The organism is Rhodocytophaga aerolata, assembly GCF_030503435.1.
In the GTDB taxonomy this organism is placed as follows: Bacteria; Bacteroidota; Bacteroidia; order Cytophagales; family 172606-1; genus Rhodocytophaga; species Rhodocytophaga aerolata.
Genome location: NZ_JAUKPO010000012.1, coordinates 173,015 through 217,457, shown reverse-complemented (window position 1 = coordinate 217,457; position 44,443 = coordinate 173,015). Strand labels below are relative to the sequence as shown.

Annotated in this window: 39 protein-coding genes (1 of these 39 only partly in view); 21 read left to right on the top strand and 18 right to left on the bottom strand. The window is 39.9% G+C overall.

Annotated features, from left to right (window positions below; all coding sequences use genetic code 11):
* Positions 1 to 58: 58 nt before the first annotated feature.
* Positions 59 to 409, top strand: coding sequence for a YraN family protein (locus Q0590_RS20200; RefSeq protein WP_302039411.1), 351 nt, complete (start codon positions 59 to 61; stop codon positions 407 to 409).
* Positions 410 to 448: 39 nt separating this feature from the next.
* On the opposite strand, the gene Q0590_RS20195 is transcribed toward Q0590_RS20200, so the two are convergent.
* The 3 genes from Q0590_RS20195 to hemW are packed head-to-tail and all read right to left on the bottom strand — an operon-like array spanning position 449 to position 2,800.
* Positions 449 to 838, bottom strand: coding sequence for a hypothetical protein (locus Q0590_RS20195; protein ID WP_302039410.1), 390 nt, complete (start codon positions 836 to 838; stop codon positions 449 to 451).
* A 48-nt stretch (positions 839 to 886) separates the two neighbouring features.
* A complete protein-coding gene (locus Q0590_RS20190) occupies positions 887 to 1,645 on the bottom strand; it encodes a cyclase family protein (protein ID WP_302039409.1) in 759 nt (252 codons plus the stop codon).
* Between the two features lie 24 nt (positions 1,646 to 1,669).
* Positions 1,670 to 2,800, bottom strand: a complete 1,131-nt coding sequence (gene hemW / locus Q0590_RS20185) for a radical SAM family heme chaperone HemW (protein WP_302039408.1) — start codon at positions 2,798 to 2,800, stop codon at positions 1,670 to 1,672.
* 140 nt (positions 2,801 to 2,940) lie between these two features.
* Between hemW and Q0590_RS20180 the strand changes: the two genes are divergently transcribed.
* The 9 genes from Q0590_RS20180 to porN all read left to right on the top strand — a co-directional run bounded on the left by Q0590_RS20180 (position 2,941) and on the right by porN (position 13,721).
* Positions 2,941 to 4,662 carry a BamA/TamA family outer membrane protein gene (locus Q0590_RS20180; RefSeq protein WP_302039407.1) on the top strand — a complete coding sequence of 574 codons (1,722 nt, stop codon included), beginning with the start codon at positions 2,941 to 2,943 and terminating at the stop codon, positions 4,660 to 4,662.
* 109 nt (positions 4,663 to 4,771) lie between these two features.
* Entirely contained in the window at positions 4,772 to 5,809 is a 1,038-nt protein-coding gene (locus Q0590_RS20175; RefSeq protein WP_302039406.1) for an MraY family glycosyltransferase, read from the top strand.
* Positions 5,810 to 6,988, top strand: coding sequence for a DUF4271 domain-containing protein (locus Q0590_RS20170; RefSeq protein WP_302039405.1), 1,179 nt, complete (start codon positions 5,810 to 5,812; stop codon positions 6,986 to 6,988).
* Positions 6,989 to 7,026: 38 nt separating this feature from the next.
* On the top strand, positions 7,027 to 7,818 hold the full coding sequence (locus tag Q0590_RS20165) for a uroporphyrinogen-III synthase (RefSeq protein ID WP_302039404.1): 792 nt from the start codon (positions 7,027 to 7,029) through the stop codon (positions 7,816 to 7,818).
* Positions 7,819 to 7,984: 166 nt separating this feature from the next.
* Entirely contained in the window at positions 7,985 to 8,947 is a 963-nt protein-coding gene (locus Q0590_RS20160) for a PorP/SprF family type IX secretion system membrane protein (protein ID WP_302039403.1), read from the top strand.
* 212 nt (positions 8,948 to 9,159) lie between these two features.
* On the top strand, positions 9,160 to 10,197 hold the full coding sequence (gene porK / locus Q0590_RS20155) for a T9SS ring complex lipoprotein PorK/GldK (RefSeq protein ID WP_302039402.1): 1,038 nt from the start codon (positions 9,160 to 9,162) through the stop codon (positions 10,195 to 10,197).
* 126 nt (positions 10,198 to 10,323) lie between these two features.
* Entirely contained in the window at positions 10,324 to 11,127 is an 804-nt protein-coding gene (gene porL, locus Q0590_RS20150) for a type IX secretion system motor protein PorL/GldL (protein WP_302039401.1), read from the top strand.
* A 57-nt stretch (positions 11,128 to 11,184) separates the two neighbouring features.
* The gene (porM, locus tag Q0590_RS20145) at positions 11,185 to 12,777 is read left to right on the top strand and encodes a type IX secretion system motor protein PorM/GldM (RefSeq protein ID WP_302039400.1); all 1,593 of its coding nucleotides are present in this window, start codon (positions 11,185 to 11,187) and stop codon (positions 12,775 to 12,777) included.
* Between the two features lie 83 nt (positions 12,778 to 12,860).
* Positions 12,861 to 13,721 (top strand): type IX secretion system ring subunit PorN/GldN, encoded by an 861-nt coding sequence (porN, locus tag Q0590_RS20140; protein ID WP_302039399.1) that lies wholly within the window; start codon positions 12,861 to 12,863, stop codon positions 13,719 to 13,721.
* Positions 13,722 to 13,770: 49 nt separating this feature from the next.
* On the opposite strand, the gene uvrC is transcribed toward porN, so the two are convergent.
* The 3 genes from uvrC to porW all read right to left on the bottom strand — a co-directional run bounded on the left by uvrC (position 13,771) and on the right by porW (position 20,274).
* On the bottom strand, positions 13,771 to 15,567 hold the full coding sequence (uvrC, locus tag Q0590_RS20135) for an excinuclease ABC subunit UvrC (protein WP_302039398.1): 1,797 nt from the start codon (positions 15,565 to 15,567) through the stop codon (positions 13,771 to 13,773).
* 152 nt (positions 15,568 to 15,719) lie between these two features.
* Positions 15,720 to 18,014, bottom strand: coding sequence for a penicillin-binding protein 1A (locus Q0590_RS20130; RefSeq protein ID WP_302039397.1), 2,295 nt, complete (start codon positions 18,012 to 18,014; stop codon positions 15,720 to 15,722).
* Between the two features lie 31 nt (positions 18,015 to 18,045).
* Entirely contained in the window at positions 18,046 to 20,274 is a 2,229-nt protein-coding gene (porW, locus tag Q0590_RS20125) for a type IX secretion system periplasmic lipoprotein PorW/SprE (RefSeq protein ID WP_302039396.1), read from the bottom strand.
* Positions 20,275 to 20,392: 118 nt separating this feature from the next.
* On the opposite strand from porW, the gene Q0590_RS20120 reads away from it, so the two are divergent.
* The 11 genes from Q0590_RS20120 to Q0590_RS20070 all read left to right on the top strand — a co-directional run bounded on the left by Q0590_RS20120 (position 20,393) and on the right by Q0590_RS20070 (position 28,246).
* Positions 20,393 to 21,301: a M23 family metallopeptidase gene (locus Q0590_RS20120; RefSeq protein WP_302039395.1), complete on the top strand. Its 909-nt coding sequence runs from the start codon at positions 20,393 to 20,395 to the stop codon at positions 21,299 to 21,301.
* A gap of 14 nt (positions 21,302 to 21,315) precedes the next feature.
* On the top strand, positions 21,316 to 21,744 hold the full coding sequence (locus Q0590_RS20115) for a bactofilin family protein (protein WP_302039394.1): 429 nt from the start codon (positions 21,316 to 21,318) through the stop codon (positions 21,742 to 21,744).
* On the top strand, positions 21,707 to 21,925 hold the full coding sequence (locus tag Q0590_RS20110) for an AtpZ/AtpI family protein (protein WP_302039393.1): 219 nt from the start codon (positions 21,707 to 21,709) through the stop codon (positions 21,923 to 21,925). The genes Q0590_RS20115 and Q0590_RS20110 overlap by 38 nt, the downstream gene beginning before the upstream one ends.
* Before the next feature lie 2 nt (positions 21,926 to 21,927).
* Positions 21,928 to 22,326, top strand: a complete 399-nt coding sequence (locus Q0590_RS20105; protein ID WP_302039392.1) for a hypothetical protein — start codon at positions 21,928 to 21,930, stop codon at positions 22,324 to 22,326.
* Complete coding sequence (gene atpB, locus Q0590_RS20100) at positions 22,304 to 23,374, top strand: F0F1 ATP synthase subunit A (RefSeq protein WP_302039391.1); 1,071 nt, start codon at positions 22,304 to 22,306, stop codon at positions 23,372 to 23,374. The genes Q0590_RS20105 and atpB overlap by 23 nt, the downstream gene beginning before the upstream one ends.
* Positions 23,375 to 23,428: 54 nt before the next feature.
* Entirely contained in the window at positions 23,429 to 23,686 is a 258-nt protein-coding gene (atpE, locus tag Q0590_RS20095; RefSeq protein ID WP_302039390.1) for an ATP synthase F0 subunit C, read from the top strand.
* Between the two features lie 151 nt (positions 23,687 to 23,837).
* Complete coding sequence (locus Q0590_RS20090) at positions 23,838 to 24,332, top strand: F0F1 ATP synthase subunit B (RefSeq protein WP_302039389.1); 495 nt, start codon at positions 23,838 to 23,840, stop codon at positions 24,330 to 24,332.
* A gap of 6 nt (positions 24,333 to 24,338) precedes the next feature.
* Complete coding sequence (atpH, locus tag Q0590_RS20085) at positions 24,339 to 24,875, top strand: ATP synthase F1 subunit delta (RefSeq protein ID WP_302039388.1); 537 nt, start codon at positions 24,339 to 24,341, stop codon at positions 24,873 to 24,875.
* Positions 24,876 to 24,904: 29 nt separating this feature from the next.
* A complete protein-coding gene (gene atpA / locus Q0590_RS20080) occupies positions 24,905 to 26,485 on the top strand; it encodes a F0F1 ATP synthase subunit alpha (RefSeq protein WP_302039387.1) in 1,581 nt (526 codons plus the stop codon).
* A gap of 80 nt (positions 26,486 to 26,565) precedes the next feature.
* Positions 26,566 to 27,453: an ATP synthase F1 subunit gamma gene (gene atpG, locus Q0590_RS20075; protein ID WP_302039386.1), complete on the top strand. Its 888-nt coding sequence runs from the start codon at positions 26,566 to 26,568 to the stop codon at positions 27,451 to 27,453.
* Positions 27,454 to 27,607: 154 nt separating this feature from the next.
* The gene (locus tag Q0590_RS20070) at positions 27,608 to 28,246 is read left to right on the top strand and encodes a MarC family NAAT transporter (RefSeq protein ID WP_302039385.1); all 639 of its coding nucleotides are present in this window, start codon (positions 27,608 to 27,610) and stop codon (positions 28,244 to 28,246) included.
* 26 nt (positions 28,247 to 28,272) lie between these two features.
* Here Q0590_RS20070 and Q0590_RS20065 read toward each other — a convergent pair whose 3' ends face one another.
* The 12 genes from Q0590_RS20065 to Q0590_RS20010 all read right to left on the bottom strand — a co-directional run.
* Positions 28,273 to 28,890, bottom strand: a complete 618-nt coding sequence (locus tag Q0590_RS20065) for a TVP38/TMEM64 family protein (protein WP_302039384.1) — start codon at positions 28,888 to 28,890, stop codon at positions 28,273 to 28,275.
* Positions 28,891 to 29,172: 282 nt separating this feature from the next.
* On the bottom strand, positions 29,173 to 29,916 hold the full coding sequence (locus Q0590_RS20060; protein WP_302039383.1) for a head GIN domain-containing protein: 744 nt from the start codon (positions 29,914 to 29,916) through the stop codon (positions 29,173 to 29,175).
* 60 nt (positions 29,917 to 29,976) lie between these two features.
* Entirely contained in the window at positions 29,977 to 30,291 is a 315-nt protein-coding gene (locus Q0590_RS20055) for a hypothetical protein (RefSeq protein WP_302039382.1), read from the bottom strand.
* Positions 30,292 to 30,312: 21 nt separating this feature from the next.
* Positions 30,313 to 30,678 carry a GntR family transcriptional regulator gene (locus Q0590_RS20050; RefSeq protein WP_302039381.1) on the bottom strand — a complete coding sequence of 122 codons (366 nt, stop codon included), beginning with the start codon at positions 30,676 to 30,678 and terminating at the stop codon, positions 30,313 to 30,315.
* The gene (locus Q0590_RS20045; protein WP_302039380.1) at positions 30,679 to 31,413 is read right to left on the bottom strand and encodes a hypothetical protein; all 735 of its coding nucleotides are present in this window, start codon (positions 31,411 to 31,413) and stop codon (positions 30,679 to 30,681) included.
* A 7-nt stretch (positions 31,414 to 31,420) separates the two neighbouring features.
* The gene (locus tag Q0590_RS20040; protein ID WP_302039379.1) at positions 31,421 to 32,257 is read right to left on the bottom strand and encodes an ABC transporter ATP-binding protein; all 837 of its coding nucleotides are present in this window, start codon (positions 32,255 to 32,257) and stop codon (positions 31,421 to 31,423) included.
* 229 nt (positions 32,258 to 32,486) lie between these two features.
* On the bottom strand, positions 32,487 to 35,621 hold the full coding sequence (locus Q0590_RS20035; protein WP_302039378.1) for a PVC-type heme-binding CxxCH protein: 3,135 nt from the start codon (positions 35,619 to 35,621) through the stop codon (positions 32,487 to 32,489).
* A gap of 146 nt (positions 35,622 to 35,767) precedes the next feature.
* On the bottom strand, positions 35,768 to 37,564 hold the full coding sequence (locus Q0590_RS20030) for a RagB/SusD family nutrient uptake outer membrane protein (RefSeq protein WP_302039377.1): 1,797 nt from the start codon (positions 37,562 to 37,564) through the stop codon (positions 35,768 to 35,770).
* Positions 37,565 to 37,575: 11 nt separating this feature from the next.
* Complete coding sequence (locus Q0590_RS20025) at positions 37,576 to 41,088, bottom strand: SusC/RagA family TonB-linked outer membrane protein (RefSeq protein WP_302039376.1); 3,513 nt, start codon at positions 41,086 to 41,088, stop codon at positions 37,576 to 37,578.
* Between the two features lie 103 nt (positions 41,089 to 41,191).
* Positions 41,192 to 42,223 carry a FecR family protein gene (locus Q0590_RS20020; protein ID WP_302039375.1) on the bottom strand — a complete coding sequence of 344 codons (1,032 nt, stop codon included), beginning with the start codon at positions 42,221 to 42,223 and terminating at the stop codon, positions 41,192 to 41,194.
* A 251-nt stretch (positions 42,224 to 42,474) separates the two neighbouring features.
* The gene (locus tag Q0590_RS20015; RefSeq protein ID WP_302039374.1) at positions 42,475 to 43,062 is read right to left on the bottom strand and encodes an RNA polymerase sigma factor; all 588 of its coding nucleotides are present in this window, start codon (positions 43,060 to 43,062) and stop codon (positions 42,475 to 42,477) included.
* A 352-nt stretch (positions 43,063 to 43,414) separates the two neighbouring features.
* Positions 43,415 to 44,443: the 3' portion of a TldD/PmbA family protein gene (locus Q0590_RS20010; RefSeq protein ID WP_302039373.1), read on the bottom strand. 309 nt of this gene lie beyond the right edge of the window; 1,029 of the gene's 1,338 nt are visible here — the last part of the coding sequence; the start codon falls outside the window, past its right edge — the gene reads right to left on this strand; it ends in the stop codon at positions 43,415 to 43,417.

The following is a 44,443-nucleotide window of genomic DNA, read 5'->3' as shown; positions in this document are numbered from 1 at the left end:
AAAGCTAATTCATTTTGAGCCCTTTATGCTTTTACTAATCCATAGTTCACGTTAAATTATGTACAAAAATCATTTAACCGGCCGATACGGTGAGCAGCGGGCAGCAGATTTTCTGGTAGAGAAAGGCTATACTATTTTAGAGAAGAATTTCCGTTATAAAAAAGCAGAGATAGATCTTATAGTCCGGAAAGACAAATTACTTGTTTTTGTGGAAGTGAAAACTCGTACTAACTTGGAATTTGGGGAACCGGAAGAAGCAGTAAGTAAAAACAAAATACGGGTAATACTGGCCGGAGCCGAGGAATATGTAAAACAAGTAGGCTGGTTTCATGACATACGCTTTGATATTATCGCCATTCATTCACAAAACCCGCCACAGATTCTACATATAGAAGATGCTTTTTATTAGCCGGCAAAATTGTAGACTAGGTATGAAAATCAGAAATATTTATTTTTTACGCACCAAGGCAATTAACTCTTTCTGAATATGCCAGTCTTTCGCTAGTTTAAACATAGCCGTGGCTTCCATCTCGGTAATGTAGCCTTTCTTATTAGTTGCTTCCCACACAATACTCAGATAAGAGAGTTTGGTAGCGTTATCCCAATTGGTTGCCAAGCCATTGAGGTATTCTCTTGCCCGTTCAAAGGCTGAAAGTGTATCAGACGTTATAAATTCGGTTACCCATTGCAACTCTTCATGTGCATCCAGTTTATCGGCCGTTTCGTTCAGCAACTCTTGTTCACTTTCGTCCAGTCCGTGGTAGTGAAAGATAACTGACTTTAGAAGCAAAAAAGCTTTTTTATGATCACTTGTCATGTAGTAAGCATCAGTTTGCATATAAATATAATTTTAATCTCTGAGAACAGAAAATCAGAGATTGCTTGTTTATTCTTGCAGCGTTACTTTATATAATACGGGTTGACTAGGGCTGGCATCTAAGTCAATATTCAGAATCTGTAAATTTAATAAATAGATACCATCTGAAATATAATTGGAAATATACGCTAATTCTGTGATAGTACAATCTTTTCTGATGGATAATGGATATTGCCAGAAGTTTTTGTGTGCCAGCAAAACGCCCCCATCTATTTCTTTATCTATAGAAGGTAAATCTACCAGCAAATGCTTTACACCGATAGTAGCTAAATACGTGCATACATCAGGTTCCAGGTACGGAGGATTAGTACCCGAATATTGCATAGTTTGTTTAGAAGCTTCGTTTGGTAACGTGCGGATAATAAGGGCTTCGGGCGTATTACCATTAAGGGCATTAACCACATCTGCCAAGGTAATACTATGATCTTCGTCTTTTTTAGCCGGATAAACGCTAATAACCTGCGCTATAAATAAATATTCTTGCAGGCAATGATTAATAGTAGCAGCGTTTTCGGAGGATATATGTCCAAAACATTCGGTATGGGTGCCATTGCCATGAGGAGCCAAGCTAATCTGTTTGTGATTTACCGGGCCGCCTTCTGCTGTGCTACCGGTAAAATCTCCCATCCTAATAGTTTCAAAAACAGGGGGGGCAGCATAGTAACAACTGGGGTTTTCTTTTCCGTTGCGTAAGGGCAGGGCAATACTCAGCGGTTTTGCTGAGTCGAACCGGTAGGCTATTCCTTTTATTTCAAAGCTAAGTTCCATAAACAAATCTATAAAAAATGATGGCTATTCGATAAACAAATCGGAAGCAATCTGATCTGCCAGGAGTTTTCCGGATGGAGTTAATTTCAAAATATGATCTTCTAATGTTACTAATTTTCTTTTGAGGAGAGTGCTTATATAATGTTCATTTTTCTCTTTTAAATCTATGTCATACAAAAGTTTAATTTCTTTTAAGTTACATCCCCATTTGGTGCGCAGGCTAGTCAATATATATTCATTTACATGATCGGGTACCGATAATACCTCCACGGTTGCAGGAATAGTAGCACTCTCAATAGATTTTATATATTTTATATTGTTTGCTATGTTGTATTGCCTGGTTTTGCCATTATAAGAGTGAGCACTAGGGCCTATGCCTAAGTATTTTTGTTTTTTCCAATAGTTGCTGTTATGCTTGGAATAATAGTCAGGCAGGGCAAAGTTTGATATTTCGTACTGCTCAAAACCGGCTGCGGCCAGGGTGTGAATTAACATAGAAAATTGTTCAATGCTGAATTCTTCCTCCACCTGTTTTATTTTTCCTTTCTGTAGCCAGTTTCCAAAAGCTGTACCGGGTTCAATAGTCAGACAATAGGCAGAAATGTGTTGTATTTGTAAGTTGATGGCTGTGCGTAAATCATTTTCCCAGATGGAATGATCCGGATGCGGAATACCATAAATCAGGTCTATGCTAATATTAGAAAATCCTGCATCCTGGGCCTGTTTAATACTATCTATTGCTTCCTGTACCTGATGTGCCCGGTTCATATACCGCAAATGCGGCTCATAAAATGACTGTGTGCCAATACTTAGCCTGTTTACTGGTGATTGCCTGAGCAAACGGAGCTTTTCAGCAGTTAAGTCATCTGGATTGGCTTCCAGCGTAATTTCTGCTTTCGGTGCAACAGTAAAATGGGTGTAGATGGTTTGGAAAATACTATCTAGTTCTGATTCGCTAAGTAAAGAGGGCGTACCACCGCCAAAATAGATGGTTTGCAGAGTAGCTTTATTTTCCAGATAATCCTTCTGCAAACGTATTTCTTTGCAGATAGCCTCAACTAATGGCTGTTTTGTTTGAAGATTTGTGCTAAAATGAAAATCGCAGTAATGGCAAGCTTGCTTGCAGAAGGGGATGTGTATATATAGGCCAGACAAAACAGATGAAAGATTTATAGTAAAAATGCAGCAAAGCTACAGATGCTTCTCTTAACCAAAGATAGTATATTTGTCTAATAACGTTTTCAGGTATCATTCTCAAACAGCACTTTACATCTCTAATCAGAATACTTCTGCTATTGCTGGTCGCACATGGTGTATGTGTGCAACGGGTTGTGGCACAAAAAAAGTTCTTTCTTTCTGTACAAACTACAGAACAGGACAGAGATGTGCTCAGTAAGTTGAAATTACAAACTGTACACAAAGATTCTGCTTCAGTAATTATCTATATAAAGGAGTTACTTGCTCACTTACATAAACAATCGTATCTGCTTGCTTCTGCCGATAGCCTTTTTTTTAGAGCAGATACTGTCATAGCGTTGGTAAATGTAGGAGAGCCGTTTAAATGGGCCTCTCTGAAAGCTGGTAACGTAGGTGAAGATATGTTAAGTGCCGTTGGGTACCGGGAAAAAATATATACTGGCAAACGGTTCTCTTATCAGCAGGTGGCTCTTTTGGAGAAAAAAATTTTGGATTATTCAGAAAACCAAGGCTACCCTTTTGCAAGCATTCGCCTGGATTCTATTCAAATAGCATATAATAGCATAGCGGCAAGTCTTCACTACCAAACAGGCCCTTTTATACGATTTGATACAGTAATAGTGGAGGGTACTGCCCGCTTGAAACAAAAGTATGTAGCTGCTTTTTTGCGCATAGGGCAGGGGCAGGCATTCAGTCAGCAGAAGTTAGCAAGAGCAGAAAAACTCTTACGGCAAACATCATATTTAACTATCAGTAAACCTGCTTCCGTAATTTTTAAAAACGACCGTGCCTATCCCGTATTTTTTGCCGATGAACGTAAGGCCAGTGAACTAGATGGTATTATAGGATTTATGCCCAATGAGCAAAGGCAAAACAAGCTGCTTATTACCGGTGAATTGAATTTGCAGTTGCGGAACTTGTTTAGAACGGGTAAAGCTCTAGGAGTAAAGTGGCAGCAAATACGGCAAGCATCGCCACGGTTGAATATGGCCTATGAACACCCTGCTTTATTCAATACACCCTTAATACTTAGTGCCAACTTTGATCTGTTAAAAGAAGACAGCACCTTTCTTTCTATCAATCGTCAACTGTCCATCGCTTTTCATACAGGCATGGCTGGTAAAGTACAATTTTATTCCGGCTTGAAAACATCCAGGCTCGGTAACAATGCTCAATATAAGACATCAGAGATACTACCCCAGTTCTCCGATTTTAATCTACTATATTATGGAGCTGGCTATACCTGGAACAATTTGGATAATTATTTTTATCCTAGTCGCGGCTTCAATTTATCGGTTGATGGGTCTGCAGGGAATAAGAGAATATTGAAAAATCCATTTCTGGAACAAACGTTGTATGACGGTGTGGATATCACCTCCGTGCAATTTTCCATTAAAGGGCATATGGCTAACTATTTTAAGCTATCCCCCCGTTCGGTGTTACTAGCACGGCTGGAAGGCGGTAAAGTAATGAACCCCTATTTATTCAGAAATGATTTATTCAGAGTAGGAGGACTTACTAGTTTGCGTGGGTTTAACGAAAATTTCTTTTTTGCCTCAGGCTATGGTATAGCCACAGCCGAATACCGGTTTTTTATGGAAGCTACTTCCTACATATTTTTGTTCTATGACCAGGGGTATGTAGACATTTCTACCTACAGTAAAAGTAAACCAGATTTTCCTTCAGGTACAGGCGTTGGTGTAAGTTTTAGCACTAACTCAGGTATTTTTAGTTTGGTTTATTCACTAAGCCAGTCAGACGAACGTAAATTTGCCCTCAACTTTTCCAAGATACATTTTGGATTTACGAGCAGATTTTAATAGAGTCATTTAAAAATTATATATTTGTATAGCAATAGAATTAGCTTTTCTGGAAAACAATCTTTTTTCGTCATATTTTAGAAGTTAACAACCCTTATTCCTTAACTCTTTGAATACCATTCCTGCCCTTGTTTTACCTTTTCTGTGGGCTTTTCTGATTTCGGTTTTTGCTATCCCTTCCATAATTCATATAGCACACTCCAAAAATCTGTTGAATGAACCCAATGGGAGAACAATACATGCCTTTTTGACGCCACGCTTAGGAGGCTTAGCTATATTCAGCGGATTTTTATCTGCCTTAAGTATTTTCGGAAGAATGGACTATGGTGTACAACAGCTAATGGCTGGCTGTATTGTGTTATTTTTCATAGGGTTAAAGGATGACATTGTAACAGTTTCTGCATTCAAGAAATTTTTTGTTCAAATACTGGCTGCAGGTATTGTTGTATTTATGGCAGATATCCGCATAACCAGTTTTCAGGGCTTGTTTGGAATATACGATCTTGAGGATGGAATTAGTTATGGATTTACTATTTTGGTAATTATAGGGATTACCAATGCATTAAATCTTATAGATGGTTTGGATGGACTGGCAGGAACCATTATAGTAATTATATCGGCCATTTTTGGCAGCTATTTTATTCTATATGGAGGGCAACGGTTTGGTACGTATGCCGATGTATCTTTATGCTTGATGGGGGGGATATTAGGTTTTCTGCGGTATAATTTTCATAAAGCCATTATATTTATGGGCGATGCGGGTTCATTGATCTGCGGCTTTATCATAGCGGTGTTGGCTATTCAATTTGTAGAAATGCGTCCATTAGAAGCTACGCCATCCGTTGCAATAGGTATACTCATTATCCCTATTTGGGATACACTCCGGGTAACTATTATCCGCTTGGTCAAAGGAATTTCACCGTTTACTCCAGATAAAAATCACATACATCATAAATTAGTTGCTTTAGGATTCTCTCAAATAGGAACTGTATGTACATTAGGGATTGTGAACCTGCTAGCTGTTGTGTTTGTGGTAAGTTTTCAGGAACTAGGTTCTAATTACTTATTGTTTATATTAATTACTATGTCTGTAATCTTCAGTTTTATGCTGGAGTTTCTGATGAAATTTAGACGAGTATCAGGGTAGATGAAAAATGGTATTACCTATTTACTGGGCATTGCTTTGTTCCTTTTATCGGGGATAACCGCTGTTTTCGCGGATGAGCAGCCAACAAATGCTTATCAGACAGTACAAAACCTGGAAGAGCAGTGGCTAGTATACGATAAAGAGTATAAAAGCTATGTGCCATTTCTGAAGCAAATGCATGGCACGCCAGCCGCACTATATCTGGAACTGAATCTGGACTCCTATAAAGGATATATTTTGCAGCTCACTGCCAAACAGGAGGCTTATTTGTTTATTCAAGCGCAGCTATATAAACCTATTGCTCCTAATCAACAAGTGCTACTAAATATAGATAGCTTAAAAAATACACATCAGAAGTCTGTTATACTTATTTCATTATACAATCAAGCAGGTCATACACTATTGCCTTCGGCGGCTATGGTACGTAAAGTATCAGCCGCAGCAGCTGCCGACATAAACGGCCAAAAAGATCTGGCCCCATTAAAACCTGTTAACCGTAGCGGGTTAAGCAATTTTATTATTTTATCTGCCCTGCTTATTGTTTCTTTATATGCCTTTTTATGGAACTACCATCCCAAAGCGTTTAATAGTTTTTATAGTATAAAATACCTGTTCTCTCTCTCTTTCAAAGAAGATACTGTATTTATTAGCCGCCCGCTAAGCAGAATTAGTATGCTGTTTATTTTCGCTCACAGCATGCTTCTAAGCTTTTTGTATATGATTATACAGAAAAGTTCAGGAGAATTAGCCTTGAATGACCGTTACCTGCAGGCAGCTGTATCTTTCTTTGATTTGTTTGCTTACTTTTTCGTTGCTACTATTATTGTATTTGGCTTAATACTAGGTAAATATATTTTTACATCTCTGTTGGGTAACTTGTTTAATTTATCGAAAGTAGTACACCTGCATTTTTTTGAATATTTACTTTACTCAAGAGTGTTCTATACTATACTCGTGGCCGGAGTGTTTGTAATCTATATATCCTACCCGGCTTTGCTGCCAGCAGCTATTGAAGAAGTCATTCTAATTATAATTATCTTTAATTTTGCCAGACTGTTCATCATAAATTTTGCCTTAAATAAATTAACATCAGTAAAAAATCTTTATTTATTTTCATATCTTTGCGCCACTGAATTAACCCCTTTATTGATAGGTATTAAAGTATTGATAGGTAAATAATTTTTGTTTATCAAATAAATATTTTTAGGAAAGATAGAATGAGTGTAGCAGAGACAATCGATGCCCAGGACAGATTCCATAAAGTGTCCAGTATTCTGGTTACCCAACCCAGACCTGCCGATGAAAAATCACCATACTTTGAACTAGCAGAAAAGTATGATATAAAAGTAGACTTCAGGCCTTTTATACAAATAGATCCTGTTCCTTTAAAAGAATTCCGGAAGCAAAAAATCAATATTCTAGATCATACAGCTGTTATTTTTACCAGCCGCAACGCCGTAGATCACTTTTTCAGGATCTGTAATGAAAGCAAAATAGAAGTTCCGGCAGATATGAAATACTTTTGTATTTCTGAACAAACAGCACATTATCTGCAAAAATATATAGTCGTAAGAAAGAGAAAGATTTTTACTGGTACCAAGACGGCTGCCGACATGCTGGAACTGTTGCGGAAACATAAAAATGAAAAGTTTCTGTTTCCCTGCTCTAATATCCGTAGAAATGATATCCCTGAATTTATGGATATTAACGGATTAAATTTAACAGAAGCGGTACTGTACGAAACAGTTGCCAGTGATTTGTCGGATTTAGCTGAAGTCAATTATGATATAATTGCTTTTTTTAGTCCCTCAGGCATTACTTCTCTATACGCAAATTTCCCTGATTTCAAACAAAATAAAACGCGTATAGCTGCTTTTGGACCTACCACAGCTAAGGCTGTACGTGACGCCGGATTAATTCTTGATATAGAAGCCCCATTACCCAATGCACCCTCTATGACCGGCGCCCTAGAGATGTATATTAGAAAAGCTAACAAAATTACTAACTGACACAGGAGTATAATTCAGGCGTAATAATTTGATCCATATCTGTAAATAATTCTTTGATTTCCTTATAAAACATTCTTTTATAAGTATCGTTCTATAAATAATCTTGTCAAATTTTACCAGATTAACTTCAAATTGTTATATTTATAGCTGAATCTTTATACTTGCTATGAGTACAATTAAACTTATTTGTTATTCAGCTATACTTTTTGCCGCCTTTATTGCCATTCCTTCCTATGCTCAGCAAGATGCTCAGTTTAGCCAGTATATGTACAATACTCTATTTTTGAATCCTGCCTATGCCGGTATAGAAGGCCAAACGAGATTTCAATTAATCCACCGTTCTCAATGGACTGCCTATCAGGCTTCATTCGATGATGGCACTGCTCCCATTACACAGGTATTTAGTGCTACCACACCTATTCTGCGGGCTAAAAGTGGTGTAGGCTTTCATGTAGTGAACGATCGGTTGGGGCCTTTAACTAATCTGGAAGCTCAAGTATCGTATGCGTATCATTTTCCGGTAAAGAATGGTAAACTTTCATTAGGTGTAAGAGGCGGGATGTTTTCTCAGACATTAAACTTTGATTTGTACAGGGCTATTAACCCCGATGACAATCTGCTGCAAAGTGGAAAAGAGTTTCAAATCAGACCCGATATTGCCGCAGGTGTTTTCTATAGGGCAGAAAAATATTATGCAGGAATTAGTATGAATCACTTGATCAAATCGGAATTTAATTTTGGCTCTGATTCCCTAAAAAATCCTCTGCAAAATAATTTATCCTTTACTGCCGGATATGATTATGATATTACATATAATATGGTACTTTCGCCTTCTGTATTATTCAAATCAGATTTAAATACTTATTCAGTGGAAGTGAGTGCTATAGCCACATACAATGAGAAATTCTCAGGAGGATTATCATTCAGGCAGGGAGACGCAGCCATAATTATATTAGGTATGAGTTTGCTAAAAGACAACTCTCTTAGATTAGGCTATGCTTTTGACTATATTATTAAAGCAAGGGAATTAAAAAGACCCACCTCTAATGAAGTAATGTTATCCTACAGAATCCCCGTAGAGCCTCCCAGAACAAAGCCTATTATTCGTACCCCACGATTCAGGCATTAAAAGTTAAGAAAAATCAACAAAATTATCTGCCAGCTTATTTGATTGAAAATATACACAAACAATTATCGTTTTCTTATATAAACATTACAATGTGTAAATTTAAGGTATCTTTGCTGAATGAAGATTGCACGAACTGATAAATTTGTAATGTCGTTTCTATCAATTCAAAACAAAATACAAAAACAGACAAAAACAATTAAGTTAAAGGTGTTATGAATAAAATGAATTTGAGAGTAATCTATTGCTTGCTAGCAGTAGTTCCTTTATTCCTGCAAGGCTGTGGTCTTTTAGGCAAGAGAGGAAGAGGCGACGACCAAGGCGAATTAGTTGGTGTGCAAGGAAGAGAAGGATGGAAACAAGTAATTCCGTATGGTATGGTCTTAGTACCTTCAGGTGTGTTTCATATGGGCCAGGCCGACGAAGATGTTCCTGCTACACAGATTAACATGAACAGGCAGATTACCATCGGTGGCTTTTATATGGATGATACTGAAATCACCAATAATGAATACAGGCAGTTTATCAACATTATGTTGACAGACTCTGTATCAGTGTTAGGGGAGGACTACATCATGAAGGAGCTCTATCCTGACACAACTGTATGGGTAAAAGACTTTGCTCACCATATGGGAGACCCTATGATGGAATATTATTATATGCACCCTGCATTTGATGATTATCCAGTAGTAGGCGTAGACTGGTGGGCTGCTAAATACTTCTGCGAATGGCGCACAAAATACCTTAATACTTATAGAGCCGGCCAGGGAGACTTTGCCATGCCAAACTTCCGGCTACCATCTGAAGCTGAGTGGGAATATGCAGCCCGTGGCGGCAGAGACATGGCTAAGTATCCATGGGGTAATCCATACCTGACAAATACATTAGGCTGTTTGCTTGCTAACTTTAAGCCAGGCAGAGGCAATTACTACAACGATGGATACATGTACACAGCGCCAGTAGCTTCCTACTTTTCTAATGACTATGGTTTGTATGATATGTCTGGGAATGTGGCTGAATGGACAGAAGATGCTTATAACCCTGCTGCAGCAGCTGTAACCTGGGACCTTAATCCTACTTACAACGACGATAATGAACCCCGCAAAGTTGTAAGAGGTGGCTCATGGAAAGATGTAGCCTATTACCTGGAAACAGGAACCCGTACGTTCGAATATCAAGATACTACCAAAGCCTATATCGGATTCAGATGTGCCATGACTTACCTAGGACGGTCATCTGGACGCGAATTTTAATGAATAAACAAACAGGTTACATTATATAAAAAAACTCATTGACAGGAAAATAATCTGAATTAAACTTAATTACCAATCGTTAAACAATTATCAATTCTAAACAACAACAATTAAACAATTACTAAAATGAGTGCTAAAAAAGGAAAAGGTGGATCAGCAGATTTGGTTTTTAACAAACTGATGCCATTTATTTATGGTATAGGTGCTGCAGTCGTTATCGTTGGTGCGATGTTTAAAATTATGCACTGGCCAGGAGCAAACTTTATGCTGATTGTAGGTCTGAGTACAGAAGCTTTTATATTCTTTATGAGTGCATTTGCACCTCAAGCCCACGAACCAGATTGGACAAGAGTATACCCTGAACTTGCTGACGATTACAAAGGTGCTTTACCAGTACGTAAAGAATCTAACGGACATGCCGCTGTGTTGCCAGATCCAAATATTTTTAAACCAATTACAGCTGAACTGGTAAACAATTTAGGTAGCAGCATGAAAGGCTTATCTGATTCTGTAAGCAAAATTACAACTTTAGCAGATGCATCTGTAGCAACTACAGAGTATGCTAAGAACGTAAAAGTGGCTTCTGATTCAGTAATACAGCTGAATAAATCACTTGCTAATGTTGTAAGTGCTACTTCTGATTTGCCAACTGCTTCTCAGGACATCAAAGCTTATCATGCACAGGTTCAGTCTATCACCAAAAATATGAGTGCATTGAACGCCATGTATGAACTGGAATTGCAAGATACCAGCAAGCATTTGAAAGCTATGAATTCTTTCTATGGTAGCTTAACTGCCGCTATGGAGAATATGACAGATGCCAGCAAAGATACACAGCAATTTAAAGGTGAGTTGTCTAAACTTACTACTAACTTAACTTCATTGAACAAGGTTTATGGCAGCATGTTATCTGCTATGAAAGGTCAATAAGCAAAGGGTTATATATTTTATAGTGTTAAACAAGGTAAAAGAATTTAAGATAAAAATATGGCCGGAGGAAAAGAAACGCCAAGGCAGAAGATGATCGGGATGATGTACCTGGTATTGACTGCCCTGCTCGCCTTACAGGTGAGTTCTGAAATCATCAATAAATTTGATTTGATTAATAAAAGCTTAGAAGGTGCATTTAGTGATGCACGCGCAGCAAATGACCTGCGGATTGCAGGTATACAAAAAGCAGTTACTGAAGACCCTAGCCAGAAAAACAAGAACTTGTTGAGTAAGGCAGAGAGTGTAAAGGCTAAAACTGCAGAAATGATTGCCTATATTGAAGGTGTAAAGCAGGAAATGGTAAAGGCTGCAGATGGTATAAAAGAAGATGGCACCTATGCTAATCCTAGTGCTGAAACACAAATGGAGTCTTTAATGGTAGGCCCTAACAAGAATGGCAAAGCTTACGAAGTGAAAGAGCGGTTAAATAAATTTGCTGCTGAATTGAGCCAGTTAAGTGGTACACAAATCCCGCCGCTTGCGCTTGATGCAAAAGATGTTCCTGCTCTCGCTAAAGATCCCGCTCAAAGAAATAAAGATTTCGCAGAATTGAATTTTGCTCAGACTCCAATGGTTGCAGGTTTAGCTGTGCTAAGTCAGAAGCAAAATGAAATCTCCAGGTACGAATCAGCTATTCTAGCGAAGATCGCTGAAGATGTAAATGCCGTAGCAGTTAAATTAGATAAAATTGTAGCGATGGTTCGTCCGGAAGCTAAAGTGGTTGCTGCCGGTACTAAATACAAAGCTGAAATGTTCTTAGCTGCTTCTTCTTCAAATATTACTCCCACTATGAGCTATAACGGACAAAATATCCCAGTATCAAATGGTATGGGTACCGTTGAGTTTGTGGCACAAGGTGGTAATTATGATAAAGATGGTAATTTGAAAAAGACCTGGACAGGTCAGATCAGAATACCTAAACAAGGTGGTGGAGATACTACATTTACGCACACTGAAGAATACATTGTAGCTAAGCCAGTAATTCAAATTCAGTCTGCTTCTGTACAAGCTTTATATGTGAACTGCGGTAACGAATTAAAAGTATCCGTACCAGCTTTAGGTGCTACTTATTCACCTGTATTCTCAGGTGCAGGCGCTAACTTCATACAAGGTGCTAACAAAGGCGATGTTACTGTTGTACCAACTGGCATCAACGATGTTACCTTGAATGTAAGCAGCAATGGTAATATGATTGGTTCAGAGAAATTTAAAGTACGTCCAGTGCCAAGACCAACCGTAGCAGCTTTTGCCAATGCCAAAGAAATAGACCTGAAATTAGGTGCTGCTGCTCCTTATCCTAATAAACTAGAGTTAAGAGCTTTAGCAGAAGAAGGTTTCAGAAGCTTTTTGCCTAAAGATGCCCAGTTCAGAGTAGCGTCTTTCGATGTATTCTTAGTAAAAGGTAAACGTGCTTCTCCAGCTGTAGCCTCTAGCGGAAACGTAGCAAATATAGGTTCTTTAATTTCACAAGCTCAGCCAGGCGACAGACTTCTTGTTCAGATAAAGAGCGTTCAGCGGATGAACTTCAAAGGACAAATTGTTGAGTCTGCACCTGCAGGTAGTAATTACATAAACATTCCTTTACAATAATGATTTTGAATGCAGGCAACTAGCTTAATTAGTTGTCTGCATTTCTACAAATCACCAAAATATAAGTTAACCTATACAGAAATATGCTCAGATTTGATAAAATAATTCTTTCTTGTGTATGTGCTTTAGGTGTATATACTACAAGTGTAGCTCAGGAAGCTGATACTAGAGGGTATAACCCTTTGTCTGTAAGGCCTATACATGAATCTGATGTCATGTTTAAAAAGACAATCTGGGAAAGTATAGACCTACGCGAAAAGCAAAATAAGCCATTTATGGCTGTTAATAATGAAATTACAAAGTTTATATTTGAAGCTGTTAAAGCAGGTTTGTTAACACCTTACAAAACAGATTCTGTAGTTACCAAACTAAGCATAGAAGAGTTTATTACTAATGTGAGCGCTTCTGCCAGTAAAATGACTCAGGATGAAGTAGCTGCTGAAACAAAAAGAATTCAAGACGATCCGTTCTTGACAAAAGCTGAAAAGCAGGCACAAATTACTGCTTTGACTTCTGGTGGAGGAGCTCAGGAATATCCGCCAAACGTATTTACACAGCTTGAATTAAAAGAAGACGTGATTTTTGACAAAGAGCGTTCCAGACTTTATTTTGACATACAGTCCTTAACTATTATTCTGCCCGCTGATAAAAACGGAGATGCCGGTGTTGATAAACCAGTGGCTAGTTTTAGATATAAGGATTTGCAAAGAATATTTAAAAATAATCCAAATGCTATCTATTTCAATGCTCAGAATAATGCAGCACACAAAAATTTATCAGACGCTTTTGATTTAAGATTATTCTCCGGAAGAATTGTTAAAATTTCTAATCCAAATGATGAATTTTTGGTTCAAACCTATGATGGTGACAGAAAAGGTTTGTTAGCTTCAGACTGGATCAGACAACAACTAATGGAATTTGAACACAATCTGTGGGAATTCTAATAGAATAAGATATATAAATAAAAAAGGAGATAAGCAATTATCTCCTTTTTTATTGAGTAAGGTAGTTTCTAAGCGTAGTAGCCTTTTCTTTACCTATAAGCTTAGCTACTTCTTCTAAATCGGCCTCTTTTATCTTCTTTACAGATTTATATGTTTTTAATAGTTTAGCAGAAGTTTCTTTACCAATGCCAGGTATGTCTTCAAGCTTACTTTTTAAGTTGTTCTTGCTGCGTTTATCCCGGTGAAAAGTTATAGCAAACCGGTGTGCTTCATCCCTGATTCTTTGTAACAACATCAGCGATTCAGATTTTTTGTCTATATGGATAGGAATACTATCTTCTGGAAAGTATATTTCTTCTAACCGTTTAGCTATTCCTATAATAGGGATTTCACCATATAAACTCAATTCTTTTAAAGCTTTGCAGGCAGCGCTTAGCTGACCTTTACCACCATCAATAACTATTAAATCAGGTAGGCTGGCATTTTCATCTAATAGTCTGCGGTATCGCCGGAAAACTACCTCATGCATGGACGCAAAATCATCAGGCCCAACTACAGTTTTTATGTTATAATGACGGTAATCCCGCTTGGCAGCTATTCCGTTCCGGAAACATACCATCGAAGAAACTGGATTGGTACCTTGTAAATTGGAATTATCAAAACACTCAATGTGTAGTGGAATTGTTTTTAATTGTAAATCCTGTTGAAGCTTTAACAACACACGTTTTTCCCTGTCCTTTTCTGCCAGATTAGATTGTTTATCGGCAGATTCTTTTTTCAGATATAGTACATTTTTAAGCGATAGTTCAAGTAGTTTCTTTTTATCACCAATCTGAGGGATATGATGATGAATGCCCTCAAGTGGTGTGCTTAATGGTATGTTAGTTATTACTTCTTTAGAATAGCTACCAAATTCATCGCGGATATCTACAATCATCATGGTAAGAATATCACTGTCTTGTTCGTCTAATTTCTTTTTTACACTCGTAGTTTTTGTTTGAACAATAGTGCCGTTCACTACCCGCAAAAAATTGATATATGCACATTTTTCATCTGATAATAAAGAGAAGACATCTACATCTGAAATATTAGGATTAACTACCAGCGATTTACTCTGAAAGTTGCTCAAAAGATCTAGTTTTACCTTGTATTCTTGTGCTTTTTCAAAAGCCAGTTGTTCGGCAGCCTCTGCCATTTTGTTGCGGAAATACTGAATGGCCGGAGAAATATTTCCCTTCAGAATATGATGTATCTGCTCTATATTACGGTTATGTTCTTCTGAGCTGAACAGGCCTTCGCAAGGCCCTTTGCAATTGCCCAAATGATACTCCAAGCAAACTTTAAACTTACCAGCCGTTATATTTTTTTCTGTTAGGTGTAGGTTACAGGTTCGTATTGTATATAGCTTTCTAAGCAGCTCTACCAGGGTATGCATACCTTTTACACTGGCATATGGACCATAAAAGGTGCCTAATTCTTTTTCTACTTTCCTGGTAGCTATTAATTTGGGAAAAGGTTCTTTAGTTATACAGATAAAAGGATAGGTTTTATCGTCTTTTAATAGAATATTATATTTTGGCTGGTATTTTTTTATAAGGCTATTTTCCAGCAACAACGCATCAAATTCAGTATTTACAATAGTAAATTCAATCCGTTGGATTTGACTTACTAATCTACGTGTTTTGCGGTCGTCAACAGATTTGTTAAAATAACTGCTTACGCGGTGTTTAAGATTTTTTGCCTTTCCCACGTAAATCAGCTCACCTTCTTTATTAAAAAAGCGGTAGGAACCAGGACTTTCGGGCAAATGAGAAATATAGTCTTTATAATTAAATGACGATTCCATAGTAGGTGGTATTGGATATTAGTGTTAATCCTGTAAACTAATAATAAACGCAGCCTGTTGCTAAGTCCATAAAAAATATATCCATTTTGTGGTATTTACTAACAAAAATAGCCCGTATGTATTACGGGCTATTAAAAAGTTTAGGGTATATTTTATAAAATTCCTTCGTCCGTAGACACGGTAGAAGGAGCCACATATTGCTGTTGAGTTGAATCCGATGGAGCAACTGTATTGTAGTCGTCACAATTGAGCGATACCGGAAGATTTTTTGGACGGCGGAACTTGCTGTTCTTTAATCCCAAATTAGGGTCTGAAGCTACCTTATCCATGTATATACCCCAAGCTGGTAAAGCCATCCGGCCACCTTGGCCCAGCGACATACTCCGGAAGTGAATGCTCATATCATCACCTCCTACCCATACTCCTGTAACTAAGTCTTGAGTCACACCTACAAACCATCCGTCTGAATAATTCTGGGTTGTACCAGTTTTTCCACCAATTTCATTGGTGCGGGCCATTTTATAACGGAATAGTCCTTGTGCGGTACCACCTTCTTCTTGTAAGGCACCTTGCAGCATATGCACCATTAAATAAGCGGTTTCTTCACTTAGGGCTTCTACCGTAGTAGGAGGAAAAGATTCAATTACCTCGCCATACCGGTTCTCGATACGTGTGATAAACATAGGCTTAGTCCATATACCTCCATTGACAAAGGTGCTATATGCCCCTAATAATTCATATACAGAAACGGGACTTGTACCCAGACAAAGGGAAGGCACCGGTTCCAGAGGACTCTTTATGCCTAAGCGTTTGGCATAATCTACTACGCGGTTGGGGCCAAATTCCTGCATGAGTTTAGCACTGATGGTATTAATCGATCTTCCCATTGCTCTGCGTAGTGTCATCCGTTCGTAACTCGGAGGGCCATCTGAATTATTGGGTGTCCAGGGTTCACCTCCAATATCACTGGCAAAGGTTACTGGTGCATCTAACACTTCCTGGCATGGATGATATCCATTGTCTATAGCAGTAGCATACACAATAGGTTTAAAAGAGGAACCTGGCTGGCGTTTGCCTTGCATGACATGGTCATATTTGAAATGCTTAAAATCTATACCGCCAACCCATGCTTTTACATGTCCGGTATTAGGGTCCATAGACATAAAGCCAGTGTGCAGGAAATGTTTGTAGTATCTGATGGAGTCCATTGGACTCAAAGTAGTATCCTTTTCACCATTCCAGGAAAATACTTTCATTTTCACTGGTTGGTTCATCTCTTTCCAGATAGCTGCTTCATTATCTTCATACTGCTTTTTAAGCTGCTTAAATCTACCTGTCTTTTTTGCTTCCCTTTCAACATATCCGGGAATTTCCTTGTAATCTTCCGTAATCCAGGGGTTTCTGCCTTTCCAGTGTGCAAAGAATTTCTTTTGCTGATCCTTCATATTTTCAGTTACAGATTCTTCTGCATACTTCTGCATTTTGGAATCGATGGTTGTATATATTTTTAACCCTTCTGTGTCCAGGTCAATACCACGAGCTTTAGCCCATTTGTATAAAAATCCTCTAATAACTTCTCTAAAATACGGAGCAGAACCTTTATTATGGTTTTCCACTGCATATTTAGTCATATCAATAGGCTTCGTTTTCAGCTCACTATATTTATCTGAGCTTAGATAGCCGTACTTCACCATCTGGCCAAGTACTACATTTCGTCTTTCCAAAGCTCTGTTAGGATGGTAAATAGGACTGTAATAAGAGGTTCCTTTTACAATACCCACCAGCAAGGCAGCTTCTTCTGTAGTTAAATCAGAGGCTTTCTTTCCAAAAAATGTTTTGGCGGCTGTACTAATTCCATAGGCATTACTTCCAAAGGGTACAGTGTTCAAATACATTTTAATAATTTCTTTCTTTGTATAATTTTTCTCCAGCTTAATAGCCATTATCCATTCTTTTGTTTTAATAATGAGCATATTAAGGCCGGGTACGCCTCCCAAAGAACCTCTGTAGTCTTTGCCTCTGGTATTAAATAAGTTCTTGGCTAACTGCTGCGTAATTGTGCTGGAACCTCTGGGGTCAAGTGTTAGTACAGACCATGCTATGGCAAACGTTCCTTTAAAATCAATGCCTGAATGTTTCTCAAAACGGGCATCTTCTGTAGCTAATAAGGCATTAATGACATTAGGAGAAATTTGTTCATATTCTACTGGAGACCGGTTGCTTGTAAAATACTTTCCCATCAGCACACCATCGGCCGAGTATAGCTCAGAGGCCAGGTCATTTTTTGGGTTCTCCAGAAATTTCAAATCGGGAAGTGCCCCAAATAACCCCATGAAGTTGATACTTACTGCATATGCATAGAAAAGAAATAATGCCAGGGCAGCTGAGAAGAATATCCAGGTAACTTTAATTAACCGGCCGTACTTCCCTTTTTCTAGTTGAACCATATAAATTATAATATTATACTTTTTTTATTTTTTAATTATTCCGTTGTATCCCACCTGTCACTGTTTCAGTATTCCTCAAGATGTTTTCTACATAAGGAATAAGACTGCTGAAAGGATACTGCTCCATAAAGCCAGTAAGTGCTTTTTTAAAGGTTTCCTTATTTTGGGTCCGGCCAATAATCAATACTTTCAGTAATTGTAATCTTTCTGTCAGGCTGTTTTCCGGATATTGCTGAATTGCCTGATCTACCAGATTATTCGCCTCTTCATAATTGCGGTCTTCGTAATACTGATATGCATTGGAATACAAGTTTTTTACCTGGGCATCTGCCATATTTCCCTCTTGTACATAATTTGGATTACTGATAAGCTTAGCAAAAGCAGAATTCGGATGCTTTGTTATAAGCGTATTTTTGTGCGCTTCTTGCTGCTCAGGTTGTGCCAGTTCCTTATGAATAAGATATAAGAAATACAATGCTTCCGGTTCAAAATCACTATCAGGGAATCTGGTCAGCAGGGTCACAAATACAGAGTCAGCATTTTTATGTTCCTGCAGTTCCAGATTATAAATTTTCCCTAAGTTAAAATATGCTTCTTCAATTTTCGTATTTGATGCAGCCATGGCTTCCGGCGTAGAGGGTAAGGAAGCTATGATTTGTTGCTTTTTTTCCTCATTCTGATTTTCAACCGACACAACTGGCGTACTTTCTGTACTATCGCTTGTGGCAGGTTGCCCAGGTTCAGAAAAGTCAACAGAGGCTTCTTTAGCAGATCTCCGCCAGTTGTCTTCCAAAGGGCGGTTACCCCATTTTCTGGCAAAAGCTGTTCCTCCCTGGCTTACTACTGCGACATTATAAAAATACCATCTGGCATTTTGTCCATTGCTGGAATTTCGGTTTCTATTGTTTGCAGTTTGTTCATTGTTTGCAAAAATGCTACCAGCTTGCTGTATGCTCTCCATTTCTTGCTTTGCTTCTATCTTTTTTCTCTGTTCTTCCTCTTTCGCAAATAACTCATCCAGGTATTTATCCAAACTGGCGGTATCCATTTTAGCTAACCGCTGCAAACTATCTTCGGTCTGAATAGTAGTAACCTGTTGTACAAAGTTGTCCAGTACTTGCTGCCGCTTTACTATACTTTCGTAGTTAACAGCCGTGGTAGGTAGGGCTTGAATGGTGCTATCGTAGTAAGCTTTGGCTAATTCATAGTCTTGTAAGTTTTCGAAATAAATTTCACCTAATTTTAGATAACTATATGACTTTTGAATATCATCTTTGCTGGCAGATACAGAAGTTTGCAGGTGCTTAATTGCCTGCTTAAAATTGCTGCGTTTGGCTTCATACATTCCCATCTGATAATAGATTTTGTCTTTATAATCTATGTTCTTTTCATCCCGCAACATTTTCTTGAAATAAACCAGGGCTTTTTTGGCATCTTCGTTTTTTCCTACTTCATAACTTTGCAGCATATGCAGCTTTGCATAGAAAGATAACTCGTATGATGGATTGTTTTTTAAAGTAGATCTAAAGTTTTTATAAGCTTGTTTAGAGTTATTAAGCTGTTCATAAATTTGCCCCATAACGAAGTGTACACGCGCTTTCTGCTCATTTTTTGGCATTAACCGCACCGCCAGTGCAAGCGTACCTGCAGCTTGCAAATATTCTTGTTCCTGCTTATGTAATTGTGCCCGGATCAGATAAAACTCTGCCAAATTCTCTTTAGAAAGGTTCTCTTTCTTAATGAAATTTACTACAGCTTTGGCATTGCTGTATTCCTGCATTTGTACATATGTGCGAAATATATTAATCAACGCCTGATGCCGCTCTTGTTTCCCTTTACTAATCGTATTTACATATTTAAATGCCTTTAATGCATTGGGGAAATCCATCTGGTAAAACTGGGCAGTTCCTACTAATAAATAGCTGTCGTCTACCCATTTGCTGTTTTTATGACGCTGTATAGCCAGCGAGGCTTTCTGTATGATATACTCAGAAGCAGCAGTCTGCGATTTGGCAATGTTGGAATCCAGGGGCTGTATAATATCCAATAGCCGGTTATAGTCATCTTGCCGGTTTTTGAATAATGTAGTTTCTAGTTCATTTATCTTCTGGCGGGCCAAAAAATAGGCATTATAATGCGCTGTAGTATTATGATACGCTGTACTTACAAGGCCTGTACTCTCCTGAGAGCAGCCAAAGAAGGTAACCAGACAAATTATCTGAAGAAACAGGAATAGGTAAGAAAAAGAAAGATGCTTCATCAGTTTGCAAAAAGAACTATGTAAACACTGCGATACATTACTAAACCATTCAAACCAAAGATTTTTTGTAACCAGTATATCCTTATTTTTGAATGACACACAATTTAATTTGTAAACGTTGAAAGGTAAAAAAACATTCTCTGACTGGTTAACAAACCGCTATCTGCTGGTAGTAAGAAATGAGGAAAACTTTGCTGAAAAAACTACCTTTAGCTTTACCTATGCAAAAATAATTGTTTTTATAACGATTACCGTCATCTTTTTATTCTCTTTTTCCTTTTATCTTTCCAATACTATACTTTCCAGATGGTTCCATCCGGCTGGCCGCCAGATGGTCCTGAATAAGAAAATAATTCAGTTAAGTGCCGTAGTAGATTCATTGGAAAATCAGCTGGCATACCGGGATAAAGCATTAACCGGCATAAGCAAAGTACTCCATGGAGACGATAAATTTTTAAAGCAGGACCTGGCTGAAAGTACGCAGGAAGATACCCTTAAAGATAAACCAAAACCCTCTCATATTGACAGCATTGCATCAGTAGATGCAGAGCTGCGAAAGGAGTTTGAAAACAAAACTTCTCTGGAAGCTGAAGTTAAGGTACCTGTACGTTCCGTAGCCAATAGCTTATCAGTTAATGAATCAGATGATTTGTACCGGATGTTTTTATTCTCTCCCATAAATGGAGGTATGGTTACACAGAAGTTTGACGCCAAAGCGGCCCACTACGGACTTGATATTGTGGCCAAGAAGGATGAGCCGGTAAAGTGTGTAGCCGATGGTACCGTAATTCTTTCCTCCTGGACGAATGACAGCGGACATATTATAGCCGTGCAACACCAGGGAAATTTGATTTCAGTATACAAGCATAATTCTGTGCTGCTTAAAAAGATGGGAAGCTTTGTACGGGCCGGAGAAATAATATCAGTTATTGGAAATAGCGGCGAACTGACCACAGGCCCGCACTTACATTTTGAGTTATGGCACAATAGCAACCCTATTGACCCGGAAATATTTGTTTCATTATAAATTATTAACTAGTTATGTTTAACAACGGCAAAGATGCAAAAAGAGAGCAGGCAGAACTAAGTGGTTCCAGCACCCAGATTATGAAGGGCACTACGGTAGAAGGGAATATTGAAACGTTTGGAAATGTGCGAATTGAGGGCAAAATCATTGGCAATATTAAATCTAAATCTAAAATAGCCCTGGGCGACTCTTCTTTCGTTGAAGGAAATATAATCTCTCAGAATGCAGAAATTGCAGGAGAAGTAACCGGCACCGTAGAAGTAACAGATATTCTGACGCTGAAATCTACCGCCAATATTAAAGGAGATATCATAACAGGCAAATTGATAGTAGAAGCTGGTGCCGTATGGAATGGAACAATTAAAATGGGTAATGCTCCCAAAGAGTCTAAAGAGCATATATTGAATGGACGAACCGAAGAACAAAAAGAAGCAGTTAAATAATTATGTAAAATACTCAGGATTGGGCTTTCAGATGATGGCTACCTTGGGTATTGCTGTTTGGGGAGGTATAAAATTAGATGAATGGCTGGAATTGAAATTTCCGGCTTTCACCGTAGCTTTGCCTTGTATTGCACTAATAGGTTCGCTGATTATTTTTATCAGGAGTCTTCCCAAAGAGTAACTATGCTAAAAATCATCCTCTTCACAGCTGTTCTGGTGATAGTAATTTATCTGGCGAATCAGTTTTTTATACCTGACCTGATTCATACACAAATATGGATAATGCTAGGTTTCTTTTTTGCTCTGGCGGTTATGGGGCACCGCATTACAGAAATGGCCTTCCAGCGGAGTAAGGATAATGTGGCCATATTTTATTTTGTGGTCATGCTGATACGCCTGCTGATCAGTATTATATTTATTGGAATTTTTCTCTATAAAGGGGTTCAGGACAGAGTTCTGTTTGTGATGAATTTTTTTATTCTGTATTTATTGTATGTAGCATTTGAAATTAATTCCTTATTGACTAACTTGCGGCGCAATTCAAGACAGCAGGAGAGACATGAACCGCAAAACTTTTCGTAAATTTCTGACCTTCACTCACGTATTATTTTTTTCAATTTTATTTTCCACTACTGCATTTTCCCAAGAACATACAGAGACAGGAGAGGAAACCGAGGAAGAGTTTAAAGTAAGCGAAATGATCATGCACCACGTAGGTGATTCACATGAATGGCATTTTGCTACGATTGGACATACCCATATAACACTTCCGTTACCAGTTATTATTTATTCGGCCGATCAGGGGTTAGAAGTTTTCTCTTCCAGCAAATTTCATAACGAAAGCCTTTCATACGGCGATTATAAGCTTGATGAACACGATCATATTGTATCGCAGTCAGGTAGAAAATTCTACGATCTTTCTATCACCAAAAATGTAGCTTCCCTGTTTTTAAGTGCTATTCTACTTGTGGTTATCTTCTCAAGCATAGCCGGTGCCTATACCAAAAACAGAGGAAAAGCGCCTAGTGGCATACAATCTTTCTTTGAACCGCTTATTGTGTTTATCCGGGATGATGTGGCTAAGCCTGCTATAGCCGGCAAAGACAAACATGGCCGGCCTAAGTATGAAAAATACATGCCTTATCTGCTTACTGTATTTTTCTTTATCTGGTTCAATAACTTACTAGGTTTGATGCCCGGTGGAGCTAATTTAACAGGTAACATAGCGGTTACAGGAGTGCTTGCCTTAATCACCTTATGCATTACGTTATTTAGCAGCAATAAATATTACTGGCAGCACATATTTGCTACGCCAGGTGTACCTAAATGGCTTTTGCCAATTATGATTCCGGTAGAATTGATTGGCGTATTTACCAAGCCATTTTCTTTGATGGTTCGTCTGTTTGCAAACATTACAGCCGGGCATATTATCATTTTAAGTTTGCTGGGGCTCATATTTGTAGCCAAAAATATTGCGGTTAGTGCAGCTATTGTGCCATTTGCTCTGTTTATGAACTTAATTGAGTTAATGGTTGCTATACTTCAGGCATATATCTTTACCCTTTTATCTGCCATGTATATTGGTAGCGCAGTAGAAGGCCACGAAGATCATGATGATTACGGTCATTAAGAATGATCTTCCCTGTATTTGGAAATTCTTTGTTTCACTTAATAAATCTCTATCATGTTACTTAGTTTATTGTTACAAGCAGCCAACGATATGGGGCTTGCAATCATGGGTGCAGGTATCGGTGCAGGACTTGTTGCGTTAGGCGCAGGTTTAGGCATTGGCCGTATTGGTGGCACCGCAACAGAAGCTATTGCGCGTCAGCCAGAAGCTTCCGGAAAAATTCAAACAGCTATGCTGATTTCAGCAGCCTTTATTGAAGGTGTGGCCCTGTTTGGTGTAGTAGTATGTCTGCTTATTGCAACAGCTACCTAGTAGAAAATTTGTATGAATTAAAATCCTGTACTTCGGCATTAGGCCGGGTGCAGGATTTTTAAAGAAACAAAGAATACCTTACCAATTCTGATTGAGTATAAGTAAAATATTTATAATCAATAAATTATAAAAAAGATAAGTAGTTGATCCTATGAATTTAGTAACACCCGGCTTAGGTTTAATATTCTGGCAGTTAGTCACCTTTCTTTTAGTACTCTTCCTACTGGCTAAATTTGCCTGGAAACCTATTATGAGTTCTCTCAGAGAAAGAGAAGAAAGTATAGAAGGTGCTTTACGGGCTGCCGAACAAGCAAAAACAGATATGGCAAAGTTGAAAGCAGAAAATGAAAAACTGCTGGAAGAGGCCAGAGTAGAAAGAGATGCTATGTTGCGCAAAGCACAGCAAACATCGGAAGCTATTGTAGAAGAAGCTAAAAACAAAGCCTCTGTAGAAAGTGCCAAAATTGTTGAAAGTGCCAAACAGCAGATAAATGCCGAACGTCAGGCAGCGTTAGCTGATATTAAAAGACAGGTAGCAACTTTATCTATCGAAATAGCAGAAAAATTACTTCGCAATCAGTTGAAGGAAGAAAAAGCACAGCGCGACCTGGTAGATCAGTTGGTAAAAGATGCAAGTTTAAACTAATACACAATGGCAGAATCCAGAGTTGCATATAGGTACGCAAAAGCTTTAATTGAACTGGCACAGGAGAAAAATGTGCTGGAGCAGGTACATACAGACATGCAGTTTTTTGTGCAAACGATAGATAACAACCGGCCTTTGTATTTGATGTTGCAGAGCCCTATTGTACCGCATGCAAAGAAATATAATGTTATGCGGGATTTATTTCAGAGCCGTTTGCATCCGATTACTTTCTCTATTTTTGAAATCATTACTAGAAAGAATCGGGAAGAAGTTCTGTATGGCGTAGCTAAAGCCTTTCATGAACTATATAATAAACACAAAAATATTCATGTAGCGCATGTTACAACCACTTTTCCGTTAGACGATAGTTTGCGGGCTCAGTTCAGGCAAATGGCTGGAGAAACGTTAGGGAAAAAGATAGAGCTAGAAGAAAAAATAGACCCCAGCCTGATAGGCGGTTTTGTTTTACGGGTAGGCGATAAGCAAATTGATCAGTCAATTAAAAGTAAGTTGCAAAAATTAGAACAAGAATTTAAGTCATAATCCATATACATATATAATCAAACTCTGATATGGTACAAGTAAGACCCGATGAGGTTTCAGCAATATTAAGAGCTCAGTTAGCTAATGCTACTACTGAAGCAGAATTACAGGAAGTAGGTACGGTGTTGCAGGTAGGAGATGGGGTAGCCCGCATTTATGGCCTTACCAATGCACAATCCGGCGAAATTATTGAATTTTCAAATGGGGTAAGAGGCCTGGTTCTTAACCTGGAAGAAGATAACGTAGGTGCGGTAATTTTAGGAGATTACCAGGGAATTAAAGAAGGTGACACTGCCAGACGAACCAATACTATTGCTTCCATACAAGTAGGCGATAGCATGTGTGGCCGTGTATTGAATACACTAGGCCAACCGATAGACGGCGGTCCGTCTTTAACAGGTCCATTGTACGATATGCCCCTGGAAAGAAAAGCTCCTGGCGTAATTTACCGTCAGCCGGTGAACGAGCCGCTGCAAACAGGTATTATGGCTATTGATGCCATGATTCCAATTGGCAGAGGTCAGCGGGAGCTAATTATTGGTGACCGTCAGACAGGTAAAACAGCAGTAGCCATTGATGCTATTATCAATCAACGGGAGTTTTACGATAAAGGTCAGCCGGTATATTGCATTTATGTAGCCATTGGCCAGAAAGCAAGTACAGTAGCACAGATAGTAAATGCCTTAACAAAAGGCGGCGCAATGCCCTATACCATTGTAGTAGCGGCTTCTGCTTCTGACCCTGCTCCCATGCAGTTTTATGCGCCTTTCACTGGTGCTGCCATTGGTGAGTATTTCAGAGATACCGGACGTCCGGCTTTAGTTGTTTACGACGATTTATCTAAACAAGCCGTAGCCTATCGTGAAGTGTCTTTGCTGTTAAGAAGACCTCCGGGCCGCGAAGCCTATCCAGGAGACGTATTCTATCTGCACAGCCGTTTGCTGGAAAGAGCTGCCAAAGTAATTGCTATTGATGAAATAGCTAAAAATATGAATGATTTGCCGGATAATCTACGGCCGATTGTAAAAGGCGGCGGATCATTAACTGCTCTTCCAATTATTGAAACGCAGGCTGGCGACGTTTCGGCTTATATTCCAACTAATGTAATTTCCATTACTGACGGCCAGATATTCCTGGAAACGAACTTGTTTAACGCAGGTATTCGTCCGGCAATCAACGTAGGTATTTCAGTGTCTCGGGTAGGTGGTAATGCGCAAATCAAATCTATGAAGAAAGTGGCCGGTACCTTAAAGCTGGATCAGGCACAGTTCCGGGAACTGGAAGCTTTTTCTAAATTCGGTTCTGACCTGGATGCTTCTACCAAGCGTACTATTGAAAGAGGCCGTATTAACCAGGAAATTCTGAAGCAGCCTCAATTCTCACCTACACCAGTTGAACATCAAGTAGCTATTATTTATGCCTCTACCAATGGCTTAATGGATGGTGTGCCTATTACCCGGGTGAAAGAATATCAGAAGGAATTTGCTACACTGCTAACGGCGAATCATAAGGCTACTTTGGACGCTTTACGGGCTGGCAAGTTAGATGATAGTGTAACCAACGTATTGAAGCAGGTAGCTTTGGATATTGCCAAGAGATATAAGAAATAAATGCGCTTGTTGGCTGATGTACTAGTGAATAAGATTAGTGCATCAGCCAACCGGCACATAAAACCATTAGCATATTAACTATGCCTAGTTTAAAAGAAGTAAGACTTAGGATTCAATCAATAAATTCGACGCAGCAGATTACAAAAGCCATGAAAATGGTGGCAGCTGCTAAACTGCGCCGGGCACAGGATGCTATTATTCAGATGCGTCCGTATACTCAGCGCTTACAAACGATTCTTCAGAATATTTCTTCACAATTAGAAGACGAAGCCTCTAACCCATACGCCGAAGAGCGGGAACCCAACAAAGTATTATTGGTTGTAATTACCTCAGACCGTGGTCTGGCAGGTGCTTTCAATGCCAATGTTACCAAAGCAGTGAATTCTCTGTTAACAGGTAAGTATGCTAGCCAGGCTGCTGCAGGCAATGTGCAATTGCTGACCATTGGAAAAAAAGGCAACGATTTTTTCGGCAGAAGAAAGTATCCGCTCAATTCTGAATATGCTACGCTGTTTTCTTCATTAAACTTTAACCAGGCACGCCGGGTGGCAGAATTTGCCATGGATGGTTTTCTTGCCCGGCGTTTCGACCGGGTAGAGCTGGTATATAATGAATTTAAAAACGTGGCTACGCAAATTATCCGCACAGAGCAGTTTCTACCTATTGTTGAGGTAAAAAATGAATCGCAGAAAGCTTCTACCACGAATTATATATTTGAGCCTTCGGAGAAAGAAATTTTTGCAGAGCTGATTCCTAAAACACTGAAGATACAATTCTACAAAGCTTTACTGGAGTCTAACGCTTCGGAACATGGCGCCCGGATGACTGCTATGGATAAAGCCACTGATAATGCAAAAGAATTATTGAAAGACTTGAAATTGATTTATAACCGTACTCGTCAGGCTGCTATTACCAAAGAAATTCTTGAGATTGTTGGTGGGGCAGAAGCATTGGCAAGCAATGGCTAATATTGATAAAATACCCAATAGAAAGCCTGTCTCACTCCAGACAGGCTTTTTTATTGGATTATCCGGAAAAGTGCACTGGAGGATAGACTTACTAACAATAAAGATATTCAGATTCACGTAACCTCACATGTAGAAATCTGTTTAATTTGCAACTATGGAAATTCTTTTAGCTACCTTTTCAGCCTTATTTCCGGTAATAAATCCTTTTGGTGCTACCCCCGTATTTCTGGCCTTGACCGGAGCCATGGACAAAGCCACCAGAAATGAACAGGCCCTGAAAGCTTGTTTATATGTGGTAGGTATTTTAGTGGTGTTCTTTTTTGCGGGAACGTTTATTCTTAACTTTTTTGGCTTACGCATAGAAGACCTGCGTATTGCCGGAGGTATACTTATTACCCGTTCCGGTTTGAGTTTACTGAATCCGGATGATGCACATAAGGGTAGCAAACGGCTATCTAAGGAAGTGCAGGAAGAAGGTTTAGAGAAAGAAGATATTTCATTCACCCCCTTGGCGATGCCCCTGCTCTCAGGTCCTGGTTCTATTGCCGTAGTAATCGGCATGTACAATAAAGCCACCGGCTATCATGAAGTAGGGTTTATTATAGCAGCCATTATTCTGGTAGCTATTGCCTCCTACCTTATCTTACGTTCTTCTCAGCAGTTTACCAGGTTTTTAGGAAAAAGTGGTATGGCGGCTCTTTCCCGGATGATGGGTTTTATTGTACTCTCCATCGGAGTCAGCTTTATTTTAAATGGTGTTCTGTCTCTGGTAAATATGTACCTGGAAAAGTAGCACCTTGAACATAACATCATCTCTCATTAGTAGGGTTTCCTCCAGCGGGTAATGAGCCAGATAAAGCCAGCCATGCCAATATTAATAAGAAACGCAACGCCTGCACTATTAAAAGAGGTAGAATAAGCCCCAGTTAACGAATAAACAAAGCTGATTGGAAGCAAACCAATAAATGAGTTTATCAGAATTTTTCTGAAACTCCATTGCAAGGTTCCGCTCATAATAGAAACTGATTCTGCGAGAACCGGAATTGGCCGTGAAGCAATAATAGCAATAGATCCATATTTTTCCAGAAAGGTGCGGGCTTTGGCTTCCTCTGCTACGGATGAAAACCTCTTAGCTAATCTGGTGCTTTTATAGCCGATAAAATATCCCACCATAGACGAAATAAGTCCACCCACTAAGGAAAGGATACCGCCAACCAAAAATCCGAAAAGTACACCGTTGCTAATCATAATGAAGCTGGAAGGTATGGGAAGAATAACATCTATACCCAGCAACAGGAGGCTAATAAAAGCTAAAAGTGGTTTAGATGTTTTGTTCTGCAATAGACCTTCAAAGGTGAAACCGCTGGCTTCAAAAAGAATAAAAGTAGTGATGGTAATAAAGCAGATAAAGATAAATATATAGATATAGCGGTTCATTCAGTTGAGGAAAGTACTGCTAAGATACTATTATTTCAATTGAAAACTCTAACAATGCTATCCCAGAGCGAGCTTATCCGTTTAGTGTGATTATATATTTTAGACAAGCGCTGGAATGGGTTGTTTGCTTCTCAAATGCAGGGAAATGTTACAATTGTGGGGTAAAATATTGAGGTCAGAATTTCAGTAACAAACGTAATCAGTACTACAGACTAAAAAATATATAACACCATCAGCGTTAGAGGCTGATATAGCTTGCTCCAACGCTGATGCTTGATTAAATTACCTTCTATGAGCTGTACCTCCGCTGTTAGAATTAATATTTGTTTTGGCCGGATCACCCCTGTAATTCAGTTCACTGCCGGTGTTAATTTCAGCTGTAAGTACCTGCGATACATTTACTGAAGTATTTGCACCGGTACTTGCCTCTACCATACATGTTTGTGTGAGTAAGTCTCCGGCATCCAACCTTGCACCTGTAGAAGCTTTTAAGCTGGCGGCTTCAGAGCTTCCATCCAGGTCAAACACAGCGCCAGTACTTACTTCACATTCCACGTTTTTGTATTGCAGATTTAGCCGTCCGTTGCTTCCGGAATTACTTTTGATATTCAGTCTATCGCCTGTTAAGGCATTGGTTGTTTCAATATACGATCCTTCTGTCATTTCCAGACTTTGTATAGCAGGCGCAGTAATAATTATTTCAATCTTCTCATCTTCATCTATCCTGCTGGTAGTTTCAATTACTAAAATTCCTTCGGTTACTTGGGTAGATACTAGCGGAACAATATTTTTGGCGGCATTAACCTCTACTTTTCTTTCCGGCCCTTGGGTTAGGCGCACTTCTAGTTTGCCTCGTACTTTTATACCGTTATACTCGCCCACGGTTCTGGCTTCAGTAGCGCGGTTGCTGTCGCCTTTTACGGCGTTACCTTTCTGATGATAATGCTTGGCCGTGCCAATAAACGCAGTTACCGCTATCAGAGCTACAATCAGCAGGCTGAGCAAAAGTTTATTACTTGTTTTCATATATCTAGTGGGAGTTAATTCATTTAATTAATTATACATTTTACTTTACCGAAACTGTTGTTATTTGGAAATAAGGCCTCTGCTAATCAGCTTGTATGCCATCGGAAACAGCTTAGCCTTTTGGTCAGTTGTTCGATCTGTTGAATACGTAGTTGCTTCCTGAACTTCAGTTACCTCAGGTTTCTGCGCTGCAAAAGCCCGCCCTTTAATGGTAATGATGCTAAAGGCAGGAACCCTGCCAGCCTGTGCCACCTCATTCCCGGTGGCCGATATACTACCTGAATTTTTATATTCTCCGGCGACAACCAGGCAGAAAGCAATAGTCAGCAGCATAAGTACCGGTAATCCTATTAAAAGTTTATGGCCTGTTTTCATAGTGGTAAAGTAAAAATGTACTTAGTTATTCTTAATAAACTGTTGGTAATACCTTTGCAGATCTTCGAACGAGATTCCCAGCATTTGCATATTTCTGAAAACATCTGATAAATCTTCATTCACAAACTGCTCTTTTTTCAGTGCACGGGCTTTTTCGTATCCGTCGTCTGCCACATAATAGCCAATTCCTCTTTTGTTATAGATGATGCCTTTATCCTGCAAGTAGTTAAATGTACGCATCGTAGTGTTTGGGTTTACTTCAAATTCCACCGCCATATCCCGGATAGAGGGAATTTTTTCTCCGCCATTCCATTTCTTCTGAAGAATATTCTCGAAAAAGTGGTTAGCAATCTGTAAGTAAATAGCTTGATTTTCCTTGAAATCCATTTAAACCTCTCTTTCTTTTAAACTGAAATACGAAACTACTAATAAGAACGGCCCGAGTATATACCAGAAGAAAACATGGGCAAGTTGCGGAACGGTATTTTCTATTGATCCTTTAAACCCATTGTCAAAATCGCGGTCATTTACATTACCGCCACCAAACAACAACCAGAAGAGTAACCCGGCATATAATCCGATGAATATCTGGAATAGGAATAAAGATAAAACAGTCTTAAGGAAATTATACTTCCGGAAATAAGCAGCTCCCAGAAAAAACACCGTCTGAATTACCATATAGCTGCCAATAGCCTGAAAGGTATCATGGTCAAAGAAAGCAGGTACCGGATACGAATTACCAACCATAATTGTCGGAATCAGATAGATGAGATACGCTATAACAGAGAATACCACTACATACACCGGCGAGGTTAATATCCAGGAGCCTATTAATTTTTCTGCTGTGGAGACAGGTAAAGTCAGATAAAAGTAACTTTTCAGAGGCGTATGCAATTCAGCAAAAATATTGCTTGTCAGAATAAAGCCACCCAGAAAAAACACAAACAGGAAAAATCCTTTTAACCCTTCCATATTCTCTGGGCCATAGTAACCAGTCAGGATAGAAACAATCAGCATTGTTCCGAAGATAGCACCTGCAGCAATTAGTATGGGAGGTGCATTTAATACAGCTTGCCGCTGTATAAATTTTGTAAGCCTGCCTATATCAAATATATTATTCATAAGTCTGTTATTTTACGAAGTGAGAGTTAATAACGCTTGTATCTTTAATTACCCCATTGAAAAGTAACTCCAGGTCTACCCTGGTTTCCTGGCCTGATCTGTTGCGGGTAATGCCTGCCTTTCTGCCGGGCATATCTTCATGGTACAGAATATCGCTGGCGGGTACCCCTGCCAGGCTGTGTTCAAAAGCAAGCCGTTCAGATATTTCAGCAATATTCTTGTTGAAGATGATTTTGCCATTTTCTAGTACCACCACAAAGTCTATCAGGTTTTCCAGGTCACGTACCTGATGTGTGGAAATAATAATAATCTTGTCTTCGGTAAGGGCAGAGGCCACAATTTTGCGGAACTGGCTTTTAGATGGAATATCCAGGCCGTTGGTAGGTTCATCAAGAATCAGCACACGGGCATTGGTGGCCAGGCCAAAAGCAATCAGAAACTTTTTCTTCTGGCCGTAAGACAGCGTAGAAAGTTTAGCATCTGCCGGCAACTCAAATTCTGTTAAATATTTGTTGAACTGCTCATAGCTGAATTTAGCGTAGAATACTGCATTGCTTTTTGTATAGGCGTTCAATGCAATAGAAGGCAGTTCAAACTCTTCCGGAATAACATATATATCTTCCAACATTTGTGGAATTCTCTGGCTGGCCGTATAACCAAATACTTTGCATTGGCCACTCTGCGGATACAAAAGCCCGGCTATGTGTTTGAGCAAAGTAGATTTTCCAGCTCCATTTTTTCCAAGCAACCCATAAATAAATCCGGTCCCCAACTGCAGATTCAAATCTGTGAAGAGCGGTTTTTTATTTTTATACTTAAAATTTACGTTGTTTAGCTCTACCATTGTTTTATTGTTGTAGTGTACTACTTAACTAATACACTACAAATGTAATACATGATTTTAGATTTGCAAGGTCTTATCAAAAAATAATTTTCAAAAAGGCTCTATTTGAGGATGAATGGTTTAGAGGACGTATGAAGGGCAGCAGTTTTTCAATTTGTTTTGAGGTTAAAATACAAAGGGCCTGGAGGTAATTACCTCCAGGCCCTTTGTATTTTAGTTGTGCTAAAATTTAGCTCGTCTTTTTTAATGACATTAAATACTCAACCAGATCAGCCAGTTCTTGCGTACTCATGGTATTTTCCAGGCCAGAAGGCATCATGGAGTTGTCCATCTGCTTCATGGAGGCTACATCTTTAGTTTTCAGTTTCATCGTAGTACCACCTGGTTGTTTTAGATCAATATCGGTTTCCGTACGGCTGGCAATAATACCTGCATTAGTGCTGCCATCTTTCATTTTAATAATATAACCTTCATAGCCAAAACTAATGCCGGCATCCGGATGAAGAATAGAAATGTATTGAGCTTCTTTTGGGAGCTTGCTTCCAATTTCAGAGAGTTTAGGGCCAAAATCCATCCCTTGACCATTTACTTGATGGCAGGTAGAACAGGTGCGGCTAAACACCACCTGGCCATTTTTAGCATCGCCTTTGACTTTTAACAGTTCGTTCAGGCTTGGTGTGGTTTTTCCGCTAGCCGCTGCAGCAGTATTGCCCAGGTACCCGGCTGCCTCTGTGCGTACACTTTTGCGCCAGGCATTGCTTACCCCACTCACCGCTGCTGCTTTTAGTTCATCGGGCAGCTTGTTGGTTTTTAATAACTCTAACGTCCGGTCTTCGCCATTATAGCTGCCGCCGATCGCCTGGGCAGCTTCCCGGCGCATATTCAGTGAATACGAATTATTCAGTGCTACCTCTTCCAGCAGTTGGATAGATTCTTCGCTGCCTACGCCCCGAAGTGCGGTCAGCACACCTATCGCTTCTTTTTCGTCTTTACCATTAATTGTGGCTTTTATCAACTCTTTTCCGCCTTGTTTCATCAGAGTAGTGGCTGCACTTCTTCCTACATTACTATTACTTTCGGCTAACGCTAGTTTCAATAATCTCGGATTTTCTTCTTTCAGTTCATACCGTGTCACCATCTCTACAAATTCCTGGGTTCCGGCTACCGCATCCAAGGATGCCTGCAAGGCACTCATGGCTACAGGTGAGTTACGGATATGTTTGGGATCAAGATGGCTAAGGACTAGCTGGCTAATCTGCGCCTGATCGGGGCTGTTGCCTTCCAGCATTTTAATCAATGCAGCGGACTTGGCCGCTCCATCGGGGTTGAAGTCAAAGGCCCGGAAATAGCGGAGGCGGTTATCTAATGCCGTGGATGGGTCGGAAGCAAGTTGTGCTAGTAAAGGAATCGCTTGTCCGGTACGTGCCCGCCAGATAATATCGCGGTTGGCTGGTTTGTCTAATGGATTGTTGCCGGCTTGTTTGAGCCAGGCCGGATAGAAACTATCCCATTGCTTGTCGGCCCCAATGCCCAATGCTTCCAGATACCAGCGGTCTTTGCCATCGTACTGGCTGGCTAACGTAGCCCATAATTGGGCGGCCTCCGGAGATTTGGTGGTGCGCAGAGCTATAACTGCTTCTCGGCGTACCTGCGCATCAGTGTCATTGGCAAGCTGTTTTATATAGGGAACAATATCCATCTTCATTTCTCTGGCAGCCCGCAAACCGGTAATACGCAGGTCAGCATTGGCATCTTTCAATGCCATGTCAATATACTTTTTGCCTTTGCCTTCTATCTTGCTTAGCAGCCACAGGGAGCGGGCTTTCATTCTTGGATTTTCGGCATTCTTATAGAGCTTTGCCAGTTTTTTTTCAGCTTTAGCTCCCATGCCGTTCAGTGCTTGCCATGCCTGATACCGGACAGAAAGATTGGGGTTTTGCAAGGCTTCAATAGCTCCATCAACAGAAGTTAGATCTAGTTTAGGCATGGTATAAGCTGTTTTAGGCGGAGCTACTCTATAAATACGTCCGCGGTTTAAATCGCCAGCCTGGTGGCCTCCGACACCTGGGTCGTACCAGTCAGAAATAATCAGCGAGCCATCCGGGGCTACGCATACATCTGAGGGGCGGAACCACTGGTCGCGTACCCCTTCTAAAATATTCACTATAGAGGCTTTATAACCTGCCCCCTCTTTGGTTACCGGATAGGAACGTACCACATTGGGGCCTGCATCCGTATGGATCATTTGATCCCAGAAGGTTTTGGGCAATAATCGGCCTTCATACACCACCATGCCAGTAGGGGAGCCTGCACCGGTTTGAAGCAGATTAGGTACTACGCCTGGGTCATTGAGGTGCCAGTGCTGCAAGGGGATTTCTTTTTCCATATTGGTACGTTTGGCCCGCCATCCGGCTCCGGTTATTTCATCCGTATAGCCATAGTTGCCATGTTCCATTACATAATTAATCCGTACACCTTTATTGCCATCATCATCGTTATCCGACTGCCACATAGTGCCGTAGGAATCTACGGCTACCTCGTAATTATTGCGGAAGTTATGCCCTAGTACTTCCAGGTCAGTAAAGTCGGGATTGCTGCGGAACACCATTCCCTGCTTATAGTTCTTGGGTGAAATCTCATTGCCATCTATATCTTTTATCACATTGCCCTGAGCATCTTTTAGTTGCTCGCCAGAGTTACCAAAGTTAAAATACAGTTTACCATCCGGGCCGAATGTAAAGGCGTGCATGCCGTGGTCATGTTGTTCACCCTCAATTCCCTGGAAGATGACTTCTTTCTTATCGGCTTTATCGTCGCCATCCGTATCAGTAAACAGCCACACATAGGGGCTTTGGGAAACAATAGCTTTATTGCCCATCACCCATATTCCTAACGGAGAAGCCAGTTCTGGCCCCTGGTAAAAAACGGTTTGTTTGTCAGCTTTGCTATCGCCATCGGTATCCTCCAAGATCAGAATCCGGTCGCCTTCCGATTTAGTGGGGTTACCGGTGATAGCCGGGCGGTAATTATAGGCTTCACATACCCACACGCGTCCCCGGTGATCTACATCAATATTGGTAGGGTTGGTGAGCATAGGTTCATGGGCAAACAACTGTGCTTCTAAGCCTTCTGCCACTTTTAATCCTTTCAGGGCATTTTCCGGAAGCCGTTTCTCTTCATCGGTAAGTTTACTGTATAAGGTATCGTATACTTGTTCCTTTTTGTTGAGGTCATAAGAAGGCTGATACGCTGTGCTAATTACCAAACTTAGCGCCACTATAGCTGGAGGTATAGCCCAGATGCTTTTGCGATAATTTGCTTCTTTCTCAGAAGTATCTTTTATAAGGTTAGGTTTTGGGATCATAAGAAATTAGTCTAATAAACAATTTAATGTAAATATAAAGATAGAAAAGTTCTATTTTATAATGGTTTTATATAAAAAGAAACTAGAAAATAAGCCTTATCTATTAATTCGACTTATTTTCTAGTATACAGCCTCTAAAACGGTAGTTAATATAAAGGATTCTGAATCAGCTTATCATTCCTGTTCAGTTCATCCAGTTTAATAGGCAGCAAATAGGCTCTTTCGTTCCAGGCTCTATCCTGCACCTCTATTACCGAGAAAGTAGGCTTTGTAGCTGTCGTATTATTGGGCAGAAGTTTATAGCGCACATCTACACCTTGTGCATTGGTATAAGCTTGTGGTGCAATTATCCAGCGTCGCACATCAAAGTACCGATGATCTTCATACGCTAGTTCTATTCTTCGTTCATTACGGTATCGGTTTACCAGATCCTGCCCGCTTTCATTGGTTTCAGGCATGCCTGCTCTTTTGCGGACCATATTAATATACTGCCGTGCTTCTGCCTCTTGCCCCAAGGCAATGCAAGCTTCTGCGTAGTTCAATAACACTTCTCCATATCGCATATAGCGCCAAGGCAGATCCTGTTTTACATACTGGGCATCAATAGCTGGGTCTAGGAATTTGCGCATATAGTAGCCGGTGTAGGTTCCGTTCCAGTCTTCAATTGGACTTTTACGGGTATCTAATCCTGGGGTAATTACGCCACCTGGTTTCTCCCAGTATCCTACCTGGATTATACCTACCGGATCGCTGGCAACAACATCTGACGGACGTTTTCTCCATTGAGCACCTTCATATAGGATGGATGCATAAAACCGGGGGTCTCTGTTCTTGTAGGGATCAGCAGCATGGGCAGGATTATTCCAGTTGAATCTGGTTCCATCTTTCATTTCATAATCATCTACCAGTTGGCCAAGGGCAATGTTGCCGCCCCAGTTATGATAACCGTTAGGTCCGTTGTACAAGCCTGGATTGTATGCATCCCAGCCTTGGTCAGTCCTTTGGAGAAAATATTGTACATAAATATCTTCAGAGGTTTCTTTTGAAAGAAAAACTTCAGCATAATTGCGGGCTGTAGAGTCGCCAGGAGCTGGGTCAGCTTTATGCAGGCTATATACACCTAAATCTATTACAGCTTTAGCTGCATCTTTGGCCGCTTGCCATCTAGCTGTTCTGTCCCCGCCTACATATGAAATGAGTTCAGGATTTGCATAGCCTGCTGCCCAGGATGGATTATTAAATAAATCGCTAGCAGCATACAGCAGTGCCCGGGACTTGAGTGTTAAGGCAGCTCCTTTGGTAGCCCTGCCTCTATTGGCTCCTTCCTGAGTAAGTGGGAGTAAAGCAGCCGCTTTATCACACTCCTGCGATATAAAGTTGATGCACGCTTCATAAGTATCGCGGGGCACAGCAAAGTCAGCCTTTAAGCTATAAGCTTCTGTAATAACTGGTACTCCCCCATATAGCGAAACCAGATTGTGGTACAAGTAAGCCCTCAGGAAATGTACTTCTCCAATCAAACGCTCTTTTAATTCCGCATCTTCAAAAGGAGCTTCTTCTATTTTCTCCATAAATAAGTTACAAGCCCGGATGTTTTTATAGCTGTTGGTCCAGTTCATCCCTTTGAACCTGCCACCGGTCCAGAAGCCTTCATCCCATACGCCGTAGTAGCTCGGCGTGATCAGACTTTTAGTGGCATTGCTGGTTTCCCAATCCCATACGGCCATAGACTCATCTACCAGAGAAGACAACATGAGGGCATGAAACCCATGCGGAATACCAGCATAAATGTTATTAACAAATGTCTGGATCAGTGCAGGATCTTTCCATACGGCTTCTTCAGCAAACTGGTCTAGGGGCTGTACATCTAAGAAATCTTTCTGGCAAGAAGTGGCATAAAGTAAACCACATACAGTTAAGAGAATATATATCGATTTTTTCATTGTGACTGGATTTAGAAAGTTACAGTTAAACCACCATTTAGTACTTTCTGCAAAGGATAACTCTGCCCACTAGCATTGTCTGTTTCAGGGTCGAAATCTTTTAGGTCGGGACTGTAGGTGAGCAGATTAAATCCGCTTATATAGAAGCGGATATTTTGCATACCTAATTTTCCGGTTAATGCAACAGGTAAGCTATAGCCTAGTTGAAGATTTTTGAGCCGGATGTAATCTGTTCTGTGCAGGAAATAAGTGTTCTGTTGATTACGCCAGTATTCTTCATCCCGGTTGAACGTTCTGGGGCCACTGGCATCCGGATTCTCTGGTGTCCATCGGTTGTCATAGTATTCTTTCAGGAAGTTTCCGATATCTCCGGATTCTGTTTGTATATATCTGACGGCACCGGCAGCACCCTGGAATAGAACAGCCAGATCAAACCCTTTAAATTGCAAGTTTAGGTTCAAGCCTCCGGTGAAGCGGGGAATATTGGTGAATGGATTACGTACCCGGTCATTGGCATCTATCTTCCCGTCATTGTTTACATCCTGAAAAATAATATCCCCAGGCTTGGCTCCATCCCAGTGCGGGCGGCTATTTACGGCTTCTTCATCTCTGAATATACCGATGGCATTGTAATATAAACTAGTATTCATAGGCTGGCCAGTAGATAATTGATAGTCGGGTGCACCTGGCGCTTCGTCCCAGAATAAGATTTTGTTTTTTGCATAGCCTCCATTTACTGATACCTGATACTGGAAGTCATTGATATTATTGTTGTACCCAATATTAAAGTCGAAACCTTGATTAGCCACTTTTCCTATGTTTTCGGGAGGAAGAGTTAAACCCGCTGATGCAGGCACTGAAGCATTGCGGGGCCATAAGATCTGTGAACGTTTGTTATAAAAATAGTCTGCTTCTATGAAGAATTTGCTATTAAACAATTGTGTTTCAAAACCAATATTAGATTGTGAGGCTACTTCCCAGGTAATATTAGGATTTGGTATACGGGCTTCACGTAAACGTTTGTTCTCCTGGTCTATACCAAATACATACGTCTGATTGCTAGGATCAAATCCATATGAAGCAATGTATTGCCAGTCATAGGGTACACCGTTTATTTCTATGCGATCGTTACCTGTCTGGCCCCAGGACCCACGTATTTTAAAGTTATTGATAAAGGCAATGTTGTTTTTCCAGAAACTCTCCTCTGAAATCCGCCAGCCAGCAGACACGCCTGGGAAGAAACCAAAGCGTTTGTCTTTTGGAAATTGAAATGAACCGTCATACCGCCAGACAAACTCAACGAGGTATTTTTCCAGATAATTATAATTAGCCCGTCCAAAGTAGTTCAGACGTCTGTTTAAGTATGCTGTACCTCCATTGTTCCTTTCTGCATCACCTCCGGCAAACATCTGATCAACAGTTGTAGAAATAAAAAACCTCCGGTAGGCACTAAACAGATCTCTGTTGCCAGATCTTCTTTCACTACCAACCATTAATTTTATATTATGGACTTCTGCTACGGATGTTTCATAGTTGAGCATGGCATTGAGCAGGATGCTCTGATTAAACTCTGTTTCTTGCGTCAGGCGTGGATCATCGAAGCCTTTTTTACCTTTGATTAACACAGGCTGTCCATTAGCATCATAAGACTGTCCATCCCAGGAGTACAGGAACCAGGGAGTTTCAAACCGTTTGCGGTGACGGAAACCTTTATCTATCCCTGCATTGCTGGTAAGAGATAAGCCTTTTACCCAGGGCACAATTATATTCAGCTTTACATTGCTATTTAAGACGTACCAGGTGTCTTTGTCGTATCCAGTGGCATCGGTACTAACTACTACCGGATTATCTCCATATTCAATATCTGGACCGGGGGTTCCATCAGGCCAGTAAGCTGTCATATTGGGTTTACCCCGCATGACCATCCGAAATATACTTCCTGCTGAACGGGTAGGGAAGTTCCGGTTTTCTTGTCGTCCGGCTATATCTACACCTATATTTACATAATTGCTGATCTTGCCATCCAGATTGCTTCTGAAATCATATTGCGAATATTTGGCAGCACTGTTTTTGTAATAACCATCCTGCGTTTTGGCTCCGGCAAGAAGAAAATATTTTAAATTTTCACCCCCACCAGAGATTTGTATATTTCCATAGTTCTGTCCCGACCAAGGTTTTAATACCTCACTAAACCAATCTGTATTCGGGTAGCGCCAGGGGTCTGATCCGTCTGCATATTTTTGTAAGTCTTCTGCGGAATATCTGGGCGTGCGGTTTCGATAAGCATCAATCTCATTCAACATTGTAGCGTATTCTACCGCATCGGCCATTCTGGGAATACGCGTAGGGCGGCCATATCCCTGGTTTAGGTTTAAAGTTATTTCGGGCTTACCTGTCCGGCCTCTTTTGGTTGTAATTAAAATTACGCCATTGGCTGCCTGGGCTCCGTAAATGGCGGCTGATGCATCTTTCAGTACCGTGATACTTTCTATGCTATTGGGATCAATTCTGTCCAGCGAACGTCCGGGTATGCCATCTACTACAATTAAGGCATCATTATTTCCTAAACTATTTACTCCCCTAATGCGGATGGTAGAACCATCGTATCCTGGCTCTCCGCTCCGGGTTACGGCTACTACGCCAGACATACGCCCAGCTAGCGTATTACTAACATTGGTGGTAGGTGTTTGAATTATTTCAGTTCCTTTTACCGAAGCCACTGATCCAGTAAGGGTTGCTTTCCGTTGCTCTCCGTATCCGACCACTACTACTTCAGATAAGGACTGTATATCGGCAACCAAAGCTACATTGATGGTAGAATGGTTATTGATCGGTACCTCTTCTGTTGTATAACCAATATAGGAGAAAACAAGTGTGCCATTTCCATCCGGTGCATTCAGCGAGTAGTTTCCATTCGCATCTGTAGTGGTTCCAACAGCTGAACCTTTCACCAGTACGTTTACACCAGGTAAGCCCTGGTTATCTTCCTGTGAAGTTACTTTACCGGTAATGGTAATAGCTTTATTGGTTATAGTTAAGCTTCCGGTTTCTATGCGCTGAAGGATAGTGGCTGTAGCAGAAGCCGTATTGGTAGAAGTCAGCTCTTCTTTATTATCTGCCAGATAATAGGTTAGCTTTTTGTTTTCGAGCGCCGGAATAAAAGCTTCGTCTTGGTTCTGCTTACTGACAATAACATACACATGCTTGTCCTTTTTGAAAGCCAGATTAAAAGGTTCCAGTAGACGCTGGAGGGATTCATCCAGTGAGCCTTGTATGCGGAAACCTTTCACGGTTTTGTCTTCTACAAGTTTGCTCTCATAAATAATAGATACATTGTAGGTAGATTTGAGATCTAATAAGGCTTTTTTCAGCGTCATATTTTCTCCTTTTCCATCCTGCTGCTTACCTCCCGGTTGTGTAACTGGTAAACCGTAGAGAGCAGATGATGCCAGTGTCTGGGCATGCATGCACACAGGGGAAGATAATAGTACAAGCAATCCATAGTAGAGGTGCGACTTCTTCATAACTGTTGGTTTAGATTAGGTAAATAAATTTTAAACAAAGCTTCCGCTGGGGCAGACATTTGTAGATGCCTGCCTCAAGTACTAATTGAATGAAAAAGATTAGCTACTTAATTGATTTATTTCTAAAAATGATTTGGTTATTTTCTTGTACGATGCGATAATTTAAAGCTTCAGATAACGCAAATAACAGGCTCTCTAAATTTTCACTTGGTACAGATCCTGTTATAGTCCTTTTTAATACACTTCTGTCTTTCAGCACTACAGACAGGCCATAGTTCTCTTCCAATAGAGTAATGATCTCACTTACGGGTGTCTCAGAAAAAATAAATTCATTTTTTGTCCAGGCAGAAAAAAGCTCAGGGTTTACTACTTTTTTAGTATATCCTTTTATTTGTTCTCTTACTTCTACCAGTTCACCAGGCTTCATTACTACTTGCTCTTCCAGATTTTCTTGTTGTATATTAAGTTTTACTTGTCCCTCTTTCAGCACCACACGTGTATTGTTTTTCCGCTGATATACATTAAACTGCGTGCCCAGCACTTCTACCTGAAAGTTATCCGTGGTGTGTACTACAAATTTCTGATGTGTTTTGGTATGGATTACTGAAAAAAATGCCTCTCCCTCTACCCATACTTCCCTGATGGATGTGTTTGTCCAGTTGGGGGCATAACTTACTTTTGAATTTGCATTGAGTATTATAGTAGAGCCATCAGGAAGTGTTATGTTTTGTGTTTCCCCATACTTGGTAGTGTATTCAATATGCTTTTGGAGGTTAAATATATAATACAGTACAAGTGCTGTAAGCAACATACCTGCAAAAACAGCTGCTACTTTATACCAGTTATTTAATGAGTAATAGAGAATAATTTTGCTCTTTTGCTGCTGATCATACAAAGTATTTGCTTGGTTTATTCTTTCCCATACTTCGTCGTACACTTCTTCAGTAGGAGTATGTTCCGTAAAATGCAACTCCAATAAGGCTTGCCGGGCTTCTTCTATAGTATCTCTTTTGTGAGGATTAGCTGTCAGCCAATTTTCCCAAAACAGGCTGGCTTCCGGGGTCGGATGCTTTACCCAACGCTGGAAGGATTCATCCAGAATAAAATCTTCTGCCGTATAATAAGTATACTTCATGTAGGGAGCTGATTACTAGTTGAAATATAAATCAAATAGCAATAATCGATAGTCAGGTGCTTTTAATAAGTATAACAGGCAGTTGTTAAATTTTACCCCTATTTTTTTAAATTATTTTTACTAACATTTTAATGCTAAGGCTCTTTTGAGGGCGGTTAAATAAAGTAGTAGTGTATGCTAATACTCTAATAAAAAAATGATATATATGCCTAGAGCTTATGTTAGTAAAGCTTCCAAAGAAAAAAGGAATATCAGATTAATAGAAGCAAGCTTAATAGAAAATATGTTTTTTTAACGCTTTCTCTTAAAGTATTGATGGCTTTTGCTACCAGTTTATAAAGAGATTTTGTACTGATGGTCATAATAGATGCTACTTCTTCATAGCTATTGCTTTCATAAAATTTGAGAAAAATAGCTTCTTTTTGTCTGCTGGAAAGTGCTTGGATAGCTCTGGCTAATTCCTCCTTACGTTCGGCTTCAGCCTGGTGATTAATTAATAAAGATTCATAAGGTAAGGAGATTTCAAATGTATATGAATCATCTATTTCTTCGCTTAATGCATCTTTCTTCTGATGATTAATTTTATCTATTAAAATTCTCCTGAAAGAACAGAATAAATAATTTTTTACAGAGGAGGTTTCGCCAACTGTGCTTTTGTTACGCCAGAGCTTTGTAAACAAATCTTGAATGCAATCTTTTACACATTCTGTGTCTGACGTAAACTTTCGTCCATAGTTATACAGCCTTCTAAAATAGATTTTGTAAAGTAGTGCATAGGCTTCCTTATCTCCTTTCCTAAACTTATTCCATAATTCTACATCATGTAAGGGGGTATGCATCTGGTAAAATTTGTTCGTAAATTACTCTGGTATCTTTATTATCAATCCATTTGCAATAGTAGAAATAGATATGTCTATTACATTTTGATATAAATATATTGGTAATTTATATAAATTAACTGAGCACCAGAAAATTTTCCTAAAGAAATTCTTACCTGTTTTATTTCTGTTAAAAGTACAGCTCATAAAACAGGTAGCTGAGGGTAAAATGTTTATCTGCTAAGATTTAGCATCATACAAATGGAAATATTACCAACTTGCTTGAATGTTGAGTAAAACTTTTATATACAAAGCAGAATATAGCTTAGCTCTTTAGTTGAAAGCTATATTCTGCTGCCTTATGGGTATTATCTTATACAGCGTCTGAGAGGCTGGTAAAGGTAAAATCCCGGATTTTCATCGGAGGAACCAGGTAATTGATGTCTGATTCCGTGCTTACTACCCGTTCCGGCTTGCCTAATGCTTCCAGGTTATTGAGCATAATAATTGGACTTTCATTGAACCGGAAATTTTTCACAGGAAACTTAATCTGCCCATTTTCAATATAAAATGTTCCATCGCGGGTAAGTCCGGTTAGTAACAATGTTTGTGGGTCTACTTCGCGGATGTACCAAAGTTTGGTTACCAGAATACCTTTCTCTGTACCTTTGATTATATCTTCCAAAGAAGCATCGCCTCCGGCCATGATTACATTGTTAGGCTGGGGAACCGCTTTTACACCTTTCTGTGCCGCCCAGAAACGCGAATAATATAAGTTTTTTACTATGCCCTTCTCAATCCAATTGATTTTCTCTTGTGCACGGCCATCGCCAGCCCAAGGGGAGGCGGGCAAATCCGGATGGGTTGGGTCAGAATAAATAGTTACCCGTTCGTCTACAATTTTTTCATTTAATTTAGATTTACCCCCGGTCTTGCTTAAAAATGAACGACCTTCATCGGCACTGCGGGCATCCATGTTAAAATATATATTTTCCAGTAGAACAGCCGCGGCGGTAGGCTCCAGAATTACAGTGTATTTACCAGGTTCAATGGCCTTGGCACCTACAGAGCCTGTAGATTTCTGAATAGCTGTGCGGGTAGCTGCTACGGTATCCAATTTAGTGAAATCACTATACCCACGAATAGCATAGCCAGAACCTGTACCATCTTCTGTACGAACAGTAAGTGAGAAGTTGACATGGGTGCTAGGGTAGTAGGCAAATGCACCTTTCGAATTCATCATGGCTGTGTATCCTTTGCGGTCTTCCAGGAAACCGGCAGCCGTCAGGCTCTGCTGCCGCGATAACTCCAGACTTTTGGCTACTGCTTCTGCCCGGGTGGCAGGTGTAATGCTGGCAGTAGAATCGAAAAAGCCTTTGCTAGCCAGGTATTGCTGTGGGCC

Coding starts and splice junctions, on each gene's coding strand:
- Q0590_RS20200 (WP_302039411.1), top strand. CDS start 59: ATGTACAAAAATCATTTAACCGGCCGATACGGTGAGCAGCGGGCAGCA.
- Q0590_RS20195 (WP_302039410.1), bottom strand. CDS start 838: ATGCAAACTGATGCTTACTACATGACAAGTGATCATAAAAAAGCTTTT.
- Q0590_RS20190 (WP_302039409.1), bottom strand. CDS start 1,645: ATGGAACTTAGCTTTGAAATAAAAGGAATAGCCTACCGGTTCGACTCA.
- Q0590_RS20170 (WP_302039405.1), top strand. CDS start 5,810: ATGAAAAATGGTATTACCTATTTACTGGGCATTGCTTTGTTCCTTTTA.
- Q0590_RS20165 (WP_302039404.1), top strand. CDS start 7,027: ATGAGTGTAGCAGAGACAATCGATGCCCAGGACAGATTCCATAAAGTG.
- Q0590_RS20160 (WP_302039403.1), top strand. CDS start 7,985: ATGAGTACAATTAAACTTATTTGTTATTCAGCTATACTTTTTGCCGCC.
- porK (WP_302039402.1), top strand. CDS start 9,160: ATGAATAAAATGAATTTGAGAGTAATCTATTGCTTGCTAGCAGTAGTT.
- porL (WP_302039401.1), top strand. CDS start 10,324: ATGAGTGCTAAAAAAGGAAAAGGTGGATCAGCAGATTTGGTTTTTAAC.
- porM (WP_302039400.1), top strand. CDS start 11,185: ATGGCCGGAGGAAAAGAAACGCCAAGGCAGAAGATGATCGGGATGATG.
- porN (WP_302039399.1), top strand. CDS start 12,861: ATGCTCAGATTTGATAAAATAATTCTTTCTTGTGTATGTGCTTTAGGT.
- uvrC (WP_302039398.1), bottom strand. CDS start 15,567: ATGGAATCGTCATTTAATTATAAAGACTATATTTCTCATTTGCCCGAA.
- Q0590_RS20130 (WP_302039397.1), bottom strand. CDS start 18,014: ATGGTTCAACTAGAAAAAGGGAAGTACGGCCGGTTAATTAAAGTTACC.
- porW (WP_302039396.1), bottom strand. CDS start 20,274: ATGAAGCATCTTTCTTTTTCTTACCTATTCCTGTTTCTTCAGATAATT.
- Q0590_RS20115 (WP_302039394.1), top strand. CDS start 21,316: ATGTTTAACAACGGCAAAGATGCAAAAAGAGAGCAGGCAGAACTAAGT.
- Q0590_RS20110 (WP_302039393.1), top strand. CDS start 21,707: ATGGACGAACCGAAGAACAAAAAGAAGCAGTTAAATAATTATGTAAAA.
- Q0590_RS20105 (WP_302039392.1), top strand. CDS start 21,928: ATGCTAAAAATCATCCTCTTCACAGCTGTTCTGGTGATAGTAATTTAT.
- atpB (WP_302039391.1), top strand. CDS start 22,304: ATGAACCGCAAAACTTTTCGTAAATTTCTGACCTTCACTCACGTATTA.
- atpE (WP_302039390.1), top strand. CDS start 23,429: ATGTTACTTAGTTTATTGTTACAAGCAGCCAACGATATGGGGCTTGCA.
- Q0590_RS20090 (WP_302039389.1), top strand. CDS start 23,838: ATGAATTTAGTAACACCCGGCTTAGGTTTAATATTCTGGCAGTTAGTC.
- atpH (WP_302039388.1), top strand. CDS start 24,339: ATGGCAGAATCCAGAGTTGCATATAGGTACGCAAAAGCTTTAATTGAA.
- atpA (WP_302039387.1), top strand. CDS start 24,905: ATGGTACAAGTAAGACCCGATGAGGTTTCAGCAATATTAAGAGCTCAG.
- atpG (WP_302039386.1), top strand. CDS start 26,566: ATGCCTAGTTTAAAAGAAGTAAGACTTAGGATTCAATCAATAAATTCG.
- Q0590_RS20070 (WP_302039385.1), top strand. CDS start 27,608: ATGGAAATTCTTTTAGCTACCTTTTCAGCCTTATTTCCGGTAATAAAT.
- Q0590_RS20065 (WP_302039384.1), bottom strand. CDS start 28,890: ATGAACCGCTATATCTATATATTTATCTTTATCTGCTTTATTACCATC.
- Q0590_RS20060 (WP_302039383.1), bottom strand. CDS start 29,916: ATGAAAACAAGTAATAAACTTTTGCTCAGCCTGCTGATTGTAGCTCTG.
- Q0590_RS20055 (WP_302039382.1), bottom strand. CDS start 30,291: ATGAAAACAGGCCATAAACTTTTAATAGGATTACCGGTACTTATGCTG.
- Q0590_RS20050 (WP_302039381.1), bottom strand. CDS start 30,678: ATGGATTTCAAGGAAAATCAAGCTATTTACTTACAGATTGCTAACCAC.
- Q0590_RS20045 (WP_302039380.1), bottom strand. CDS start 31,413: ATGAATAATATATTTGATATAGGCAGGCTTACAAAATTTATACAGCGG.
- Q0590_RS20040 (WP_302039379.1), bottom strand. CDS start 32,257: ATGGTAGAGCTAAACAACGTAAATTTTAAGTATAAAAATAAAAAACCG.
- Q0590_RS20035 (WP_302039378.1), bottom strand. CDS start 35,621: ATGATCCCAAAACCTAACCTTATAAAAGATACTTCTGAGAAAGAAGCA.
- Q0590_RS20030 (WP_302039377.1), bottom strand. CDS start 37,564: ATGAAAAAATCGATATATATTCTCTTAACTGTATGTGGTTTACTTTAT.
- Q0590_RS20025 (WP_302039376.1), bottom strand. CDS start 41,088: ATGAAGAAGTCGCACCTCTACTATGGATTGCTTGTACTATTATCTTCC.
- Q0590_RS20020 (WP_302039375.1), bottom strand. CDS start 42,223: ATGAAGTATACTTATTATACGGCAGAAGATTTTATTCTGGATGAATCC.
- Q0590_RS20015 (WP_302039374.1), bottom strand. CDS start 43,062: ATGCATACCCCCTTACATGATGTAGAATTATGGAATAAGTTTAGGAAA.